The sequence below is a fragment of the Pseudomonas sp. BIOMIG1BAC genome, from assembly GCF_001705995.2.
Lineage (GTDB): Bacteria > Pseudomonadota > Gammaproteobacteria > Pseudomonadales > Pseudomonadaceae > Aquipseudomonas > Aquipseudomonas sessilinigenes.
Map to the genome: position 1 here is coordinate 4581374 of NZ_CP049045.1, position 57671 is coordinate 4639044.

The window sequence follows — 57671 nt, forward strand, 5'->3', positions numbered from 1 at the left end:
CTCTCAAGCCCTACTTCAAAAAATTCAAGGAAGAAGGCGCTATTGCGGTCGACCGTATCGTCATGACCGCGGAAGAGGCCGTCCGATGGTACCGAAGCGCATCGGAAGAACTTCATACACCTAGGCCCCTACATGGTTTCCGGGAGGGCTCCGACGACGTCCCCCTCTCCGCTGGCAGACTAAGCGACTTCCCAAGGTGGCCTGTACTGGGCGTGCCAATGGAAAGTGACGACATCACACTTAAATCTGAACGTTCTTCCATCCCCTTCCGTAACCTCGGCATCATGAGGTACTCACGTCGAATTTCAGACAGCCAAGAATGGCCGAGCTTCCTTGACCAAGAGGGACAAAGCAAACATTGTCAGGAAGCTTTCCAATTCCTAGAGCACCACATGCATGTCGATTTTAGGGAGTACCCTGAATATCTGGGTGGGATAGCACTCGCCGTGCCTGACTGCGATGTCCTTTCAGTCCGACAATTCGTTGATCCTAAAGCGGACAGCTCTGAATCGTTGTACTTCCACTTGAAGCCCCACCCAGGCAGGAAGCTTCAAGGTCTAAGCTTGACCTCGATGGAAGGCCAGGAAGGGGTACTCACCTCCTTTGATACAGTTCCGGTACCGGAGGATGGGTTGGTTGAAATTAAAAGGCCATCCTCTATCCACGTCTCTGGGCTAGTTCTGACACACAAGGAGCGCGGGGTGTTGATGCAAACGCCCATGCGACAGTTCATGCGGCAAATGAACATGACGACAGAGGTGGTCGAGCGACGCGTCAAGGTTCAAGCCCCTGAAACAGATAAAAAGAAGAGCCCAGTCAATGAGTACTTTGCCGAAAAGAAAACGTTGGCATCCTCTCGAACATTTGGTGAGGCACCAAACACAACAGACGCCTTTCAGCGTTTGCTGGACGCAAAAAGCGAACGACTGCTCAATCACAGCGCCCAGCTATATGATCAGACCTGGTTTACGACTGACCAACGCAAAGAAGCACTCGAACACATCAGGGAAAAGCTTAAACACGCTCGCTCCACTATTTTCATCGCAGATCCCTACTTCAGCGCAAATCAAATCCCCCAATACCTGTTTGCCATTGAGCGAGATGAGATCAAGATACAAATCCTGACCTCAAATAGCGCCTTCAAGAAGATCAAGGAAGCAGAAGCTGGCACTGAGGCCGAGACTAGTGAGGGCTCCCTGGACACTCACCAGACATTGCTCCAAAACCTGAATATATTCCATGCCAGTCACAAAAACAGCATTGAAGTGAAAGTAGCGAATACAGAAAGCAGTCTGTTCCATGATCGATTCCTCGCCGTCGATGGTCGTGTGTGGATGCTCGGCAGCTCGCTGAACTCTATCGGCATACGGCCAACGCTTATAATGCGCATACCGCATGGTGAAAAAATCCTCACCCATCTTATGGGCCTCTACAACAACGCCGTTCCTCTGGAGGATTTCAAAGTTCCGCGAGAAGCACCCAAAAAGCCATGTGTGCATTGCGGGCGTGACATGGTAGACACGAAAGAAGCGCAGTTACCAAAAGCGGAGGGTGGGGTTCAGGAGCAGGGTGTGCCGAACGGACAAGGGACGCATGACGTGGAGATGCAGGACGCACCGGACGATACTAATGGCTAAGTTTTCGTCCCAGATTAGTGTCAGTACGACCGCGACGGCGGTAGAGATAAATTTTACTCCGCAGCTACTCATACCTTGCGAGGCGCCCTACCGGGACGAATCACGCCATCATTTTCCATGTATTCATGCCATAAAGGCTCGTCGTGCAGCTCCGGATGTACGGTTAGTCGAAGAATTTGAAAAGGCGATTAGTACTGCACAACAGGTCTGGATAATTGACAAGCATTTATTTTCTGCGGATGGCCCAAAACCCGACCATAGCCGAAGAATTAAAAAAGTCGTGGACTGGTTTTACACAGAAAATATTCAAACGGTAAAAATATTAACTGGTCATCATGATTCACAGAAAGAAATAGAGAAAGATTTTGAGGACTTAAAGCAGCTCGTAACAGAAGACCGAGCCAAACTCGCCCCACCCATCACAATAGCGCTCTCATTTGCCCTCAGAGACGCCGATTGCATTCACGATCGCTTTGCTATCATCGATAACGAATTATGGCATTTTGGCGCAACTGTAGGCGGTTTTCACAGGGACGTAAATGCTGTGAGTAGAGGCTGGAATGCTCAGACTCATGATGCAGTGCAGTTTTTTGATACAGCTTGGAAGATGGCCAACGACAACGGGAGAAAATAGTCATGAACAAAGAATGGCAATTACCGCCCGCTTATGAATCGGACATGCACAAATCATCCACAATCGTCGAGTCGGTGATTGGAGACTTTGCAGAAGGTCGCTTCGCACCTGCCGAGGCATTGGTCACATCAGTGACAGAGTACTTCTGCATCCAAGAAGATGCCAAGAATGCTCTTAGGAGGTTCACCACCCAACTAGGCGGTTCGAACGAGGACTTCGATGCGTCAGACGATCCGAGAATTCAGGCAGCCTTGACGATCGGAATTGTGGCGGCCTGGGCCTCTTCTGAAACCGAAAACCGATATACAGCCTTCAGGGCTCTCGTCCGAAACTCATGGTGGGTTGAGAATTTTTGGACGAAAGCAGCACTGGTTGTAGTTCAGAAAAATGATAGCTTCAAAGAAGCACTCTTAAATTTAGCCGAACAACATTTCGTCGACGCTGAAAAAAAGCTGCTTGAGGAACATGGAGTTGATCCATCCCATCCAACCACCCTCGATGAAATTTGGCACGGACATACTAGGGAAAGTCGGGTTGATGAATCCAGTTGGCCGTGGATTGAATTACTAGCAAAGCTTGATCCCGACAAACTGTTCAAATGGATGAGTTCTACACAAAGCTTACACTTGATCAACCGAGTGCTCGGCAGTCCAGAGTTTTACCGTAACTACGATCTGTGGGAGCAGTTCACACTCGCGTCTGCCCCGAGTTTCGAAAGCGATGGCTCATGGAATGGTGCCCTATTGCTTCCCAGCTTGCTCAGGCACGGAAGTGCAAAAATCATTCACATTGCCGATGGCCATGAATATGCTCCCTCTGTGCTAGAGCCGCACGTCAGATCACTGCTCGCCCGTTTCGTAGATACTGTCGCGAAAAGATCCGATTTCGAGGGTCTGTTCAAGCGTTGGGGCACATGGCTTACTCGCCAACACCTTAACTTCCCTGATAACAACTCGGATCGAAAACGACTTCTGAGTAGCCAAGATATTTTATGGGCATTAGCCGATAAAATCCCACTCCCCTGTTCCCCAACCGTTTCTGACCAATTAGATTTTTCTTGGGAGCCATGGGTTTACCAATCCATGCTAGCACTTTTACATTCGAACTACCCTGACAAGTTTCCGACACCTGACGTCAGCGCCTTCATCGAAGAATGGAACTTGACGCCTACCGAGTGGAACTCCTCGAAAGGTAAGTCGCTTCGAAGCCATGTTAGTGAATATCACGCTACTAAGCCCAATAACTATGCTTGCCGGGTACTCGGGTATTCTGTCGCATTGAGCGATGATTTCACCAGTCACTGGCTAAGCATGTGGAAATCTAGGGAAGGTCTGAAGTAAGCAGCCGTTTTTAACGGCCTCGCTGTCTGAGGTTCAAAAAACACCGACTTAATCGAAAATCAGACCTTTCCTCCTGTCAGTTCACTGTTTTTTGCGGAATAGCACCTTTTCAGGGCTCATTGTCCACATCACAGGCGCACCTCGCCTGCATTCAACAGTCGTTTTCGCATCATCCACAGGTTCGATAAGGCAAACAGTGTGGTCTGCTGCGCGGTGTTTTTCACCAAGCCTCGGAAGCGGACTTTCGTATAACCAAACTGGCGCTTGATCACCCTGAATGGATGCTCAACCTTGGCCCGGACTTGAGCTTTCGCGTATTCGATTTTGCGGCGCATGCGACCGATCAGGCTCTTTTTTGCATGCTTCTTATAGCTGCTGGGGCGCGCTGCGATCGACCAGATCATCTGGCGATGTTGATGCTCCGCACGCTTCTCCACGCCGGTGTAACCGGCATCGCCAGAGACGTAAGTTTCCTCGCCATGCAGCAACTGATCGACCTGAGTCACGTCCGCCACATTCGCCGCCGTGCCCACCACGCTATGTACCAGACCGGATTCAACATCGACACCGATGTGCGATTTCATCCCGAAATAGTACTGATTTCCTTTCTTTGTCTGGTGCATTTCGGGGTCGCGTTTACCGTCCTTGTTCTTGGTCGAACTGGGCGCATGAATGATCGTCGCATCGACCACAGTTCCCTGACGCAGCAGCAAACCTCGGTCGCCCAAATAGCCGTTGATGACCTGCAAAATCCCACCGGCCAGCTCATGTTTTTCCAACAGCCGGCGGAAGTTGAGGATCGTGGTTTCATCCGGAATCCGATCCAAATGCAGCCCGGCAAACTGGCGCAGAATCGTGGTTTCGTAGAGGGACTCTTCCATCGCCGGATCGCTGTAGCCGAACCAGTTTTGCATCAGATGAACCCGCAGCATGGCCATCAACGGATACGCCGGACGACCGCCTTCACCCTTCGGATAATGCGGCTCGATCAACGCAATCAGGCCTTTCCAGGGCACGACCTGATCCATCTCAATCAGGAAACGCTCACGGCGGGTCTGCTTACGTTTGCCTGCGTACTCGGCATCAGCGAAAGACATTTGCTTCATCGGGGCTCAACCGTTCAGTTCGTGGGACAGCCGTATCTCACCAGATTTGGAAGTCTTTTTCAGAGTTTCCCTAGCGTTGCTCTTAGAGAAATTCTCGAATTCCGCCCCATTTATAAAATTTCCAAAGAATGGCAACCTTCTGATGCTTCAGGGCTGATGCGCACATTGGTCGACGTAGGCCTGGGGATTCTGGACTGTACTGTGAACGCCGAGGAAACGCTAAATCCAGAACTACTCAAGCAATCCGCCGCGCTCTATCAAGCACTGTGGGAGGCTACCAATGAGATGTTGAGCATTGACTTCTACGGTGACGACTTCTGGCCGATCATGCAGCAACACCTAGTCATTCGCCGGCTACGGTGGACAGCCGAAGCAAGGAACGCGAATGACGACCATTACAGCACCAGGCTGGATCAGGCCGCCTACCCAACGTCACGGGAAGCATTGGCCTTGGTCTCCAGCAACCCGTGTTCATTCATAACCCTGCTGCCTCTGCTTGTGCAAAATCAAATTCCCAAGCAAGCCTTGAAGGAATTGATCAACCAGGCCGAGATTGACTTGACCTCTCTCGCTTCGAGCGCAGCCAGATTTCAGAGCGGGCCTGAGAGGAAATTCAAGATCCACCCCCATCACGTCAGCTTGATTGAAGAACTGGCTTAGATCAGGGATCGATGTCGAGGTTAGGGCCCGTTTAGGACTTTGCGGGCCTATGCCCCTAACAGGCAGTAGCGAATTTTCTTGTCACATAACGGCCTTGCGACACCATCAACACCTTCTACTTCCCTCGGTTCCCTATCAACTGGAGCATGGCAAATGTCTCTTAGAGCGAGCGGAGGCAATCCGCATTTCCTCTATCATGCAACCCGTCAGAAATGAGAGTGCATACAATCCACTTTTCTGCGCTGCCTCCAGCTTATACATGAATTCAAGGTATCACCGACGACATGGTGGCCATCGCACGTGGCCGAGCAATACGCAGCTTTCGTCGCGGGGCGAACTGTCGTTGCTTATAGCGCCTCCTTTGATCGGCGCCTGCCCACCATCGCCACGGACTAACCGCTCCGGAGCTGACCACCGCCTGCGCAATGCTGCTGTATATGGATTGGTGAATGGTTAAAAGGGCTGGCAATGGCGCTGGATCAAGCTTATCGAGGCCGCTATCTAATGCGGGGGGCTGGAGGTCGGCTCCCACTGCGCCCTGAGCAATGCTCGAATGACCCTGGACGTGCTGTGCTACCTGCAACGTCGCACAAATGGATGTAAATCAACAACCTGGCCTGCCGGTAGATCATCAGTAGATACTGCCAAAGCTAATTCAATTTTTCACATAGCTAAAATCAAGCATCTCATGTCTATTGAAAGTATCAGCCAGTACCAATAAGATGATTCTGCAACAACCAAATCAATACTAACATCAAGGAGAGATCTTATGGCACTTAAACCAGGCCCAAAGCCAATTGCTAAATCAACCGGCGAAGTTGATAAGCGTCGTCGTGACAATAAAGACACGCAGGGAAACAATCCCGACTTGAAACCTAGCAAGTCCTCAAAGAAATAGGTTGTCACTGGCAGAAGCTACTTTAATGGTAGCTTTTGTCATTGAGGCTTGTAGGGAATGAAGGCATAGTCGGTAATTTCGATTTATCTGACGATCATTATCCGCTCTACGAGCACTATAACAACATATCGGACACCATCATTGCGGCATAGCTTGAGAGTTTAATTCTCTTGGTTTTTCTAGATATCCTCCAAGCTTGCCGTGTACAGTTTTTTTAATTCTACCGATGACTGAACTTCCCTTGTTTCGCGAAAAAACTGAGTGACCGCTTTTGGCTGATAGCTGCCCACAATTAATCGCAGCTATCAGCAATGGAGGGGGATGATCTGCGCGCGTCATGCTGAAAAGCTACTTCTGATGATTGTAGCTATTCGTGCGCGAGCAAAATTTTCCGATCAATAGCGTTCCTCAGCCCATGGTTCTCGTAGGGCAATTATCGGATACTGCCATTGCGCCAGCACCCATATTTCAAGGTTGAAACGACTCATGGCAAGGAAGAAGGCAAAAAATTCTACAAGTAACGGCATCCTGATCATTTTCGCTCTGGCCTTCGGCGCAGTCGCATCGATCCCGAAAAATGCTTGGATCGCCATTGGTGTTATTGCTTGCATTGCCGCGGTTTTTTGGCTGCTGGTTCGTCGCTCAAGGCGACAGGCCGAGCAATTGTCAGTAGCCGTTTCGGAGACGGAACATCTGCGAGAGCATCAACGGTCAGGCATCACTTTCTCTATCCGTGAGGTTTCAGGGAGCAATATGGGCACAGAGGAAACCTCTGATTTTTACACTGTCCAACTCGGCTCAGCATCTTCAAAGTCCTTCAAAATTCCAAATGCGAGCACGCAAAAACCTGATGTTCGCTGGGTGCCAGCAGGTGAATCTGTCACCGTTTCCGGTTTTTCAATTCCCGGTGGCATGTTCTATATGGGCAGCGTGCTAGGTGGCCGGCACGATGCCGAAGAACCCTCACTGATAAACCCCAAGCTCCGTATCGCAAAGACACACGTCGATCTAGAAGAACGGCTGATGTCCTATTGGCCCAGTTTTCACTCCATCACGTCAGAGGCTCGCCGTGGATACCTTCAATGGCTGGAGGGCGGTCGTCGTTACCCACTGGCAGACACCGGCTACGTCTTTTTGTATTTCTATGGTCTAGAGCGTCGAGCACTCGTTGACGCAGTGAGTGACCCGGGCGTCAAGGCTGAGCTTCCTTTGATCGTAGAAGAAGTCCAGCGCCTATTGAGTATCTACGGGGAAAATAGGTCGTTCAGGGGATATGCGGAAGGTTTTCTGGATTACCTGAGCAACACCAAGATCGATCCAGACCTTTACCTTGGCTCACCTCCCAACGTTGTCGCGTATAGCTACGAGATGCCACTGCCACTGCGCGTAGGTCTGGGGCAATTCGCTTCCAACAAGCGCCCCCTTGATGCCGATTGGGCATTAGCCTGGGCGCTAGCTGACCCCAACATCAGCAAACGCACGCCCGTGACTCGCTGCAAGGATGTCTTTTCGAGACTGTTCAAGCTTAAGTACACAAGCGCCCATCCTAAGGGTCTTGTCCTGGCGCAGAACAAGACCAAACTTAAAACCAGCTATCGGCCGGCCTCCGCGGTCTTAATGGCCCCCACGCTTAGCTTGGGTGACCTTCCTGATGTCCTGGCCACGTCAGGTACACGAAAAAGCCTGCAGTTGCTGGTTGAGCTATGCACTACCGAGCTTGAACCCTACAGCCGATATTTGGGCCGCAACCCTGATAGCGCAGAAGCTCTCGAAGGTCTTTTGCAACTTCCCGTCGCTCTCTGGCCGACGGCAGCCCGTACAGAATTGGACGAGCTTCAATTCAGAATTGGCGACGACCTGATTGTCATGAGCTTTGGCGAACTCGCAGGCCGGTTCAAGAGCGCCGGCGCCCTGTCCCGCGACAAAGTACTTGCACTTGCCCGCGCGCTGGAATCGCTTCACATCGGTATTGAACCCGACGTACTGGCTGGCAGTAAGACACCGAAAGCAGAAGATCAAATCGCGCTGTTCGTGACTCAACCAGAAGACGGGTCACTGCGAGCTTCTGCAGCCTACAATGCTGCTTCGGTGACGCTCGACCTTGCTAGTGCTGTGGCTTCTGCCGATGGTGATACCTCCACTGAGGAAGTTACGCTTCTTGCTCAACACATCGACTCCTGGAATCACCTGAGTGTGGCCCATCGCAAACGCCTTAAAGCACACCTGCGAATCCAGATCCAGCAACCACCAACGCTGGCCAGCCTAAAGAAAAAACTCGACCCACTAACGGTCGAAGCCAAACGCACGATTGCCAGCTTCCTGGCCCATCTGGCGCAAGCAGATGGCATCGTCAGCCCATTGGAAGTCAAACTTCTTGAGCGCGTTTACAAGGCCCTGCAGCTGGACAGTCAGTTGCTGTACAGCGATCTCCACGGTGCTGCATCTGGAGCAAGTATTGCCTTCGTAAAACCAAAAGCCGGCATTCCTCGTTCCGAGCCTGGTACCCCGATCAACTCCACTGCAAATCAAGGGTTCGTGCTTGATCACGAGCGCATTGCAGAACTGCAACGAGAAACCGCAGAGGTCTCCGCCCTCCTTGCCAAAGTCTTCACTGATGACCAGGTTGACGAACCGGAACAGTTGATCGATGTGGCAGAATCAGTACAAGAATCGAGTGCAGACATTGATGGTCTCGATTTGGAACACTCTGCATTCCTTCGGTTGCTGATCTCACGCCCTGAGTGGAGCCGCTCCGAACTTGAAGCTGCCGCCAGCGACATGGAGCTGATGCTCGATGGTGCCCTGGAACAAATTAACGACATGGCTTTTGAACGTTTCGACATGCCCGTCACTGAGGGTGATGACCCTGTCGAGATCAATACAGACATTCTGGAAGAGTTAGCCCTATGAGCACTATCAGAGCCAAGGATCGCGATGCGGTCATCCAGTCGCTACGCGCAGGCGTCGTTCCTCGCGTGGGCCAACACCTGATTCAGGTTGGCCGGGTAGGCGAACTAGATGCACTGATTAAGGACGTCAATCGCCTGGTTGAAAGTGGATCGGCATTTCGAGTCGTCATTGGCGAGTACGGTGCGGGCAAGACGTTCTTTCTGAACCTGGTACGAGCCATTGCCATGGAGCGCAAGCTTGTCACCATGCATGCCGACTTGAACCCAGATCGCAGATTACATGCCACGGGTGGACAAGCACGTTCGCTTTACTCCGAGTTGGCTAAAAACATGTCGACTCGTACGAAGCCCGACGGAGGGGCTATGCAAGGCATTGTTGAGAAGTTCATCTCTCAGGCCAAAACCGAAGCCAAGGCGGCGGGTACGGACAGCGAGACTGTTATTCGTGCTCACTTGGCCGAGCTGACCGAGATGGTCAACGGGTATGATTTTGCGGAGGTGATTGCCGCCTATTGCCGAGGTTTCGAAGAAGGCAACGAGCAGCTCAAGGCCGACGCCATCCGTTGGTTGCGTGGAGAGTTCACCACTAAGACTGATGCCCGAGCAGCCTTGGGTGTACGAACCATCATTGATGATGCCTCCGTCTACGATCAGCTCAAGCTCCTGTCGAGATTCGTCAGACTTGCAGGTTTTGGCGGTCTGATGATCTGCCTCGACGAACTGGTCAACCTCTACAAACTGGCCAATACCCAAGCTCGTAATGCCAATTACGAACAGATCCTCCGTATTCTCAACGACTCTCTGCAGGGATCGTCCGAAGGGCTTGGTTTCGTTTTAGGTGGCACTCCTGAGTTTTTGATGGACACTCGTCGGGGGCTATTCAGCTACCCTGCCCTGCAATCTCGATTGGCCGAGAACTCGTTTGCAAAATCAGGATTGGTGGATCTGTCGGGGCCGGTCATTCGCCTGACCAGCCTGACCCCGGAAGACTTCTACGTGCTGCTTCAGAAACTTCGTCACGTATACGCTGGCGGGGATATCGAAAAATACTTACTACCTGACGAAGCGCTCCCCTTGTTCATGGCGCATTGTAATCAGCGCCTGGGAGAAGCTTACTTCCGCACGCCACGTACCACGATCACAGCGTTCATCAACCTGCTCGCCATCTTGGAGCAAAACCCGGGCGCCGATTGGCGAATGCTGCTTGGAGCCGTCGAGGTCGCCAGGGACTCAGGCGGCGAAGACGATACCAAAGTCGATGCGGACGATGAACTTGCCACCTTCACACTCTGAGTCATCGAGTTTCGATCAACTTGAGTCCCGAATCCAGAGATGGGTTTGGGCGGAAGGCTGGACTTCCTTGCGCGACGCCCAGGAATGGGCGGTACCTGTTCTGGTGGATGCCGATCAGGATGTCATCATCGCCGCAGCAACAGCGGCAGGCAAAACCGAGGCTGCTTTTCTTCCCATACTCACCAATTTGCTGAATCGTGATGATCCACCCGGTTCGGTGCTGTATATCAGCCCGCTCAAGGCCCTGATCAACGACCAGTGGGACAGGTTAAGCCGTCTTTGTGAGCAGCTTGAGATTCCCGTAGTGGCTTGGCACGGGGACATCTCCTCAAGCAAAAAACATCGCTTTTTGAAGTCCCCTGAGGGGGTGCTTCTGATCACTCCTGAATCCCTTGAAGCCCTGTTCGTCAACCGCGGTTCAAGTCTTGGCGGGGTGTTCCAGCACCTGCGTTATATCGTCGTGGATGAGCTGCATGCGTTCATCGGTAGCGAACGAGGCAAGCAACTTCAGTCGCTAATGCATCGGGTAGAACTTGTTGCCGGCCACCGTCTCCCTAGAGTCGGGCTCTCAGCCACCCTCGGCGATATGAAGATGGCGTCGGAGTTTTTGCGCCCGGGAAATGCCGATGGCGTTACCGTCATTGAATCAAAAAGCTCCAACCAGACTCTCCAGGTGCAAGTTCGTGGTTACATTCAGCCACCCATGAGCGAGCTCAAGAAGAAGCCCGTAAAGCTCTCTGACCAGGCGGAAAATGAAGACGAGACAGAGAACGAGGCAAGCCCAGACTTCGCGATCGCTGATCATCTTTACAAGGTGTTACGCGGCAGTAACAACCTGATTTTCCCAAACAGCCGGTCTCAGGTTGAATGGTACGCAGATCAACTGCGACGGCGCTGCGAGAAAGACGGCGTGCCTAACGAATTCTGGCCTCATCACGGTAGCCTTTCGAAGGACTTACGTGAGCAAGCAGAACATGCTCTCAAGGCAGGGACTCATGCAGCATCCGCGATTTGCACCACGACGCTTGAGCTCGGCATAGACATCGGCAGCATCAAAACAGTCGTGCAGATTGGTGCCCCACCATCGGTGGCGAGTCTGCGACAACGTCTAGGGCGATCGGGAAGGCGCCCAGGAGAAAAAGCAACGCTGCGCGTTTACTGCAAGGAATCGCCACTCAAAGATGGATCGAGCCTCTCGGATCAACTGCGCCAAGGCTTGGTTCAAACCATTGCCATGGTTCGACTGCTGGCCAAGGGGTGGTTTGAACCTCCCAGGGCTCAAGGCATTCACGCGTCCACCCTCGTTCAACAATGTCTTTCAGTGATTGCCCAGTGCGGCGGTGCATCTGCTGCAGATCTCTGGAAAAGTTTGATTGCTGAGGGAGCATTTCCAAAAGTTGAGAAACCAGACTTTGTGAAGTTGCTCAAGGCGCTCGGCGAGCACGAGCTCATTGTTCAGGACAGCTCAGGGTTGCTTCTTCCTGGGACGGTTGGAGAGCGATTGATCAACCACTATGAGTTCTACAGCGCATTCACCAGCGACGAAGAATTTCGCCTTGTATGCGATGGTAGGGCACTGGGATCTGTGCCGGTAAGCCGTCCACTGACCAAGGATCAGCGCATTATTTTCGGAGGCCGGAGGTGGCAGGTTCGTGATGTTGATCTCCAGGCCAAAGTCATCATCGTTTCAGCAGCACGCGGTGGCGCTCCTCCTCAGTTCGATGGTCTGGGGGCGATGGTGCATGACAACGTACGCCAAGAAATGCGAGCCGTCTTGGCAGACACAATCCCCTGCCCCTTTATTGATCAAGGGGCTCAAGAGTGTTGCCGCTGACCGAAAACTGACCCAGTAAAGGCTGTTCTGCCGACTGAAAACTGACCCAGGTGTTCAACTGCTTCTGCTCACTTTTCGAGCAGGAGAACACAGGGTGATCAGCATGGAAATGTTGGGAAAAATCCGGCGGATGTACTTCCGCGACAAGCTCTCGCTGCATCAGATAGCCAAGCGTACCGGACTGTCGAGAAACACCATTCGAAAATGGGTCAGAGCACCCGAAGCCACCCAGCCGGCGTACCAACGGTGCGCAACCTTCAACAAACTCAGTCCATTTCACGAGACGCTGGAGCAGGCGCTCAAGGCCGATTCGTTTCGGGCAAAGCACAACCGCAGGAGTGCCAAAGCACTCTTCGAACAGATCAAGGCCGAGGGGTACGACGGCGGCTACAGCCAACTCACCGCCTTTATACGCTCGTGGCGCGGCGAGCAAGGCAAGTCTTTACGAGCCTTTGTGCCGCTGACCTTTGCACTCGGGGAGGCCTTTCAATTCGACTGGAGCGAAGAAGGTCTGCTGATCGGCGGCCTGTTCCGACGCATCCAGGTCTCCCATATGAAGCTGTGCGCCAGTCGCGCATTTTGGTTGGTTGCGTATCCCAGCCAAGGCCACGAGATGTTGTTCGATGCCCATACCCGCTCGTTTGGCGCGTTAGGTGGGGTGCCGCGTCGCGGCATCTACGACAACATGAAGACCGCTGTCGACAAGGTCAACAAGGGTAAGGGCCGCACGGTCAATGCTCGGTTTGCCGTGATGTGTGCGCACTACCTGTTCGACCCGGACTTCTGCAACGTCGCTTCCGGCTGGGAAAAAGGCATCGTTGAAAAGAACGTCCAAGACAGCCGACGGCGCATCTGGCTCGATGCTCAAAACTGCATGTTCCACACCTTCGAGGAATTGAATGCCTGGCTCGGCCAACGCTGCCGTGCGCTCTGGGGCGAACTGCTGCACCCGCAGTACAACGGGCTGACCGTGGCGGACGTCCTGGAGCTGGAACGCGCTGAATTGATGCCGATGCCGACTGCCTTTGATGGCTACGTCGAGCGCACCGTACGGGTCTCCAGCACCTGCCTGATCAGCGTGGCGCGAAATCGCTATTCGGTGCCGTGTGAGCGGGTCGGCCAGTGGGTCAGCAGCCGTTTGTATCCTTCCCGGGTGGTGGTCATCGCCGATGAAACGACGATTGCCAGCCACGAGCGTCTGTTTGATCGAGATCAGGTCAGTTTTGACTGGCAGCATTACATCCCGCTTATCGAGCGCAAGCCTGGAGCGCTGCGCAATGGCGCTCCGTTTGCTGATCTGCCGAAGCCGTTGCAGCTGCTAAAACGCGGTCTGAGGCGTCACGCCAATGGTGATCGAGTCATGACGCAGGTACTGGCGGCTGTTCCCATCGCCGGGCTCGACGCCATATTGGTGGCTGTGGAGTTGGTACTTGAATCAGGCAGCTTGAGTGCTGAGCACATCCTGAATGTCCTGGCTCGACTGACATCGACAGCAGCCCCTCCGTCCGCCGAAACCAGCCTTCAACTCAAGATAGCGCCTGTCGCCAATACGGCACGCTACGACCGGCTCCGTACCACCGATGAGGAGACTCGCAATGCGTGATCTTATGGCGGAACTCAAAGAACTGCGTCTGCATGGCATGGCCAGCGCCTGGGAAGAACTAGCCTCGCAAGGAGAAGCTTCGACGGCATCCTCGAAATGGCTACTTGAGCATCTTCTCCAACAAGAACATGCGGATCGAGCGGTGCGCTCAGTGAACCACCAGATGAACATGGCCAAACTCCCCATGCATCGTGATTTGGCCGGCTTCGACTTCAGCGCTTCCAGCGCAGATGCCCGCCTGATCAGGGATCTGTCCAACCTGGAGTTCACCGATACCGCGCAGAATGTCGTGTTCATCGGCGGGCCTGGAACAGGCAAAACACACCTCGCCACCGCCTTGGCTGTGTCCGGGATCACGACGCATCACAAACGCGTGCGCTTCTACTCCACGGTGGATCTGGTCAATCTGCTGGAACGCGAAAAGTACGACGGCAAGACGGGCCGCATCGCTCAAGGGCTGCTACGAACAGACCTGGTGATACTCGATGAACTGGGGTATTTGCCCTTCAGCCAGAGCGGTGGTGCCCTGTTATTTCACCTGCTGTCCAAGCTGTACGAGCACACCAGCGTGGTGATCACCACCAACCTCAGCTTCTCGGAATGGTCGAGCGTGTTTGGTGACGCCAAGATGACAACGGCGTTGCTGGATCGGCTGACACACCACTGCCACATCGTCGAAACGGGCAACGAGTCCTACCGCCTGCAACACAGCAGCTTGGTCGCCCAGACGAAGATCATGTCACGTGAACGAAAGCGCAAAGACAATGATGGTGCCGAGGACGATGAGCTGTTTTGATCCGCACCAAAAATACCCTGCCGCATGCCCACATGCGGTGGGGGCTTAATGCCTCTTCCACCGGGACACGACTGCTAAGCTTATCCACAATTGCTGATGCCAAAATCAGCAATCCGCCCTGGGTCAATTTTCAATCGGCAGGGTGGGTCAGTTTTCAATCAGCGCCGACACTCAAGAGCTTCTCGACGAGGCTCGAAAGACATTTGTTTCGCTGGGACTTGGTAAGCGCTACATAGTTGAGTCGGGCGGTAAGTGTTATCTGATGAGCTGGCTAGGTGATCATGCCAACGATGCACTGCGCTTGTTACTCAATCATGTCGGCCTTTCTTGTGATAACGCAGGCCTTACCATTGAGGTTGACGCCGACATCGGTCGAACCCAAATGGCACTGAAGGAAGTCGGAAGCCTGGATGCTGCTGATCTAGATTCGATACTTTCGGAGGTGGAAAACATGCTGCGCGAAAAGTGGGATTGGGCACTGCCGCAATCCTTGCTGATGAAGTCGTTTGCTTCCATATCGCTCGATATCTCGACCGCAATTCTTTTTGCACAGAGTCATTCTCTGGAAAAATAAGTGGAAGAAACCGCACTGCATTGCGCCGACGCGACTACGCGCGAACACGCTGACGTCCCGCCACTGGGCTGGTGATGAGTGATCATTACCAGCCTAGCCTTGCGTAATTCTGAGCCTGTTAACACGGCTCAGAAACCGCATGTCGACGACAAGACCTAACGTCGAACTTCAACCTTGTAGAACAAATTTTCTATCATCAGGCGGCGCCGATCGGACATCACTGCCCCTTGAATTTGACTCGCCAGTCGCACATAGAATTTACACTCTCGTTGATTGGCTAAATCAGAGATGGAGCGTGCCGCCTGAAGAAAGTCCTCATACGTGCGAGTGGTGTTTGCCATCAGAGCGGAGAAATTCGGGAGCGCTTCAGCATCTGCCTGTCGTGTTGGCGGCCAGGCCGGTTCAAAGCTCAGTGAGTCCTCCTTCAAGTACACCGTGAGGAACATTTCTGCTTTGCCGGCTTCGTTCGCCCAGCAAGGCGGCAGATCGCCTCCCTTGCCCTTGTTCAGCTTGTTTTGTAGAAACTGAACCTGCCCTTTCAGGTCACTGTTGGTTTTCTGCAACGTCGTCGGATTTGCACCTTGTTTCTCGGCTTGGGCATAAGCTTCAGCGTTCTTCACAATGTCTGAAATCTGCTCCAAAGTCGGAACGCCTTCTTGCCCTAACGCGGTCTTCAACAATTGCTCAGTTGCCTTGAGAGCACCTATGCGTTTGATGACGTCCGTGGGTTGTGCGTCCTTTTCCTGGTCAGGATCGACCACGAGTTTTTTGAGCTGGTCATAGGACATCATTGTTTCAAGGATAAGGCGCTTGGCATCTTCACCCTTGTTTTTGCTACCAGCCTCCTGCAAAGCCTTATCGATAGAGGCTAGCGCAGTAAGCTGTTCATCTTTCTGAGTGAGTAGCACCTTGAGGCGGCCGGCCTCTTCTTTTGCCTTGGAGGCATCGATGAGCTTCGAAATGATCTCGTCTGGATTTTTCACCTTAAGAGAAACCATTCGCGCCTTGAGCTCATCACTCGCAAGCTTGATAGCTTGTTCACGCTCATCGATATTTTGATAGGCGGAAATTTTGTTCGCCATCTCCGTATTCTTATGCGTGAGCTGCCAAACTTTGTACCCCATCAGCAAAAGAAGAATGAAACACAAAATGATCCAGATTTCGGTAAGTGACAGCTGAAACACCTGATCATTTTTAGAACTCATCAGGCAGTTCTCACATCCGACGCAGGCACATGGTCGAGGGCCTGCGTCGCGTTGGCAATTGACTCGAGTGATGGTCCGAAAGCTTCTTCGCTGGCCGCTAACAAACGTGTTTCAGGATTGCTGATGAGATCAATCTTGCCCATCAGCTCATCCAGCAATCTGGCATTCGCCGCCTCGATGCCGCGGTTGCTCGATTCAACGCTGGCAGCCAGCGCCTTATGCACATCACTGCTGGCCACGACCGCCTCCACCAACGGCATCAACGTCAAGCGTAAATTGTCCGCGAAGACCTCGTTACTCTTAACACCGGAATCGCTGACGGCATTTAGTGCGCCCGTTACTTCCTGAGTTAAACGCTCCACTGTGGTTTCGTCACTCACAACAGTGCGTAATTCTTCAAGCTTTTCGACAATTTTCGCGAATACCTGCTGGTTAGCTTTCATGTCCTCCATGAAATCCTCTCGTTGATCTTCCAACGCATCCAGATAGCTTTTTTGAATTTGTTCCACTCGACCCATGACGTCACTGCCCTGTGACTTCATCGATTGCGCCAAGCGTTCTTGGCTTTCCACGATAGAACTAACCGCGGCGACTGCCTGCCCGATCGTTTCAGTTTTGGTGTTCAAACTACGGATCGCAGTGCCCACCATCCGAGCGGCAGCCTTGACGTCCAATGCCAATGTAGAGACCCCTTCGTTCAGGGTGTCGGTGGTTCCGGATAGCGTATCAATAGCGGGGTTAAGTTTTTGAGCGAACAGGTTATCCGGGAACAGAGTCTGATCGAGCCGCTCCTGTGCTTTTTTACCGAAGTCGAGTGCATGCGATTCCATGCGATCGAGTGTCTGAGAGCTTTTCTCAGAAAGCCCGTTGATGGTGGTCAGTAAATCCGTACTGGCGTCATTGGCTTGTTTAAGGATGCGTTCGAAAGCTTCATTGCTTTGACGGGTAGCGCTGGCGAAAAACGCATCCATAGCATTGGTGCTGTGCTGAGAGATCGTGGTGATTTGCTCATGGACGCTCTGCACTGCTTCCTTGGAAGCAGCCATAACTTGATCCCTGAACACCTCCAGCTGCTGGCTGGCAGCGTCAAAAGCCATGGTCAGGTTTTCAGCCGACTGAACAGCACGCTCCTCAACGCTCCTGACCGCGTCGTTTGTATCAACTTTGAAGCCTGTATGTAGCACCCTGGCTAGCATGCCTATGGCTGTGCTCACCATCGCGGCGCCAAACCGAACGGCCATTCCATTGAGATTCTCACCAATGGAGTTAATGTCGAGCAGACAGATGATGATGCTGCCGACAGTGAATAAGAACCCGAGGTAGTACACCGAGTCCGCAAATTTCGCGAGGGTGAGCTGGACGTTCCACTTCTCCCGTACGCGGTAACCTACAAACCAATAACAACACATCACGAGCAATGGAAGCACAAAGCCGAGCCAGAAAGGCTCGTTGAGTAGGAGGCTGGTTACGGCCAAAGTAGCCTTGAGTATTACCGCCGCAATGAAGTAGGTTTGCACCCGGCGCACGTGCTTGTTGAAGTCCAATTACAGCCCCTCCATTGCAGTAATTCCCTCAACCGAAGCCCCGTTGGCCTCGAAATATTGAGCCCAGAAATTGCCAAGCTCGTTGGTTTGTGGCGTTTTCTGCTCGTTTGCCAGCAAATTGATGGTCACGGTGGCTCCGTTTAAGCCTGGCGCTTGGGCGTTGCGACCATAAGGAGACTTGGCAAACTCTGCATAATTGTGTCGTTTATTTTTGTACATTGAGAAATCAGGCATGTTGGCCAACATGTCCGAGTAGATGACAAGCTTGCGGTCACCTTTTACGTTGGCATGATCGAACCCGTTGATGCCTACCAGTTGAAGCATCTGAAAAATGGGTGACAGCTTGCTGTGTTCGTCGAGTGGGATATGGCGCACAACGGCATCGAGCGGCTTGGCGAACTTTTCATTGAAATCCCTATCAACAAACTTCTTGGTCGCCGTGAGTTGACTGCGATCGCCCCACTGACCAGGGTTGCAGCGTTCGAAGATAGGCTTTTCGTTTTGCTCAAATTTTTCCCCGAGCAAAAACACAGAAAGCAGGTGCCCTTCAGGCACCTCGTTCACCACCATCGTCTTGAGCCGCTGGGACAAAGCAGCCTTCTGGGTGAAAGGGAACGGCGAGGTGTTATCAATTAACACGACATATTGGCCTTTAGGGCCGTTACTGGGGCAAAGGGTCTCCTTGTCCAGGGTTTCGTGGTTCATTTTGTAATAGCCAATCCCGCCGAGCACCAAGGCGACTGCAACGCCAATCACGCCGCCCCAAACCCATTTCCCGGTGTTACTTTCACGCTTGGCATAAACCGACATCAAAAATCCCCTTATACCAAATCCTGGAGCGGCTGAAGCTGGTTGTATTGCTGATTGAACGAGGATTGGACTCTTGCCCGGATCGGCTCAACTTCAGCGACCAATTCACGCAGAAGCTGCTCCTGTGCATCCAGTCGCAACTCATCCTTTTGAACACTGAAATCCGGCATGTCCAGGGGGCCAAATGTCACTGGATGGTCGAAATAATCAGGTGGTTGAACATCCGTAGGGCGCGCCATCATATTTTCGTTCTGGTAGTAGCGGGTTAGGCTCTGCAGCGTTTCATCGGCCATGACCAGCGTTTCGGATACCTGTTTTTTCACTATCGACTTCTGGTTCATATTGAACTTGAAAGCTTTGATCGCCTTTTCAGCTGCCTGCACGCCGCTATCGATTTTCAACAGCACTTCGGCCTTCTCGACTTCCAGCCTATCTCGCAAGCCTTCGATCAATTCGATATAGCGGCGGTGAGCCTCAGCATATTGACTCCATACCCCCGCATACCCCGGATAGCGATCCGTGAAGTTGTAGCCCTCCCAAACGCCGACACAGCCAAACACAATCGTCCCGAAGAACAGAATCAATGACTCGAAATCCTGAATGGGAAATATGCCTGTGCGAAGGCTTTGCCAGACCAGAGGGAAGGCGTTTTGACTTCCGCCTTCATCCACGGTCAGCACATAACGGAAATAGGAGATCAACACCCCCAATCCAATCATGACGGCTACTGCCAAAGCGAAAGAGACCCAGCCCCAAAACTGGCGTGTTCCCCTGACGTGGTTCTTGTTTCTGAAACCAAGCCCCGCGAGAAAACACGCAAGTACGTTGAAAAACGACAACATGAAGGCCATCGTAAAACCGCTGAGCAAACCACCCTCCAGTCCTGAGCCGAAGAACGTGGCATTTAGCGCGCCTTCTAGGACGCAACAGCCAAGCACGACCATCAGCTTGAAAAATTGGCTACCACCAGTGGGGCATTTTGCAGGGACGCTGGGCAGGCGGTTTTCGCTACGAAAATCGCTGAGGATCTGAAATTTTGTTTTTGTGTCAGCTGCGAAATCCTTCATACGCCCGTCTTCACGAGTAAGGTGATGATCGGACGTACGAACAAACTCGTTCCCTAACTCGATGGCGCGGTTCATATCCAGCGTAATGTCGATCGAGTCCAGGCGATTCTGAATTTGCTTAACACGCTGCTCGCCATACTTCACCGTTTGCTCTCGCATCCGGCCAAGCTCCGCACGGACGGCGTGCTCGGCAGCGGTTAATTGCGTATCGCCGCTCCTCGGGATGCCTTTCGCGCCGTGTTCTCTAGCGATTTTTTGAAGATCCAGCTTTTTCTTGAGCTTCTCAGGGTCAATCTTCGGGATGAGCGGTTCGCTATGCTCTGTTTCCTGGCTCGAAAAAAGGGAAGCAATAAAAGCAAAGAATCTTTTGAAAAAATGCATTGAAGACATCCATGCGCTTTGTTAATCAACGACTTATGACATTCATATGCGCAAGCGTGCTACGCAGCATGAATTGCCGTTTTTATCGTTCTGGAGGGTGAGTTCAGGAGGAATCGTCGTCCGTAACGTGCAGCCGTATCAAATAGCCATCAGGGCGGCGAAATGATGACTGCACCACTGCTCCATAGCAAGCAGGAACGAGTAGTTTGCGGACTAACGGCCGGGCTAATAGGCGGCTGCTAGTCAAAGCAAGAATTTTTACTCGGCTGGAGGCCCAACCAGGTTGGATCATCCGCGCAGTACTAGAAGGGTCCGAACTATTCGCCAAGCAGCCTCAACTTGTAGGCCGCTGCCACGCCTTTGAAGCTAGATTGTTCATGATGGACTATGACCTACGCAGTCTAGTCCCCCGACGGCTATACGATCCCAGAGCCGCCCAAGCCTAACTACCGGGTATGCAGGATGACCCGAGCGACCTGAGATAAACAAGCTGATGGTTGACCTGTATGTAGTTCTCAATCAGCAAAAAAAAATAACCTTAAACACTCAAAAACGTTAGGACCTGAAGAGAAAGACCAAACAGCATTGGTAAAGAGACCACGCGTGAGCGCCAAAGCCTGCGCCCGCCCACGCGGAAGCCGTGAGGATTCCACCCAGAGCCGGTGGTTTTGTGGGGGTAAAAATGGCAAAAAATAAAAAAGGGTCGCGAGATAAAATCTCGCAACCCCTTGAATTATATGGTCGGGACGGAGTGATTCGAACACTCGACCCCTAGCACCCCATCTCCTTTCTCATACTTTTTGAAAGCTTCCAAAATTTTACTCTGGATTTTTCTAAGCTAGTATTTACTTGAGCTCCAGCGGTGTTCTGCTCTACGAGAGTCCAGTAACGTCCACCAAGAGCCGACGTTTTTGTGGGGGTAAAAGTAGGGGGAACCCATTTTATGGCCAAAATCACCATCAAAGAACTCGAGTCGCTGACCGCCAATGATGCCGGCCGAATCCTCAGGGAGGACGGCAATCTGGCCGGTCGAATTTCCCTGCGTAAAGACGGCGTGTCGGTCAGTTTTTTCTATCGCTATCGGTGGGGCGACCAGAACAAAGAGTACGCCTGCGGGTCCTGGCCGCGCAAATCCCTGACGGACATCCGTAAAGCACGTAACCAGGCCCGTGCGCTCATCGATGAGCAGATCAATCCCAACGAACACAAGAAAACCGCTAAGGCACAGGCGCACGCCGTGGCTAACGTAGAGGCCGAACAGGAAAAGACGCGCAAGGTGCAAACACTGACCGTCCAGGATCTGGCCAAGGCGTGGCTGTTGGATGGTGTTGCACGCAAAGACGGTAACGCCGAGTTGCAACGACGCTTTAACAAGGACCTATACCCGGCACTCGGCAAGACAGCGGTGAACAATGTTTCCGAACACGATGTTCGAGCGCTGATCCGCACCGTGCTCAACCGCGGCGCTTACCGGCAAGCGATCAGCTTCTTCGCCGACCTTACCCAGATGTTTAGCTGGGCCAGAAAGCGCCAACCTTGGCGGACCTTATTGATCGAGGGTGATCCAACTGAGCTGGTCGACATCTCCCCCTTGATCCCTGCCGACTACGAACCGGAAAGAAGCCGCATCCTTTCGCCGGCTGAGCTGTTGGAACTGCACAACCGCTTCCAGCAAATGACCGCCGATTACAACGCTCTCCCCGCAGGCCAAAAATACGACGGCATTCGACCACTGAAGAAGGAAACCCAACTCGCGCTTTGGATCAGCCTGGGCACCCTGTGCCGGATTGGCGAGTTGCTCCAGGCCGAATGGAAAAATGTCGATCTGGACCAGCAGACGTGGTTCCTCCCCAGTGAAAACGTCAAAGGCACTCGCGGCAAGAAACAGGACCACCATGTATTCCTCTCCCCCTTCGCCCTGCATTTCTTTCAGGAACTGAAGACCCTAACGGGACATTCCCAATGGTGCTTCCCGAACAAGCTGGATGATGGGCATGTGGACGTAAAAGTGGTGAGTAAACAGGTCGGCGATCGCCAGGCGCGGTTCAAAAACCGCAAGGCCCTCTCCAGGCGGCGTCATGACGATACGCTGGTCCTTGCCAACGGCCAGAACGGTGACTGGACACCGCATGACCTGCGCCGAACGGGAGCGACCATGATGCAGGCCTTGAGTGTCAGCCTGGACGTCATCGATCGCTGTCAAAACCATGTGCTGGCCGGCTCTCGGGTGAGACGCCACTACCTGCATCACGACTATGCCGAAGAGAAGAAACGCGCCTGGAATCTGTTGGGCGATCGACTCAGCGCCGTATTGTCCTCAACCTACGAGCACCCAGCGATCGAGTCGATGATGTCCTTTCCAGACTACGCAGCCGCAGAGACTCTGCCGTCCTCATAAGTCGAATTCTTATAACGCTGAACTCCTTGTAGTTATGTATATATCGCTGAGAGCTCGGTTCGGGTCGATTCCGACCCGACATGACACGCAGCAATCGGCCAATAGCGGTATAGCTGGTTCTGTTATTTTCCCGCTGACAGATCGTCGGAGAGCTTACTTGCACGTCAGTTATGTGAAACAGAGGTATGCTATTAAACAACTAACACTAATCGCGTATACGGCCCTTCCGCCATAGGCAGAGCACTACCAGAAACCCGCCCATCGACATCAGTGCTGCACAGAGAAATATCGCAGCAAAACCAAAACCTGACGCAACCAGGCCCATCACCGGACCGGCCATCCCCACTGCAATATCGAAGAATAATGAAAGGGCACTGAGCGCCGAGTTACGGTTCACGGCCGGAGTGCTGGCCAATGTCTCCACCCCAAGCCCCGGGTAGACCCATGACACCCCTATGCCGGTCAGCGCGCCGCCGGCAATTGCCAGCGCAGGCGAAGGCGCGAGCCATATCAGCAGCATGCCCAACGTCTGCACAAGCAGGCAGCCGCCCACCACTTTGTACCCTCTGAATCGCTGCAGTATTCCCGGCGACGACAATCGGGCAACGATGAAGCCTGCGCCGAAACCACTTAAGCAATAAGCGGCGTGGTCCCAGCCGAGACTATCGAAATACAGTGCGACGAAGGCCGTAAGCCCGCCAAATCCTACCGAGCTGCAAACCAGGACCAGGCCGTTGGGCATGACCGCGAACAGGACTCGATAAAAAGCCAGCCGGGCGCCTGCAACCAATGGCGCTGGGCGCTTGCCCAGAGCCAAAAGCAGGAACGCCAAGCCAAGCAACACGGTGCACAGTCCCACACTGGCGATACCCATCGAATTGCGCAGCAGCACACCCAGTGGCGCGCCAACAGCCGTGCCGCCGTAAGCCGCTATTCCGTTCCACGACATGACCTGTGCCGCCCGAGGGGCACCACATAACCCGATGGCCCAGGTGCAGCAGGGCGTGGAGATCATGGCCGTGGACGCCCCCAACACCAGCCTCCCCAGCAGTAATAGCGTCAGGGTCAACCAGGGTTGGGTGGGCAGGATAATGGCGAGCGCCGTCAGGGCGCCGCTCAACATCAAGCCACTGAACCCGCACACAACCGCGTATTTGGCACCCAGGCGATCAGCCACGCCACCGGCCAAGGGGCGGGCCAGGAGCGTCGCCAGGTACTGCGAGCTGATCACCACACCCGCGAAAACCGAGGTCAGGCCCAGGTCATTGAGGACGTAGCCCGGCAACACCGCGAGCGGCAAGCCACTGCACACGTACGAGACAAAGTTGAATACGATGATGGACAGGATCAACCCGTTGCGTTGATTTGCCGTGCCGTCGCTCCGGCTTAAAACACCGATATTGCCCATCACTCATGCCGCTCTATACCCCGTACGACATCCGCCAGCAGCTGGGGGTGTGATACGAACGGCTCGTGCGCCGTATCGATTTCGATCACCACGCCAGCACCGGCACGTTGCGCAAAACGGCGCTGCCAGTCGATGGGCAAAATGTTGTCGCGCAGGGTGATGATGTAAGTCGCCGGGATCGATCCTTGATACCCCTCACGACTGATGGAGTCTGTCGCCACACAGAGTGGCGTCGTGTCCTGACTCACTTCGCTTAACAACCAACTCAGGGTTTGCTCACTCAAGTCCTGACCGAACATGGCCACGGCCAGCGCTTGAGGAGTTGTTTGCACTGGGTCCAGCGGCCAACCGACATGTTCCGGGCTTTCGCCATGCAGCGTAGTGCCAAGCAACTCCAGAATCGATTGGCCTTCACTGGGCAATGCGCAGGCCAGGTAAACCAGCTGCGAATATAGTTGCGGAGCGGCCACCACCATCATTGGCAGCACGCCCCCCCGCGATGGAATGCCCAAGCAACACGGCCTGGTTCACGCCGAGTGCATGCAGGTCTTCATTAAGTTCGTTGACCACGTCGTCTAGCCGCAGGGACGCAACATCCCGACCGCGCTTCTTGCCGCACCCTGGCATATCCAGAGTGATCACGCGGTCGAAGCATCCGGGTTGCTGGTTTAACGCTTCCACAAAGTGTTCCCAACACCAGGACCCATGGTTTCCGCCATGCAGCAATACCAAATCAGTCATGCGTACGCTCCTGACAGTGGGTTCCTGTTGTTCCTGCCTTGATCATTTGATTGCATAGCAGCCCACGGCCACGACGTATCCATTAACCCGCTGCAGAAAAGTCCTCTTGTATTCGTTCTGCCCGGTCATAGGGTTGCGCCATTGATAGGTGATCTCGCCTGCTTCATGCGCGTTCATCTGCTTGAGTATGTCCTCGCCAATCGGCTTGCCGTCGGTTGAGCGCAATGACTTGAAGTCGGTGCCGATCAGCCGGGGCGAAAAGCCGTGAGCGACGAACCGCTTGGTTTTCAGGTCCACCACAAAGGCGTAAAGATCATCCTGGGTAAGCTGCTTATCGTGCTGATTAATGAGCTCGACGGTGGTTTTCGCGTTGCTGGCAACTTGCTCGGAAATCTGGCGCAGCAGCTGTTGTGCCTGCTCGGGGCTGGACCGTGGCATGTAGTAACCCACGGAGATCACCCGATCTTTCACTCGTTGATAGAACACGCGCTTACGCTCGACCTTGCCGTGTTGCCAGTTCCACCAGCGGTATTCGGCGCTACGCACGATGCCGTCTTCTGGCTGCGAAATGGCTTGTTGTAATGCAGCCTTGAGGTCGTCGTCCAGCACACTGACCACCGGTTTTCCGACCAGTGAAACCGAAGGCCCACCGCTGGCAAGCATCACACCGGAGGTATCGACCACGTAGATGTACAGCTCACCATCGACATAGGCTCCCTGCCGGCTGAACTCGGCCATAGCGGTGTCGCCCTTGGCTTTGTATTCGGCGACAGCTTTTACCAGCAAGGCGTTGGCACGCTGGGTGTCGGCACCATAGGCATCCACTGGCGCTTGTTGAGCCATGCCGACAAGAGAGACAAGGCACAGGCCAAGAACAGTGAACGCTCGATAAAGGCTCATTGGTGTTGTTCCTCTGGTGATCTTTTTGATGTCCGAAATTCCACTGTCAGATTGTCAATGAGCCGCGTTTTGCCGATGCGCGCCGCCACCAGAATCACAAAGTGAGTATCGGTGCTTGTCAGAGGTTTTAAATCCTGGGCATTCCTGACTTCAAAGTATTCCAGCTGAAAACCGGCGTCGCTTATACGTTGATGACATTCAATCAACTGGCGCTCATCCACCCGCCTCTCAATCTGGATACTCGCCGCCATTTGCTTCAAACAAGCGTAAAGGACGGGGGCTACCGAACGCTCATGGTCACTCAGATAGCCGTTGCGCGACGATAATGCCAAGCCGTCCGCGGCCCGGATCGTCGGTGCACCGACAACGTCAGTCACCATATTGAGATCCCTGACCATCGAGCGGATGACTGCCAGCTGCTGATAGTCCTTTTCCCCGAAAACCGCCACGTCTGGCTGAACGATGTTCAGCAACTTGGCAACGACAGTGGCCATCCCGTCAAAGTGACCAGGGCGTGCTGCACCGCAAAGACCATCAGACACGTTCGGCACACTGACGATGGCCTGATTGAGCATTCCATCTGGATAGATCTGTTCGACAGCAGGGGCAAACAGCGCATCACACCCGGCGTTGACCAGTCTTTCGCGATCGGCGTCGGGGGTCCGAGGATAGTTGGCCAGATCCTCATTCGCCCCGAACTGGAGTGGATTGACGAAGATGCTGGCGACCACAAAGTCGGCTCGCTGCTTTGCGCAATGAATCAGGGCGATATGACCGTCATGCAAGTTGCCCATTGTCGGCACCAGCGCGACTTTCTTGTTTTCACCTCGTGCACGCGCCACGAGCGCACGAAGCGCGCTAACCGTATCGACTGTCAGCACCACTTCACGCCTCTTGGACTAATTGAGCTTCGATTGCTTCAAGCAAACGAGGATCATCAGCCGCAATGTCCGGAGCAAAACGAGCAACGACCGTGCCCTGCCGATCAATCAGAAACTTTTCGAAGTTCCAGAGTACGTCCGTTGTGTTGTCTGACTCGATTCCATAACCCTGCAGACGCTCCCGAAAAGGGCCCTCACCCGTCGTTTCGAGTTGTGCGGCAGTCAGCTCGGCGTAGAGAGGATGCTGGTCCGCGCCGACAACCGATATTTTCGAGAACAACGGAAAGTGAATGTCATAGTTCACTGAACAGAACTCAACGATTTCCACATCGCTACCCGGTTCTTGTTCCTTGAAGTTGTTGGCGGGGAAACCCAGTATTTCCAGGCCTTGGGATTTTTTGTCTTGGTACAGTTTTTCCAAACCCTCGTATTGCGGGGTAAGCCCGCATTTTGAAGCGACGTTGACCACCAGCAGAACTTTGCCCCGATAGTCGCCAAGGGTGCGGACGCTTCCATCGATCTGCTTCAGCGAAATGTCGTAAAGGGAGTTACTCATCAGTTTGCCTCATGCAGTTGTGCTTCAAAGAGTACGGCCGATGATTTCTTTCATGATTTCCGAGGTGCCGCCATAGATGCGCGCGACCCGGGCGTCGACCCAGGCGCGGCTGATCTTGTATTCACTCATGAAGCCGTAGCCGCCATGTAATTGCAGGAATTCGTCAAGCAGCTTGCCCTGCATTTCCGATCCCAGCAGTTTGGCCATTGCCGCGATTTCCGGCGTCAGTTCACCGCGCATCACTTTGGCCAGGCAGTCGTCGACGAACACCCGCAACATGGTGGCCTGGGCCTTGGCTTCAGCGAGTTTGAAGCGGGTGTTCTGGAAGTCGAGTACCGGTTTTCCGAAGACCTTGCGCTCCCGGGTGTAGCCGATGGTTTCTTCCAGCAGCGTGTCGATGGATTGCGCGGCACGAATCGCGATGATCAGGCGTTCCCAAGCCAATTGATGAGTCAGGTATTTGAATCCCATGCCCTCCTCACCCAATCGATTGCCGACGGGCACCCGGACTTCATCAAAAAACAATTCGGCGGTGTCTTGCCCTTTCAGGCCAATCTTTTCCAGCAGACGCCCCTTGGCGAAGCCGGCTCGGTCTTCCTCAACGCAGATCAGGGTCAGTTCTTTGGCCGAAGGGTCAATCTTGGTGGCAGTGACCACAAGGCCAGCATTACCGCCGTTAGTGATGAAAGTCTTCTGACCGTTGACGATGTAGTCGTCACCATCACGCCGCGCCGAAGTACGCATGGCTCGCAGGTCGCTACCAATGCCTGGTTCGCTCATGGCAATCACGCCAATCAATTCACCGCTGACCATGCGCGGCAGCCATTGCTGCTTTTGCTCTTCGCTGCCATAGGCAACGATGTAAGGGGTGACGATTTCCGAGTGAGTGGTGAAACCTACGGCGGTGGCGTTGGCTCGCGCCAGCTCTTCGATCATCACCGCCGAGTGACCGAAGTCGCCTCCGGGGCCACCGTATTCTTCGGGCACCGTGGAGCATAACAAGCCGTTCTCACCGGCCTTGAGCCAGACTTCCTTGGGAACGATGCCGTTCTTTTCCCACTCATGCAGGTAGGGCACAATTTCGCGGTCGACGAAACGGCGGGCCTGATCACGGAACATGTTGTGGTCTTCTCGAAATACGCCACGCATTTTGCTTACTCCAGATCGATTCTTGTATTGGGCGATGGGTAATCAGCGGTCCTGGTAATTGGGATCACGCTTGTCGACAAAAGCCGCTACCGCTTCCTGATGGTCTTCGGTGTGATGTGCCAGCGCCTGATACGCCGCCGACAATTCCAGCAGCGAATCGAGGCGCATATGTTGGCCTTCGCGCAGCAGACGCTTGCACAGGCGCAACGCATGACCGGGATTACTGGCGATTCGCCGCGCGAGCGCCTGCGCTTCCGATTGCAGCGTTTCGTGGGTGCAGACTTGCTCGACCAGGCCCCATTCCAGCGCCTTGGCTGCATCGATAGCGTCACCGGTAAACGCCATCAAACTGGCTTTCGGGATACCAATGATGCGCGGCAACAGCCAGGCGCCGCCGTCACCAGGAACAATGCCCAGGCGCACGAAACTCTCGGCGAAGATCGCCTTGGGCGCCGCCAGCCGGATATCGCACATACAGGCAAGATCGAGGCCCGCACCCATTGCCGGGCCGTTAACTGCGGCGATCACTGGGATATCAAGCTCATAAATCGCCAGGGGAATACGCTGAATACCATCACGGTAGGTATTGCGCAGTTCATACGGCGAGCCGGCGAAAATGCCGCCGCGCTCGTGCATGTCCTTGACGTTGCCACCGGCACAAAAAGCGCTGCCATTGCCAGTGAGCACCATGACCCGCACCGACATATCACGGCGCAGCTCGGCGCAGAGATCGACAAACTCCTGAATCTGCTCACGCGTCGTCAGGGCATTGCGGGTATCGGGATGGTTCATGCGCACGGTGACGATGCCGCCCTCACGCTCAATCTGAAGAAACGGGCTCATACCGGATTACTCGCGAGACGGGTTAAGGGTTGTTGGCCATGGCTGGTGAGCAACGGCCAGTATCCATCACTGCCGCCCAGGCATATCTGAGTGCCTAGACGCTGACTCCAAAGGGAGGCCGAGCCGAATTCACTGCGCCACGCCCACAACCGACGGGTGAGCAGATGCAGCGGATATTCCTCGGTAAAGCCAATGGCACCATGCACTGAATGGGCGATGCTGGCGCCGACGCTTGCGGCTTCTGCGGTGCTGATTTTTGCCGCGGCAATGGTCAGCGCGGCGAGCCCCGCACTGGATTCCGTGAAGGCCGCCTCGGCCGCGATGCCGGCGGCGGCAGCCTGCTCAGCGAATACTGCGAGCTGTTGTTGAATGGCTTGAAAAGAACCGATTGCCTTGCCGAACTGCTTGCGTTCACTGGCATAGTTGGCGGTCATGTCCAGTAGCGCGTGCAACGCCCCGGCGGACTGCGCCGCGCGCAGCATCGCGCCGCCCAATTCCAGGACATTGGCGTCGAGCCCGCTGGGCAACGGTGCTTGCGCCAATACCTTGGCACTAGTGAAACCCAAATCATCGCGCGGTTCGCCCGCCACATTCAGACTCAACGTCAGTTCGCTTGCAGCGCTACGCGGCAGCAGCACCACATGCGCAACACCGGCTGGGCTATTAGCGATGGCGACGACCGCTTCAACGTTGCGCCCCCAAGGGACCGAGCAGGCGGTGCCATAAACGCGCTCGCCATCAAGCACCAGATCGGAATTGGCGGCCACGCTGATTGCACCCGCCCTTCCCTCCAGGCCGGCCTTGCTCAGCAGCCAGTTGCCGAGCAAGGCCTCACCCAGTGGCGCGGGCACTGAAAAGCGCCCGGCGGCACGGACCAACACATACATATCGGCCCAACTGGCTTCAGCGCCGCCCAGCGCTTCGGATACACCCGCCAGGGTGAAGCCCGACTCGTCCAGCGCGGCCCACAACTCGGCCGGCCATTCGCCGCCTTCACAGCCCATCACGTAAGCCGGCGTCGCCAGATCGGCAAACAGGCGTTCAATCGTCGCTTCGAATATCTCGCGCATTATCGCAACCCCAGGCCGCGGGCAATGATGCCGCGCAGAATTTCGCGAGTGCCCCCGCGCAATGAGAATGAGGGCGCCATCTGTGTCAGGTAGGCCAGCACGCGTGCATGCTCGCTGCCGCCGTCCTGCCGTGGCTCGGTTTCCAGCAACAGCTGGGCTACCTCGGGGATTTCCTGCTCAAAAGCATTGCCAAGGTCTTTCACACAGGAGGCCGCCCAGGCTGGATGTTCACCCGCCGCCAACTGTGCCGTGACCGACAACGACATATTGCGCAGCGTCAGCAGCTTGGCCGACAGCCGTCCGATCTCCCGCGCTTGTAGTGCGTCAGGGGTCTTGCCCACTGCGTCGATCAGTGTTTTCAACAACGCCATGCAACTGAGGAAACGTTCAGGGCCGCTGCGTTCGAAGGCCAGTTCAGCGGTCACCTGATCCCAACCCTTGCCCTCAGTGCCAATCAAGGCATCGGCGGGCAGCCGCACATTGTCGAAAAACACTTCGTTGAAGTGCTCGCCACCGGCCAGGTCGCGAATCGGGCGGATGGTGATGCCGGGCAGGCTAAGGTCGACGATGAATTGCGACATGCCCTCATGCCGGGCCGCTTGTTTCTCACTGGTACGCACCAGGGCAATCATGTACTGCGAATGGTGCGCGTTGGTGGTCCAGACCTTCTGGCCATTGACTAGCCAGCTATCGCCATCACGCACAGCAGTGCTTTTGATCGAAGCCAGGTCCGAGCCGGAATTGGGCTCGCTCATGCCGATGCAGAAGTAACTTTCACCCCGGCAAATGGCTGGCAGGTAGTGCTGTTTTTGTTGCTCGGTACCGAAGCGATTGATCAGCGGCCCGCTTTGCCGGTCGGCGATCCAGTGGGCCGATACCGGCGCACCGGAGGCCAGCAATTCTTCAATGATCACGTAGCGTGCAAAAGGACCCGCCTCGCCACCGCCGTAGGCTGTGGGCAAGGCCATGCCGACCCAGCCTCGCGCGCCGAGTTTCTTGCTGAATTCCGCGTCGAAGCCCATCCAGGACTGCGCACTCAAGGTAGGTGGGTAATCGGCCAGTGTGTCGAGAATGAACGCCCGCACTTCGGTGCGAAGCGCTTCCGCCTCGGGAGGAATATTGCTGTAGGAAAATTGACTGATGGCCATATGCGCTCTCTAACGCTGAACACAGGCGCAATCGCTTCGAACGAAGCGACCACAGAACGGCAACCGCTCCACAGTCGCCGTTGGCCGGCGACTGTAGGAACAGCGGCAACTTACAACGCGGTTTGCGCGTCAGCCTCGGCGAACATCGCATTGATGTCGCCGGAGGTCACCGGCTTGTTGTCGTGGCGACCGTGATCGGCACCACCCAAGCCCAGGGCTGGCTCGATGCTGACGTGCGTGGCCTGAGCCCGTAGCGCGCCGACCGTGCAGTTTTCCCGACCATGGATGGAGAACGGATCAAAGGAAAACTCACGCATGGCGTTCAGGTGAGTGACCTTGTCGATCATCTCCTTGGGCAGGTGCTGCAACCCTTCCCAAGCGGTCTCCGGCGAGTTCGGCCAGGTGCAGTCGGAGTGCGGGTAATCGCTTTCCCACGTGACCATCTCGGCGTTCAAGTAATCGAGGTTCTTCAGGCCAAAATTATCTTCGATGAAGCAGGTGATGAAGTGCTTGTTGAAGATGTCGCTAGGCATCTTCCCGTCGAAGTTGGAATTGGTCCACGCGTTATGGTGACGGTGGGTGAAGTCAGCACGCTCCAGCAAATAAGGAATCCAGCCGATGCCGCCTTCGGAAAGCGCCATGCGCAGATCCGGGAATTTCTTCCACATCGGCGCCCAGATCCAGTCAGCGGCGGAGTTGGCGATGGAAATCGGCATGGAGGTGATCCAGGCGTCGATAGGCGACAAATCCGAAGCGTGTTGAGCTTTCACGCCGGTACCGATATGACAGCAGATCACCACCTTGTTATCGCTGCAGGCTTTCCACAGCGGGTCCCAGTAATCACTGTGGATCGACGGGTAGCCATGAATGGCCGGGTTGTCCGACAGCGAAAGCGCGTGCACGCCCTGTTTGGCCAGACGCTCGACTTCGGCAGCAGCGGCTTTCATGTCCCACCACGGCACGATCATCAGCGGAATGAAGCGGCCTGGCGCAGCGTTGCACCAGTCGTGCAAATGCCAGTCGTTGTAGGCCTGGATGGCCGCCATCGACACGTCGCGATCAGCGTGTACCTGGAAACGTTGCCCGGCAAAGCCCGGGAAGGTGGGGAAGCACAATGAACCGAGCACGCCGTTGGCGTTCATGTCGTCGACGCGGTCCTTGATGTTCCAGGTGCCACGGCGCATTTGCTCGTAGCCCAGCGGCTCCATGCCGTATTCCTCTTTTGGTCGACCGACCACGGAATTGAGGCCCATGTAGCCAGTGGCCTGTTCCTCGAAGACCCACACATCACGATCACCCTTTTTGACCACATGCGGCTCACGACCCTTGAAGCGGGCAGGCATGTGGCGAGCAAAAGCATTCGGCGGCTCGATCGCGTGGTCATCGACACTGACAAGAATCAGATCTTCAACTTTCATTGTTTTCCCCTTCGCATTCGGGCTTGTTGTTGTGCCTGAATCATAGTGCACATCTCGACTTAATTAAACACATTTTTTGAATGTGTTCATATTAAATCAAATGCATCCCCCCATCACTCCCACAGCACGTGCAGATAGTGCGGACCGCGCAGCTGTGCGCCGACGATCTGCGGCCCGGGTTTGTCAGGGTCGAGACGGATGTTGGGCATCAGATCGAGGATCGCATTCAGTGCGCAGTTGATCTCGGTTTTGGCCACGAATTGACCGATACACATGTGTGGGCCAAAGCCAAAACCAAACGAAGGTTTGGGCTTGCGGTCGATGTCGAATTTATCGGCGTTTTCGAATGCATCTTCGTCGCGATTGGCTGAGGTCACGATGCATTGCACCATTGCCCCTTTGGGGATGGCTACACCGCGAATCTCCAGGTCCTTGGCGGCCTGACGCACCTTGAAAGTGGCCACAGGCTCGAAGCGCACCGCTTCGTCGATGGCCTTGTTTACAAGGCTTCGGTCATTACGCACCCGCTCCAGCACATCCGGATTTTGCAGCAGCAACGACATCAAGGTACCGAAGGTGCGAGTCGTGGTTTCGCTGGCAGCCGGGAGCAGTGAGCGTACAAAAGTGGCGATTTCATGATCGTCCAGCGACCGTCCTTGATACTCCGCGTTGATCAGCCGGCTGATCAGGTCATCGCCCGATGCGCCCTCAGCGCGACGCTCGGACACCACCACTTTCACCACATCGTATAGAGCCTGAGCGGCCTGCATGGCGGCGCCGCGGGCCGCGGCGGCTTTTTCCGGATCGACTTGCGGGCCCGCCAGGATGGCCAGCGCCCAGGCCGCGTACTGCTCGATCTGCTCGGGACGATCCTCGGGAAAGCCGATCAACGAGTAAATCACCCGGATCGGAAAATACAGGGCAAAGTCCATCAGGTCGGCGCCCTTGGCCGGCACCATCGGCTTGAGATACTCCTCGCGAATCACCCGATCGATCTTGGTTTCCTTCCAGCGATTCACCGTCTCGGGCATGAATACCGGTTGCAGCAGGTTACGGATGTTCTTGTGAGCATCCCCGTCCATTGCGGTAAGGATCAAACCATCGAAAAACGCCCCCAGCCCCTCGGCGATAAAACCGCTGGTAAAGGTGCCGGCGTCACGCATGACCGCCATGACATCGTCGTATTTGAACAGTGTGAAGGTCGGCCGGCTGGCATCCAGGCCGGCAATCGACGGCACGCCCAGACTCGCCATGAAGTTGCCTTGCAGCACAGGCGAATTGGCGCGCATATCGCGGTAGGTCGCGTGCAGGTCGATATCGCTGGTACCGCGATAATTACTGGCTACATCGGTGAAAGCCTTCGTCAGGTCGTTCTGTGCCGGTGTGGACATGATCGTCTCCGCTATTTTTGTCATTATTTTTTGTCAGGCAGCTGCTGAAGGCCATACCTTCCGACTGATAATAGGCCTGACTAGATATGTATTGGACACTTATTAATATTTCGATCAACTATTTGTGCTGCGAGACGTGTCAGTAGGCCTGCTGCACCAGTGTCATGCGGCCACCCGCCAACATCAGGGCGCAGTACAGCCCCAGCTCTGCCACCTGGGCGTCAGAGAAAAACTCCCCGAGTCGCAAGAAATGCGTGTCGTCGATCTCCAGGTAATCGCTGGCAAACAATTCGGCATAACGCAACGCGGCACGTTCGACTGGCGTGAAGGACTCACTGTCTGTGGCCATGCACGCAATATCCTCTTCCGTCACTGCGTCGGACTTGCGCGCCAGTTGGCAGGCCTGGCAAGTGGTGATGCTGGCGATTTTCAGCCGCACCAACTCGCGCAAACGCTCATCAAGCAGGCTGTCGCTGTGCAGGCTCTCCATCAAACCCAGCCAGGCCAGGGCTACCTTGGGTCGGTGAGCCCAGACCTGCACCGGCGTCGTTGAACTGAGCATGCGACTGCGCTGGCCCCGCTCTACCGCGTCTTGCAACGCAGACGGCATGGCATCCAGCGGGATCAGCGGTAGGCGTGCCATCTCAATCGAGCCGTTCGATGATGGTCGCCGTGCCCATACCGCCGGCGCAGCAAATGGCTTGCAAGCCAAAACGCCCGCCTCGGCGTTCAAGCTCGTTCAACAACGTGGTCATCAATCGTGCACCACTGGCGCCCAATGGATGACCGAGGGCAATGGCGCCACCATTGACGTTCAACTTGTCGTGCGGCACACCTGTCTCCTGCATCCAGGCTAGCGGCACCGAGGCAAACGCTTCATTGACCTCGAACAAGTCGATGTCGTTGATGTTCAGCCCAGCCTGGCTCAACACCTTTTGAGTGGCAGCAATCGGGCCGGTGAGCATTAATGTCGGATCGGAACCGACGGTTGTGAACGCCACAATCCGCGCTCGAGCCCTGAGCCCGAGTTTTTTCGCGGTTTCGGCACTCATCAACAGCAATGCCGCTGCTCCGTCGGAGATCTGTGACGAGTTACCAGCAGTGATGCGGCCGGTATCCGGACGAAAACTGGTTTTAAGCGTCGACAGCTTTTCCCGCGAAGTATCACGACGAATGGTTTCATCGTGGCGCAACACAACAGCTGGCTCCGTCAGCACCTGCTCACGTAGCTCCTCGACCGCAACCGGCACTATTTCATTATCGAAATAACCGGCATCGGACGCCGCGGCAGCGCGCTGATGGCTGGCAAAAGCGAAATCATCTAGCGCATCGCGACTGAGCGCCCACTTGTCGGCGATACGCTCAGCAGCCTCGCCCTGACTGGTCAGTTCATAGCGTTGCGCTGCCATCCAGCCAAACGCCTCGCCGTGGATTTCACGGTTACTGCCCATGGGCACGCGGCTCATGTTTTCCGCGCCACCCGCCACCACGATATCAGCGGAACCCGCCGCGATAGCACCAACGGCCAAATGCACGGCCACTTCGCCCGAACCACATTTACGGTCGATGGTCAGCCCCGGCACGCTGACCGGCCAACCGGCGCCGAGCAAGGCCGTGCGGGCAATGTTGGCGGACTGTTCGCCAATTTGCGTGACATTGCCAAATATCACATCGTCGACCAACGTCGGCGACACATCGACCCGTTCCAGCAAGTGACTGAGCACCAGCGACCCGAGGTGATCGGCGCGCACGCCGGCCAGGCTGCCACGGAACTTGCCGATTGGCGTGCGTACCGCATCAACTATGACGATGTCTTTCATAACGCACTCGCCTTGAGCCCTGAACCCGGTACTTGTTTACCGTCTTCGTAGCGGTAAACCCCCTGCCCCGACTTGCGCCCAAATCGTCCGGCAGCGACCATTTTGATGATCAGTGGGCAGGGCCGAAATTTTTCGCCCAAGGTCTGGTGCAGATAACGCAGAACAGACAGCCGCGTATCCCAACCGGTCAGGTCACCCAGTTCCAACGGGCCCATCGGATGGTTGAAACCCAGACGTAGTGCCGTGTCGATGTCTTCGGCGGTCGCGGTGCCTTCCTGCAGCATCCACATCGCCTCGTTGCCCAATAGTGCGGACATGCGGCTGGTGGTCAGTCCGGGCGATTCATTGACGATGATGGAGGTTTTGCCGATCTGATCGCACAGGTTGCGAGTGCGATTCACCACTTCATCACTGGTAGCCAACCCCCGCACGAGCTCCACCAGTTTCATTTTGTGCACAGGGTTGAAGAAGTGCATGCCGATCACGCGATCTGCACACTCCACTGACGCCGCAATTTCGGTCACGCTGAGGGCCGACGTATTGGTCGCGATAATCGCGTCCGGTGCCAGCAGTGGCGCCGCTTGCGTGAGCACCGCTTTCTTCACTGCCAACTGCTCGGAGACCGTCTCAACCAGCCAATTGGCGCCACTCGCTGCTTCAGTCAAGTCGCTGCAGGTCAGTAGATTGGCCAACGATTGCTGGGCTTTTTCTTCGCTGACTTTGCCCAGGCGCACGCCATCGGCAAGGATTTTTTCGATGCTCGTCCTGGCGTTTGTCAGGGAGGTGGCATTGGTATCGACCAACAGCGTACTGAAACCAGAGCTGGCGAACGCATGCGCAATACCGGTGCCCATCAGACCCGCACCGACGACGACTACTTTTTCTTTATTGGCGTTCATGTTTGGCTCTCGATTAGGCGCGGTTCTTTTTACTGACCACATTGCGCAACGTGCCAATGCCTTCGACGCTGGCTTCGACCACATCGCCTTCCTTGAGGAACAGACCGGTGCCCATCCCCACTCCCGCCGGCGAACCCGTGAACAACACATCGCCACAGGCAAAACTCGAGCGCTGCTGGACAAAGCGGATCAGATGATCAACACCCCAGGTCATTTCGCCGGTGGAGCCGTCCTGGCGCGTTTCACCATTTACTTTCAAGGTCAGGCGCAGCGTTGGTGACCCTTGCGGAAATTCATCCTTCGTGACGATCCAGGGACCCAGCCCGGTGGTCTGATCCTGGCTTTTGGCCGCGAACAGATCCATGCCAATACCCGCCGGCCCGCTACGCTGCAGGTCTCGCGCGCTGACGTCATTGCCAACGGTGTAACCGAGCACGCAAGCGAGCGGGTTTTCCAGGTCAATCTCGTCAGTACCGATGACCGCCACCAATTCAACTTCGTGATCGAGCTCCTCAGTCAACGGTGGAAAGCGGATCGGGTCATTGGCGCCAATCAGCGCGCCATAAGCCTTGAGAAAGGCGACTGGCTGGGACGGCGCACTCAATCCAAACTCCACCAAATGCTTGGCGTAATTGGCGCCTGCCACGACCACCCGGTTGACGGGTTCTATCGGTGGCAGCAGGCGCACTTTGGAGAGTGGCAGCGCAGGCCCGGCGAAACGCAACGAACTGATGCCGCGTCCGGCAGCCACGCCGGGCGCCCAATCCTTGAAATTGCCGGAAATCGGTGTCACCTGATCTTGGGCGACATCGACCACCGCCCAAAAAACGCCCGTTTCAAAATACTCACATCGCGCCAGTTTCATCAGGCACCTACCTTGCCCAACTTGGCAGGATCGATGTGCAGCAAGCGGCATGCGTTTTCATAGCGAATCTTGCGCAAGTCGGCGTCGGACAACTTCAGGCCATGGGTCAGGTCGTGACGCACGGCATCGCTACCGCCGAAGTTGCTGCCGTACAGCACATGGTCTGCACCGATGATATCGACCAAGGCTTGGCGCATCGGTACTTCATGCAGCTCAACGTCGAAGTAGAAGTTTTTCATGTACTCGAGCAGCGGCTTTTTGTTGTATTTGACGTCGAGGTTCTCGTTGGTCTTGGCCAGACGACCGAGTTGGTACGGGACATAGCCGCCGCCATGGGTGATGTACACCTTAAGGTCGGGGAAGCGATCCAGCACGCCGCCGCAAATCAGGTTCCAGAAACAACGGCTTTCGTCGTACTGCATACCCACGATCGCGGTAGTTTCGTAGCGGTCGTCGTTGGCGTTCTTGCCCCAGGTGACCGACTGGTTGTAGCCGTGAATAAACATCGGCAGATCCAGGTCACAGAGGGTTTTCCACACCACGTCGAGTTCCGGCGAATCGAACTCCAGGCCGCCGAAGTTGGCGCCGCCAGCAACCAGACCTTTAGCGCCCAGTACGGTGCAGGCGTAACGCAATTCAGCCGCCGCCGCTTCTGGCGCATTCAAAGGCACGTGAGCCCAGAACATCAAGCGATCAGGGGCCGCGGAGCAGTATTCCGCGAGTGTCTCGTTGACGGTGCGGGCGAAAGGTACGGCGAATTCGGCTTCGGTCCAGTACATGTAGCAGTGGGATGGGACGGAAACGACCTGCAAATTCTGTCCCGCTGCGTCCATGCCAGCCAAGCGTACTTTCGGATCAGCCCAGCGCGCAAAATACTCTTCAAGCTTGGGACCCTTGCCGGAGCGCACGGCAGCCTTACGCTCTGGCGACCCAAGACCGAGAATCCAGTCACCTACACGCAGCTTGATATCGCCATCGGCGTGCTGCTCGAAGAACGGCCCCCAGTGAGGGTGCTGGTTGTAATAGCCAGGGTGCGGTGCGTGGGCGTGAAGATCGATAAGCATGTTTAGGTACCTCGAAGTTGGCACTTTTTGTTGGTTATTTGCGCGGTGCCTTCACGCGGCCTGGATCAAATTGCCGCGAAAAGGGGAAGCCGACGGCTCACTGCTAAGACCAGAGCTTAAGATTAAATTGATCATAAATCAAAATACTGTTCAATTTATTTTATTGGCGCGCGGAGAGGCCTGACCCAGAGCCCTCGACCCGAGTCGAAAAATGCTTTGCGAGGTTAAAAACTACGAGTCAGCCTTGAAAAAGAATGGAATGCAGGTGGCAGAAAATTCGCGTACGAAAACGCAAAGCCCCCGATAAACGGGGGCTTTGGTTAGCGCGATGGGTAGTTCTTTAAGGTCAGCGGCGGGTGCGCGAGGTAGAACCCATGATCAGCGCGCCCAGGAGTTTTTTCACCCGGACCGGGAACAATCGACGCCCTGCGGCTTCTGGCACGAGGATTTCGCTCAACACGTAACGAATGATCATTTCGCAGATCAGCTCACGGTCAAGACGCACCCCGAGGCGTTCGTCCCAGTCGTCGAAAACGATGCCCAGGCCATCCTGAAAGCGCACGATCGAATCGTGGAAAATCCGTCGGAAGAAGCCCAGCGCGTAGTCGGGCGCAACCACAAGAAGACGACGAGCCCGACTTTGCTCTAGATAGTTATCAAGATAGGCAAATAGCGCATTCAAGCGCGCTTCCGGATCACTGATGTGACCGAGTTCCTGGGACAGCGAGCTGTGAAAGCTTTCGCGCTTGTGGCGCGAAAAGGTGTCCAACAAGTCCTCCTGCGAGGCGAAATAGCGATAAAAGGTGCCACGGGAAACGCCCGCTACCTGGCACACATCCAGAATCGAAATACGATCCGCGCCAGACATCAGCACGACTTCTTCAGTGGCTTTAAGGATGTTGGCAATGGTTTCTTCCGAACGGCGATTCGGCTTGACCTTGGTGCCTGCCACTGAGTTGGCAGCAGCACGTCGCTCTACGGGTTTAGCCGGGCTCGCCCCTGCTTCAGATGGCGCATTTTTTTTGGATTTGGGAGCCGGCGCAGGCGCCTCTGCTTTCTTGGATGCGACTTTTGGCATGGCGTGACGGGCTCATGAAGAGTAAAGATTGTGCAACGTTACCACAGGATCTGTGCATAAATAACACTATATGTTCAACTTATTGCTAAAGACATTTGATGAGTTTGTATTTAGAATTGGATTCTCTCTTCAAAATAAAATCAGGCAGCCCGACCGGTTATGGGTGCCTAAAAGGAGAAAACTGATGGGTAGCAGTGGAAATCCAGACACCTGGACAGTGGGAGAACGAGACACTGTCATTGATGCGTTAGATCGTGCGGTAGCAAGGCATCCAGACAAAATATTGCTGGATTTCAGCGGTGAGTTATACACATATGCTCAGGTTGACTCACTTTCCACCAAGATGGCCAACGCACTTGCCACCCTGGGCGTCAAGGCCGGTGAAACCGTGCTGACGATGCTGGATAACAACATCGATGCCGTCACCACCTGGCTGGCCATCAACAAGCTCTGCGCCGTGAGTGTGCCGATCAACACCGCGCTCAAGGGCGAGTTCCTCCGCCATCAGATCGCCGATACCGGCACCTCGGTGGTGATCTGCGAAGCGGCCTACCTGTTGCGCATCACACCACTCGCCGAACAACTGCAGGACGTACACCACATTCTTCACCGTGGCACCCTCGAGGCAGTTCCTGATTGCCCGATTCGTATTGCGCCACTGGATGAATGGCGTGGCCATGACGCCACCCCACTCGCCAATAAACCGCGACCTTCAGACCTTGCCTGCCTGATTTACACCTCGGGCACCACGGGCCCTTCCAAGGGCTGCATGATCAGCTACAACTTCATGTGCAATCTGGCGCGCCTGCAACTACGTGCCGGTCCGGCCAGTGCCGACGACGTCACCATCACGCCGCTGCCGCTGTTTCACATGAATGCGCTGTGTGTATCGATCATTGCCAGCATTCTGGTGGGCGCGCGCGCCGCCATTCTTGCGCGATTCTCGGTCTCGAATTTCTGGCCGGAAGTGGAGCGCTCGGGCGCGACCATTGCCTCGATCCTGGGTGGCATGGGCGGCCTCCTCGCCCAGGCGCCAGACAACGAAGCGATGCTGCGCTGCGTCGGGCAGATCCATACCGCCCGTGGCAACCCTTATACCGAAGAAACCAAAAAGATCTGGCGCGAGCGCTTCGGCACCAAGCTGGTAGGCGGCAACGGCTATGGCCTGACCGAAGCCTGCGTTATCACTTCGCTGGCTGCCGGGGAATACGCCGCGCCCGGCTCGTCGGGTAAACGTATTGCAGATTTTGACGTAAGGATCGTCGACGACCTCGATCAGGAAGTGCCGCCCAACTCCCCTGGCGAAATCGTGGTGCGCCCGCTCCGTCCCGACATCATGTTCCAGGGCTACTGGCGTCGTCCGGAGGATACCCAGAAGCTGATGCGCAATATGTGGTTCCACACCGGCGACGTTGGCAAATTCGATGATGTTGGCTTCTTCTACTTTGTCGACCGCAAGAAGGACTACATGCGTCGCAGGGGGGAGAACATTTCCAGCTTTGAAATGGAAGCAGCCTTTGCTTCTCACCCGGCACTGGCCGAAGTGGCGGTGCATGCCGTGCCTTCAGATAAAGGCGAGGATGATGTGAAGGTGACTGCCGTGCTGCATGAAGGCGTGACGCTTGAGCCGGAGCAACTGTTCCATTGGGCCACCGACTCGGTGCCCTACTATGCCTTGCCGCGCTACATCGAGTTTCGCAGCAGCTTGCCGAAAAATCCGCAGGGCCGGGTGTTGAAGTATCTGCTGCGCGATGAAGGTAAAACCGACGCCACCTGGGATCTGGAAACCACATCGATCGTGGTGTCCAAAAAGTAACAGTACTACCTGGCATGTGTCGGCCATCCAACGCCGAAAGCCCGCTTTGAAGCGAGCTTTCGCTTCTCTTGGGCCTGGTGTCGCCTTTGTATGAGTGAGCTTGCTTGCGATGAACTCAAGGACAACGCGTTTTACAAGAACGTGCGCGTTATCGTTAACGTCCATCGCGAGCAAGCTCGCTCCTGCATTAATCGTGTGAAATCAATACTCGCGCACGGGAATGCCTTTGGGGCGGGAGTTGTAACCGGGTAGGTGCAGGCCACCGTCGACGTGAATGGTCTCGCCGGTGATAAAGCGCGACATCTCCGACGCGAGGAATACCACCACCGGGCCAATGTCGGCTTCAGGCTCGCCACAGCGGCCCAGCGGACGCATTGAAGCGGACATTTCGGCAAAGCCCGGGTTTTCTGCGGCAAGTTTGTGGAAGGTGGCGCCCATCGCGGTAGGTGCGATGGCATTGGTTCGAATGTTGAACCGCCCCCATTCAGAGGCGGCGCTGCGAGTCAGCCCGACGATCGCTGCCTTGGCCGTGTTGTAATCGCCGTGCAGCCAGGCGCCGATCTCGATATCGATTGAATAGAAGTTGATGATCTTGCCACCGCCCCGCGCTTTCATATGCGGCAGTGCGGCTTTCATCGCCCACCAGGCCGCCCACACTGTAGAGCCGAGGGTTTGCTCCAGCATCGCGTCGGTTTTTTCTTCCAGAAGGACATTAGGGGTGGGTGCAAAGGCATTGTTAACCAGGATGTCCAGGCCACCAAATTGATCAACGGCTAATTGCACGGCGGCTTCGATATCGGCCTTGCTGCACACGTCAGTCTTGATGAACACCGCTTGGGCACCCAGCGCTTTGAGTTCGGCGACTACGGCCTCGCCACTGGTGACATCCAGCTCGGCGACCACCACGGCAGCGCCCTCTTTGGCAAAGTTCAGCGCAATGCCGCGGCCGATTCCGCCACCTGCGCCAGTAATCAGCGCAACCTGTTCATTTAGCAGTGCCATAGTCACTCCACTTCTTGTTTTTTAGTGAACATTTTTGGTTATAGTGTTCAAATATAGCTTATTTCGTCAGCCTGAACAGCATTGAAACAAGGATATTGAGGATGACTGCATTTCGTCGCCGCGTAGACATCATTGCTCAGCATGCCAATGGCACGGGCGAAGTTCGCGCCGCTCTGGAAGACGACTTCCACCACTTCCGGGTGTGGGTCAGCTACCGCGCAGGTGAAGTCATCGCCATTGGCGGTGAAGCGCTGCGCTATCCCTATTCCCTGTGCCCGCAGGCTTGCAATCAATTACAGCAATTGCGGGGGATGAAGCTGGACCGGATAGCCCATTCAGTCACCCGGCAGACCGACGCCAGTCATCAATGCACCCACTTGCTCGATCTCGCGGGGCTCGCCATTGCTGCTGCCGCACGTGGCTCCCGCCAGCGCCGCTATGACATTAGCGTGGGCCAGCGCATCGACAACCGCACCCGCTCTACGTTGGTACGCGATGGCAATGAAGACCTGACCTGGGAAGTAGACGGCACCATGATCGAAGGACCCTCACCCTATTGCGGCATCAATCTTCGCGAAGGCATGGCACGCTGGGCACTGAATGCCCTCAATGAAGAAGCCGCCGAAGCGGCTCTTTTACTTCGCCGCTGCACCCTGATTTCGATGGGGCGCGCGTACAACCTCGACGAGCAGATTCATGCCCTGAACACCGGCCGCTGCTACAGCCAACAACCCGAACGCGCGGAACAGGCACTGCGCATGAAGGGTTCGACGCTGGACTTCAGCAATGAACAGTTCAAATTGTGCGCCCAGGACCAGGAGTGGCTTAGGCAGCACCAATAGTCACACGGCTCCCATATCAAAAGCCGCGCGACCATCATCCGCAAGGCCCGGCGATCCGGATTCGAACCAGACCGCCGATAATGCCTAGAGGAAGACGGCCAGATTTGGCGTTCCAAGCACCGCTTGGTCGATGATGACTTCGCGCCGCGCCAGCTTGAATCCCGCCTCACTCAGACGCAGCACATCACGCCGTTCGCCACTGATAATGTCGACATGGTGATCTTTGAAACGGCTACGGGTCAGCAGCAGGTAACTGGTCACCACAAACTCATCGCTCTTGTCGGTTTCTTCGACAAACACGTTAGTCACCAGACGTCGGGTACGCGAAGGAGGATCTTCCGCCCAGGCACTTTTGCCGGACAGGCGCAGGATTCGGCCCATGATCGAGCGGTAGTCATCGTGGTAATGCTGAACGCTGCGCACGATGGTGGTTTTCAACTCGGCGGCCAAGCGCGTCTGGCGCAGCGGCACGGTGTACACCAGGTCGGTGTCCAGGCGTTCGGCCCACTCCTGCAGGCGAATCTGGTCGAGCAGCGTGGCTTCCTCGTAGAGAAAGGTCACCACATCGTTGTAAATCGGCGAACCCACCGGTACTCGCTTGGTACCGACTGGGGAACCCGGCTGGATATCCTCCACACCGCGTTGTTGAACCTGAGCCATGAGTAACTCCTTAACTTTTATTCTTGTACTCGTGAATGCTGTTACCGGCGACTGCGGCCCGCTAGGACCGCTGTCGAACCAGGACTGGCGAACGCTTATTTCTCGTCCGATGCGGTCATCAGCTCATGCCAGTACAACCACCAGTGCCACTGGGTATCGTCCTTGGTGAAACCTTCGTTGACGATGCCGGGGCCAGGCCACCCTTCCGGTGCTCCGGTTTCAAAGACTGCCTGGTATTTCATCGTGCTCTTGCGGCCCATCGCCCCCTTGGCAGCCAGCGTCATGTGCGGCCAGGTATCGGAGTCATCCTGCTCGACCATGCCGGACGTGCCGAACAGCTGGATGGTTTGCTTGAGCATCTTGTCGCGCAGTTCCGGGGAAGCGTCTTTCTCGGCAAACACCCAGTTGACGAACTCGAGCTTGTCCGGACCTTGCGGCACGTAGGCGTGCAGGGTCATCGAGCCGACGACAGTGCCATCCGGCTGCGGAATGTAGACAAAACCGAAAAGAATATTCGGGAACATCCCACCGACTTGCGGCGGCATGCTGGTGAGCACTTTCAACTGATCTTCGGTCAAGTTGCGTGCCAGCTGTTCGACCATGTCGGCGGTCATGCCGGCAGGCGGCAATGCTTCGAGCTTTTGCTGCACACTCAACTCTGCCGGATCGAGTCCGGTGAGGCGCTTGATCTTGCGCGCCAGGTCGATGCAACGCAGCGCATGGCCGTGCGGCGAGCTGATTTCGACGCCGATCATTTCCGGGCTGAGGTCGGCTGTTTCGCCCTCGCCTTTCTTGGCGTAGTTACCCACTTCGCCTAACCAGCGGTGCAAGGTCAGTGTGTGGAAACCGTCGGCCGCCGATTGCTCGCCAGCCGTCTTCCAGTTGGCGTTAACGATAAAGCGCTGCGGTGGACCGAGTACTTCCATGCCTTTGTCGGAGCGGCAGAAGAGCATGTCGTAATACCACTTGGCATCGCCCAGGAATTCGTCGAACGATGGTCCATCGATATTCCAGGTCGCAAAGACCAGACCGCCATACAGCGTGACCCGAGCCTTTTTCAGGCCCAGTTCTTCTTTGGGCAGCATTTTGCCGTGCATGCATTCACGCTCGACGGGTGAGCCGACAAAGTCGCCATTCGGGCGGAAGGCCCAGCCGTGGTAGATGCATTTATGAATTTGTGTATTGCCGCAATCAGCGGTACTGATGCGCATGCCGCGGTGCGGGCACACATTGAGGTTTACAAACACCTCGCCCTCTTTGCCACGGGCAACAATGACCGAGTCGGAGCCCAGGTCGCGGACCATGAAGTCCCCGGAATTGGGGATCTCCGACTCGTGACCCAGGAGTACCCAGATCTTGCCGAAGATTTTTTCCATCTCCAGCTCGTAGATTTCGCGGTCAGACAACACGCGCATTTGTACTTCACGGCTGGATGGATAGATAAGGTCCGAGACCTTGGTTCCATCAGACAATACGGGGTTTGTTTTTGTTAGCATGATTGCCTCCTGATCAGAGCGTCACGACAGTGGTCGCAACGAAATATAAGACACTTTCTCTATTTATGTACATAGAATTCACTTTCTACTTGTAAGTGAATTCTTCCGTCATTCACGTATGCGTCAATCCTTGTTCGATGCCTTGCCCGCTTGAGTGCGCAGCACACCAATGCCGTCGATCTCCAGTTCAACCACATCGCCAGGCTTCAAATAACGCAATTGCTCCAGGCCGCAGCCGTTGCCGACCGTGCCGGAGCCCAGAAACTCGCCGGGGTACAGGGTTTCCGAGCGGGACACGTGGGCAATCACGTCTTCGAAACTCCAGCGCATATCGCGGGTATTGCCGCGCCCCCACTCCTCGCCATTGACCCGGGCGACCATGTTCAGGTCATAGGGATCACCCAGCTCATCGGCTGTCACCAGACAGGGGCCCATGATATTGGCGGTATCAAAATCCTTGCTCTTGGCCGGGCCGAGCATGCCGGGCATTTCCAGGGCCTGGGCGTCGCGGGCACTCATGTCGTTGAAGATGGTGTAGCCGACGATATGCGCCCGGGCGGCTTCACGGCTGATGTCCTTGCCGCGCTTACCGATGTAGCAACCGAACTCCAGTTCGAAATCCATCGCCCGGCTGTAGCTCGGCCATTGAAATTCATCGTCGATGCCAATCACCGCGAAACGGTTGCCCTTGTAGTAAATAGGCTGCTTGTTGAAAGTCTCGATGACCCGATCGTCAGCGCGGGTGTTCATCGCTTTCAGCGTGGCTTCCGGGTCTTCGGTACGCAGCGCACGGGCACGACGGGCCGCCGCGAAGCTCTGGCGCAGATGCAATTCGAAGCAGGAACAGTCGCGCATTTGTGGAGGCGGCTGGATCGGTGCACGCAGCTTCACGCTGGCACGCTCCAGCACCGCCGCCGAGGGTGCCTTAGCGACCAGTGAGCGGGCCAATTCCAGCGCCGGTTCGCCGGCCTCTACCAAAGCCAGAATGCTGCTCAACGCCACACTGTCACGACCTTCCAGCAAGCGGTAAGCGTGTTGCAGGTCGAGTACCTGCTGATCCCGATTGAGCAATGCACCCGCGCGCTCAAACCCTTCGGCGTCGGTATACGTCACCAGTCTCATACGCGACCACTCACGGGGAGCAGCGCACCGGTTACTGCTGCGGCTTCGTCGGATAAAAGAAACGCCACTACCGCCGCCAACGCCTGCGGAGTGACCCAGCGGCTGCTGTCAGCATCAGGCATGTCGGCGCGGTTGGCGGGGGTGTCAATGATGCTCGGCAGCACAGCGTTGACCGTTACACCACGATCCTTCAGTTCCTCGGCCAACGCCTCGGTCAACCGGGCCACACCGGCCTTGGAGGCGGCATAAGCCCCCATACCTGTTGCGGCTTTGACAGAGGCCAGCGCGCCAATGTTGACGATGCGCCCGGCCTTGGAATCCAGCAGGTGTGTCAACGCGGATTGAGAACTGACCACTGCGGTACGTACGTTCATCTGATAGAGGCGATCCCAGGTCAGCAGGCTGCCACCTTCGACGGTCTCCCAGGCAAACCCGCCCGCGACATTGACCAAACCGTCGATGCCACCCAAATGCCCCGCGACCTGCTCGAACGCAGCGCTGGCCGACTCGCTCGAAGTCAGGTCGACACCACCCAGGCACAGCAGGTTTTCCGTATCCAGCAAGGCAGCTGGGGCCTCGCTACGATCCAGCAACGCCACCCGGGCGCCTCGCGCCAGCAGAAATTTGCCAAGTGCGCTGCCGAGGGCACCAAACCCGCCGGTGACGACTACCCTCTTGTCTAATAGTGATTGGGACATCGCGAAATCCTCTTGTTGTTGTTTTACGGCGCGAACGGTCGATTCGCGCCTTTGTCCGGATGAATATATGACACTTTTAGAAAATATGTACAAATGATACCGTATGACTTCAAGTCAAACACTCACCTGCGGACCGCTGATGCCTAGAAAACTGCCTGCACTCAACGCCGACAACCGCGCCTTCTGGCAAGGCGGTCAACAGGGCGAACTGCTCGTTCATCGCTGCGCAGCCTGTAGCCGGTATTTCCACCCGCCCGCCCCGCTCTGCCCGCATTGCGCAAGCTTCGACGTGGCGCCGCAAGCGGTGTCCGGCAAGGGCACCGTACTTAGCTTCACCATCAACTATCAACCCTGGACCCCCGACCTGGAGGTGCCCTATGTGGTGGCGATCATCGAGCTCGTTGAGCAACCCGGCTTGCAGTTCGTGAGCAACGTGGTGGGCATGCCGGTCACGGATGTACATATCGACATGCCGGTACGGGTCAGCTTCCTCAATGTCGAGGATGTGTGGTTGCCTCTGTTCGAGAAGGATCAGTGATGTTCGATCATCGTTATGAAAAAGACGTAGCCATTACCGGTATCGGGCAATCAGAGATCGGCCGACCGTCTACCAAGTCAGCGATGCGCCTGACCCTGGACGCCTGCCTGGAAGCCATTGCGGACGCCGGCCTGCAACGTAGCGACATCGACGGCGTGGCCTGCTGGCCGGGTGATAACAACAATGGCGACCCGTTCTCACCGGTCGGTCCCAGTGCGCTGAAGAGCGCCCTTGGGCTCAACGTCAACTGGTTCGGTGGCGGTTATGAAGGGCCCGGCCCGCTTACCGGGGTCATTAACGGGGCCATGGCGATTGCGGCGGGCCTGTGCAAGCACGTACTGGTGTTTCGCACCATCACCGAAGCGTCAGCCCGTATGCTCAACAAACAGGCCGGCGCACTGACCAACAAAACCCAGGGTCGCGACAGCAGCTACGCCTGGCAGTGGTTTACCCCGTTCAATGTGCAATCGGGCATCAATCTGATGGCGTTGTATGCCCAGCGTCACTTCCATGAATACGGCACCCGACCGGAGCAGCTGGCGCAGATAGCCCTGACGTGTCGCCAGAACGCCATGCGCAACCCCAAGGCGCTGTACCGCACGCCGATGAGCATGGACGACTACATGGCATCGCGAATGATTTCAACGCCTCTGCGCATGTTCGACTGCGACGTGCATTGTGATGCGTCCACCGCCATCATCCTGTCCCGTCGTGATATCGCCCAGGACCAGCCAAATAAACCAATTCGCATCGAGGCCATGGGCGCAGCGTTGAACCAGCCCTGGTCGTGGGATCAGATCTCCCTGACCAAAATGGCCGCCTTCGATGTTGGCGAGATGATGTGGGCACGCACCGACTACACCCCGCAGGATGTTGAATCTGCGCAGTTGTATGACGGATTTTCGATCTTGACCCTGATCTGGCTTGAAGCCCTGGGCCTGTGCCCCATTGGGGAAAGTGGCGCGTTCGTCGAGGGTGGCACGCGCATCGCACTGGAGGGCAGCTTGCCCATCAATACCAATGGCGGGCAGCTGTCTGGCGGACGCACCCACGGCCTGGGTTACGTGCATGAAGCCTGCCTGCAACTGTGGGGTCGTGCCGAAGGCCGGCAAACCCGCGAACACCGCGTCAGTACGGTGGCAGCCGGAGGCGGCCCGCTGGGGGGTAGCCTGCTACTGGTTCGCGAGTAACGGCGCGCCTCAGTAGAGTACGCCGGCCACTTCGCTGCAGAACTCGATCAGCGCCTTGCCCAGTTCGGCAAGGCCCTCTTCATCCCGTTGGCCACGGAACATCACCGCTGACACGGTGAAATCGATGCTGTTGGTTGGTGAGAAGACCGGCGCCGCAATGGCAAGAATCCCCCCCGAAAAATGCCCATCGTCCATTGCCCAACCGCGCTCGGCGGCCTCTCTCACTTCTTCGCGATAGACCTCGAGCGACAGCGGCTGGGCCCAGCGAATCGTCTCGAAACTGCTCTGTACTTCCGGATCGTCGAGGTCGATCTGCGTAGCGAACAACCGGCCGCTGGCGCCCATCAGAATTGGCAGACGCTGACCTTCAGCCATGTCGATACGCACATCGGTCGGGCTCGCGGCGGAACTGACAATGACGATGCGGTCAGGGCTCATTTTGCGCCACAGGGTGATGGTCACCCGCTGGCGTGCAGCCAGGTTCTGCAACAGGGGTTTGGCCATTTGCACGCGGTGACCCTGAGTCACCAATTGTTCAACCAGGCGCGCCAGGCCCAGGCCCACGGTGTAACGCTTGGAAAGGGCACTGAAATCGACCACCTCCTCTTGCACCAGGGTGCGCAGGATGTTGAAGCAGGTACTTGGATTGATTTTCAGTTGCCGGGCGATGTCCACTGAACGTTCCGGCGTGCCCACCTGACTGAGATAGCGCAAGATGCGTATGGCGTTGGATACAGGCTTGACGAGGGTTGCGCCGGCCGATTTGCTGCTGTCGTTGACGTCAGTGAGTTCCATGCCCAATCCAGTAACTTTAGAGTGGCGCCATTCTAACCTGAGAATGATTGGCGCCGTAAAAGTTTTATCTGGGAATTACTCGAACACTTCAATCGGTTAATTTCACTGGCGGCTGATAGATCAAACGACGGGTTTGCAGATCTTCGCGACGAAAACGCTCGATGAGACGCTCTTGGGCCTGGTCGGCCTGGGTCACCCGAACCTGTTGGCGCAAGTATTCCAGCCATGACTCGACAATAAAGCGCTCGCTGTAGAGTTGCGGGTCCGCCATGTCGCGGTACAAACGCCAGTTTTGCGCACCGTTGCGCCGTCGCGCCTTGCCTACCGCGTATACGGCAGCCAGAAATTCATCGCGGTCCGGCGCCGCCACCTGGTACACAATCTCCACCGATACCGGTCCTTCGGAATGGGACACCGGACTGGCCAGCTGGAGTGTGTCGGTCAACTGCACCTCGGCAAAGTCTGCTTCCTGGCCCAGTTCCACATGGCCATTTCGGGTCAGCGCGATGCCGACCAGCAACAACAGTGTCGAGAGCAGCAAGCTCTGGCTCAATCCCAGATACTCGGCCAATGCCCCCCATATCGCACCGCCGGCCGCCATCGCGCCCATCAGGATCAACACATAGACCGATGCGACCCGTGCGCGCACCCAATTGGCGGCATAGGTTTGCACCACCGTTGAAATGGTCGCGTTGACCGCCATCCAGCCGAACCCTGCCAGCAGCAGCATTGCGCAGACCGCGTAGCGGTTGTTGGATAGCGCGGCAGTGAGGGTGGCGAGGGCAAAGGAAATGGCGCCGCAAACCAGCAGATGACGCATGCCCAATACGCGATACAACCGCGGCAAGCTCAGCGCAGCCAATACTGCACCGGCACCAAGAAACGCCATGAGCAAGCCATAACCACCAGCGTCCATACCCAATTCCTGCTTGGCCACCAGTGGCAGCAAGGCCCATAAAGCACTGGCACTCATGGTGAACACAAGAACCTGCTTCATGGCGCTGAACAGGACCGCTGAATGCCGGATATAGCGCAGGCCACTGCGCATGCCACCGGTCAGGGTTTCCGGTGGCAAGCCCACGGCAGGCGGGTTGGGCGCGATACGAAAGAGGAAGAGGAGCACCGCGAACATACACAGCGCGATCACCAGAAATACCGAGGTCGTGTTCCAGTATGCAATCAGTGCACCCGCCAACGCGGGGCCCAAAGCCCGGGTGGCATTGATGGAAATTCCGTTCAAGGACACTGCAGCCGGCACCTGGTCGCGAGGCAGTACGCCGACCATGGTCACCATCCACGCCGACATGCCCAGCGCACTGCCAGTACCGAGCACAAAGGTAAACGCCAACAAGCCCCAGGTTTCCATGTGCGCGCTGTACGCCAGCACACACAACACCAGTGCGGCGAACAGCATCATGCACTGGGTAATGATCAGCCAACTGCGACGGTCTACCCGATCGGCAATCACCCCACCGGGAAAGGCAAACAGAAATACCGGTAGGGTCACGGCGGTTTGCACCAGAGAGACCATGGCTGCCGACGTCGTCAATGTGGTCATGATCCACGCCGCGGCGACCGTCTGCATCCAGATAGCCATGTTGACCACTGCGGCTGCCAGCCATAAACCGCGGAACGCTTTGTTGCGAAACGGCGCCCACGCCGAACCCTCGCTCATCATCACTCCTCAGCGGCTACGCCAGTCAGTTTCAGGGATTACTTGTCCAGCGGCTGACCCAGTCGCCCCGCCGCACGGGCGGGGATGAGTTGGCGTGGCGCAGCGATGGTATTGCTCTGTCGACCGATACCTGCAATCTCAGCCTCGACCCGATCACCCGGCCGTAAAAAACGCCCGCTTTCCAGTCCTACGCCGTGGGTGGATCCGGTAAACACCAGGTCGCCAGGACGCAGACTGATGCGTGCATCCAGATAATTGAGCAACTCATCCAGGGGAAAAATCATCTGCCGGGTATTGTCCTGCTGGCGCAGTTCATAGTTAACGCTCAGGCGCATATCTAAAGCCGGTTGCCCCGTTACACCCAGTTCGTCCGCGGTCACGATCCATGGACCTACCGGTGTGGTGCGGTCCATGGCTTTCTGGGTCAACAGGTCCAGACGACCAATCTGCTTGCCGGCATCGCGCGCACTTATGTCATTGCCCACCGTATACCCCAGCAGGCAGTCGCTGGCATGCGGTTCATCCAGCAACGGGCGGCCCACTACGGCGACCAGTTCCACCTCGTAATCAAGCTGGGTGGTCAGCGGCGAATAATCGATCTCGTCATAGGCACCAACCAGCGCTGACTCCGGTTTCATGTACGCCAACGGGTGCGCCGGAGAATCACTGCCAAGGCGCTTGAGGTGGCTGAGGTAATTGAGGCCCACACCAAAAACCCGGCTACCGGGTTCCAATGGCGCAAGCAGGCGCGCAGCCGACAACGGCAACCATTCGCCACTCGGGTCGAGGGCGTCTGGCGCAAGATCCGCCCCTAGCCCGGCCCAGTGGGCGAAAGGAGCATTAATTCGCCGAAAGCAATCAGCTTGCGCATTCAGCAACGCCCAGAACGCTTGCCCGGCAACTTCGACCCGCGCCAGACGCATGTCAGCGCTTGGCCAAGTAGGTCGGCAGGTACTCGGCGTCGAGCACTTCTTCCGGCGTCTTGACGCTGGCGCCGAGAATTGGCCCGACCATTTCGTGGCCCCACAGGCTGAGTTTTTCTGGATTCAGCTCATAGGGATCGCCTTGCCATGGCTCGATTTCAGCAATGGTCTCGAAGGCGAACCCGGACGGATTGAAATGGTAGAACGACAGATGGGGGTCCTGGGCATGTTGGCCGAGGGTCATCATCATCGGCAGTTCACGCTGACGCACGATGTCGTAGGTCTCACCGACATCACGCACGTTGCGTACAAACAGCCCGACATGCTGCACGCCCATGCGACCCGGTCCGTGACCATAAGCGATGTCATGGCTGGTGTGATGGTTGAGTTTGGAGCGGAAGAAACCGGTTCGTCCCTTGCCCGCACCAGCGCCATACCAGCTGAAACCCATGACATTAAGCAGGAAGTCTTCCAGTTCCGGAGTGTAGTCCGGGGTGATCAGCACCACATGACCCGCACCCCGTTCGTCGGCAAGGAAACCACTGTGCGGGCGGCCCGGCTGGAACGAGCGCGGCAGCCATTTTTGCCCGTAAAACAATTCGTGCTGATACCCCACCGGGTCACGAAAACGCACTAATTCACGCACGCCACGCTTTTCGCACAGCTCAGCATCACCGCGAGTGAAGTCGACATTGGCGGCTGCCAGCTTCTTGATGCCGTCCTCGAACGCCATGCGCCCCACCGCTTCCCAACCGATGTAGACAATGCGGTCTACCTTGCCAGGATGAAAAGCGAAGCGATGCCGACGATCATCGATCTTGAAGTACAGCGAATCGGGATCACTCTCGGGGTTCTTGCCTATGCCAAAACCCATCACCTGAGGGCCGTACTCACGCCACGCTTGGAGATTGGGGGTCTCAAAGCCCATGTAACCGATACCGATGATGTCCACGTTATTCACCTTGTTATTGTTCGAGATGAAAGGGTGCCGGTAGCCCATGCCAGGGCGCCGCGCGTGCTAGATCGCGAGTAACCCGCCATCGATGACGAAGTCCGAACCGGTAATGAATGAAGCCTCATCCGAGGCGACAAAGACCGCCATTGCCACCACTTCCTCGGGTTCGCCGGGGCGATCCATCAATACGCCATCCAGCAGCATGGCGCGCATTTTGGGGTCTTCCAGAAAAGGCCGGGTGCCAGGCGTCGCGACAAATCCCGGGCTCAAACTGACCGCACGTATACCGAACGGCGCCCCTTCTACCGCCAACTGGCGAGTGAAGGACACCACAGCGCCCTTTGCAGCCGAATGCGCGGAAATGCCGGCCACTTTCGAGCCACCCCATGCAGCGGTGGACGATACATTGATGATCACTCCGCGCTGTTCGGCCAAGTGGTGCCATGCATATTTGGTGGTATAGAACAGCAGGTCGATTTCGTTGCGCATGGTGTACTGCCAATCTTCGATCGACAGCTCGCTGACCAGCCCGAAGCGTGCGGCGGAAGCGTTGTTGTACAGGATGTCGATGCGCCCGTGTTCAGCCACGGCGGCATCGATCCAGGCCTTGGCCTGTTCATGATCACCCAGGTCCACGGGTGCCGAGCCGTACAGGGTAAAACCCTCGGCCTGCATCAACGCTGCAGTCTCCTCGTGACCTTCGGCATTGAAATCGCAACCGACCACAATCGCCCCTTCACGGGCAAAACGTAGCGCCGCAGCCCTGCCCTGGCCGCCGCCTGTACCGGTTATCAGCGCGACCTTGTTTGGTAATCGACCCATTAGCACATCCTCACCTCAGTGGTTATCACGTTTGCGGCAGGCGCTCACGCCATCAAACGGCTTCGTCATCCGGGGTGATGGGCTCAAGCCAGATGGCCTCCGCGGGGCAAGCGGCTGCACCCTCACGAGCCTCCTCCTCCAACTCCGGCGGCACGCGGGCATCGTCGAGGTACACCATGCCATCGGCATCAAGCTTGTACAGGCTGGGGCAAATCGCAGCACACAAACCATAACCACAGCAGCGGCTTCGGTCGGCCACCGCTTTGAACTGCGCTTTTTCTGAACTCATTTTTTTCTCCTTTATCAGGTTCAGCTTTTGCAAATTATGAACACTTATTTATTTTATGTGCAATTAATTTTTAACGCGGATATGCTGAGGCTCATCCGCTGTCCCTGATCATTGCCTTGGCTTAAAAAAAGGGAATCGCAGCAGGATGTTGAACACGGCTGGCTTCAGAGTGATTCAACCGTGGGTGCAACGCATGAAATTCGTTTGTCCGTTAGTCAGATAGCTGCGCTGGACAAAGCCGAATTTCTGATTTTATTCTGATTAAAAAACCAGATTCTGTTCAAAGAATCTGCTGGCGGTGATTCACATCACCACTTGTAGCAGTGCTTGGCTCAACAAAACCTATAAGGAAGCCAACTCCATGCACCCGTCTAGAAACGAAGCGGCAATCGATCTGCGCGAATTCCGCCAAAGCTGGAAAATCCTGATTTTGTCGGTCGCCGGAGTGGCCATCAGCATCAACGCCGCCCTGCTCTATGGTTTCGGCACACTGGTCGTGCCGCTCGGCGATGCCTTTGGCTGGAGCAAAAGTGAGCTGCAAGCCTGCATCACCTTTCTGTTTGGCGGCGCGGTGGTGTCATTGCAGTTGGTGGGTTGGTTCAACCTGCGCTACGGCATGAAGCGCGTTACCGTTATTTCCCTGCTGTTGTTGTCACTCGGTTACCTGGCAACCACGCAGCTGACCCAATCGATCTGGTCGATGTACATCGCCTTTGCACTGCTGCCCATCGTCGGCATGGGCGCGCTGGCCGTAACCTGGACCCAGCTGATCAGTCTTTGGTTCGACAGCAATCGCGGCCTGGCGCTCGCCATTGGTCTGTCCGGGACTGGTGTCACTGCCGCCATCATTCCCCGGCTGATGGCCTGGGGCATCGAGCAATGGGACTGGCGCGCGGCCTTCGTGATTCTCGCGCTGCTCAATCTGTTGGTGCTGCTGCCGCTGATTCTGCTGTGGTTCAAACTACCCTCTGTTGCCGGTCACCGTGACGGCGGGCGTGCGCTGGAGCAATTGCCCGGCATGTCTTTTCGTGAAGGCATGGGCTCGCTGAAATTCTGGACCTGTAACCTGGCGCTCAGCCTGGTGATTTCTTCGATTGTCGGCATGGTCACCAGCACCGTGCCCATGCTGCAAGCCCGAGGCCTATCCGCGGGGGACGCGGCCACCATTTTCAGCTGCTTTGGTATTTCGCTGATCTTCGGCCGCATGCTTATCGGCTATCTGCTCGATCGTCTGTGGCCGCCGATTGTGTCTGCGATCAGCCTGGTGCTGCCCGCTATCGGTTGTTTCATCTACCTGAGCCCGACCACCGAATTTGCCCCGCTCATGCTGGCGGCGGTGCTGGTTGGTTTTGGCGCCGGGGCGGAGTTCGATATTGCCGCGTTCCTGATTGCCCGCTACTTCGGCTTGCGCGAATACGGCCGCCTGTTCGGCGTGCATCAGGGCCTCAATACCGTGGCTTCGGCGCTGGCGCCGTTGCTCTTTGCGTACATGCTGGCGCGCACCGGATCGTATAACGCCATGCTGGTTTATAGCGCCGCCTGCTGCCTGATCGGTCCGCTGTTGCTACTGACCCTTGGGCGAGTGCCGCACTTCAACGTGCAAACCATTCCCAGCCAATCCTGAGCCCCCTAACAAGAATCGGAGCAGAACATGCCCACATTGACATTTATTGAACACAACGGCACCGCCCATCAAGTCAAAGGCGACATCGGCCAGTCGGTGATGCAAGCCGCGACCTTCGCCTCGGTGCCGGGTATTTCTGCCGACTGCGGTGGTGCCTGCAGTTGCGCCACCTGTCACACCTATGTCGACGAGGCCTGGCTGGGCAAGGTGCAAGCGGCGGAAGGCATGGAGAACGACATGCTCGAGTACGCTTTCGAACGTCGCGACAGCAGCCGCTTGAGCTGTCAAATGATCATCAGCGAAGACATGGACGGCATGGTTTTGCACCTGCCGTCGTCGCAATTCTGAATGCGCGTGAAGGAGTTCCCATGACCCTCGCCTCAGTCGTTATCGTCGGTGCTGGCCAGGCCGGATTTCAGGTCGCTGCCTCCCTGCGCCAGGAAGGCTTTGACGGGCGCATCACCCTGATCGGCGATGAGCCAGGCCTGCCCTACCAGCGCCCGCCATTGTCCAAAGCCTATCTGCTCGGCAAGATCCAGGCGACCAATCTGCTGTTTCGTCCTGCTGATTTCTACACCACCCAGCGCATTGAACTGCTGCATGACCAGGCGACCGCGATCGACCGCCTGAACCGACGCGTGGTGTTAGCCTCGGGTGCTGCTGTCAGTTACGACCATCTGGTACTGGCGACCGGAGCCCACAACCGCCCCCTGCCGGTTCCCGGCGCAGAGTTGCCGCAAGTGTTCGGTATCAAAACCAAAGCCGATGCCGACGCCCTGGCGCCGCTGGCGAAAGAAGCGCGCAACGTGGTGGTGATTGGAGCCGGGTTTATCGGCCTCGAGTTTGCGGCGGTGGCCGCTGCCCTAGGGGCTAATGTGCACGTACTGGAGCTGGGCGAGCGTCCCATGGCTCGTGCCGTGTCGCGGGAAATGTCGGAATTGTTTCGCCAGGCCCATGAAGCGTGGGGCGTCCATTTTGACTTCCGCCAGGGTTTAAGCCGCATCGACGGCGATAACGGCAAGGTGTGCGCGGTACAAACCGGTGACGGACGTGCACTCCCTGCTGACCTGGTGGTGTTTGGTATCGGTGTGATTCCCAATGCGCAGCTGGCGACTGAAGCCGGTCTGGACATCGAGAACGGCATCAAGGTGGACGCCAGCCTGCTGACCTCTGACCCGCAAATTTCCGCGGTAGGCGATGTCGCCAGCTTCCCGTGCCTGCAAAACAATGAGTTACACACCCGCCTCGAGTCGGTGCAGAACGCCATCGACCAGGCCCGCACAGTGGCTGCACGCTTGATGGGT

General features: G+C 56.1%; 52 protein-coding genes (2 of these 52 running past the window's edge). 18 read left to right on the forward strand and 34 right to left on the reverse strand.

Annotated elements, in window-relative coordinates:
* The 3 genes in view from ATY02_RS21300 to ATY02_RS21310 are tightly spaced (at most 2 nt apart) and all read left to right on the forward strand, a layout consistent with a single transcriptional unit that may run on beyond the window.
* Nucleotides 1–1637 carry the 3' portion of a VPA1262 family N-terminal domain-containing protein gene (locus tag ATY02_RS21300; RefSeq protein WP_068580346.1) on the forward strand. The gene continues 199 nt to the left of window position 1, outside the view, so the window shows 1637 of its 1836 coding nt (coding positions 200–1836); its start codon lies beyond the left edge, outside the window; the stop codon is at nt 1635–1637.
* The gene (locus ATY02_RS21305) at nt 1630–2271 is read left to right on the forward strand and encodes a hypothetical protein (RefSeq protein WP_083235690.1); all 642 of its coding nucleotides are present in this window, start codon (nt 1630–1632) and stop codon (nt 2269–2271) included. The genes ATY02_RS21300 and ATY02_RS21305 overlap by 8 nt, the downstream gene beginning before the upstream one ends.
* A 2-nt stretch (nt 2272–2273) precedes the next feature.
* Entirely contained in the window at nt 2274–3611 is a 1338-nt protein-coding gene (locus ATY02_RS21310; protein ID WP_206600613.1) for a hypothetical protein, read from the forward strand.
* A gap of 128 nt (nt 3612–3739) precedes the next feature.
* Here the strand turns inward: ATY02_RS21310 and ATY02_RS21315 are convergent, their stop codons facing one another.
* Complete coding sequence (locus ATY02_RS21315; protein ID WP_033902000.1) at nt 3740–4717, reverse strand: IS5 family transposase; 978 nt, start codon at nt 4715–4717, stop codon at nt 3740–3742.
* A 201-nt stretch (nt 4718–4918) separates the two neighbouring features.
* On the opposite strand from ATY02_RS21315, the gene ATY02_RS21320 reads away from it, so the two are divergent.
* The 7 genes from ATY02_RS21320 to ATY02_RS21350 all read left to right on the forward strand — a co-directional run bounded on the left by ATY02_RS21320 (nt 4919) and on the right by ATY02_RS21350 (nt 15284).
* A complete protein-coding gene (locus ATY02_RS21320) occupies nt 4919–5377 on the forward strand; it encodes a hypothetical protein (RefSeq protein ID WP_206600612.1) in 459 nt (152 codons plus the stop codon).
* A 1384-nt stretch (nt 5378–6761) separates the two neighbouring features.
* Nucleotides 6762–9185, forward strand: a complete 2424-nt coding sequence (locus ATY02_RS21325) for a TerB N-terminal domain-containing protein (RefSeq protein WP_068580342.1) — start codon at nt 6762–6764, stop codon at nt 9183–9185.
* A complete protein-coding gene (locus tag ATY02_RS21330; protein ID WP_068580340.1) occupies nt 9182–10477 on the forward strand; it encodes an ATP-binding protein in 1296 nt (431 codons plus the stop codon). Before ATY02_RS21325 ends, ATY02_RS21330 begins: the two co-directional genes overlap by 4 nt.
* Nucleotides 10452–12311, forward strand: coding sequence for a DEAD/DEAH box helicase (locus ATY02_RS21335; RefSeq protein WP_228022211.1), 1860 nt, complete (start codon nt 10452–10454; stop codon nt 12309–12311). Before ATY02_RS21330 ends, ATY02_RS21335 begins: the two co-directional genes overlap by 26 nt.
* Nucleotides 12312–12414: 103 nt before the next feature.
* Nucleotides 12415–13914: an IS21-like element ISPpu27 family transposase gene (istA, locus tag ATY02_RS21340; protein WP_115284415.1), complete on the forward strand. Its 1500-nt coding sequence runs from the start codon at nt 12415–12417 to the stop codon at nt 13912–13914.
* On the forward strand, nt 13907–14710 hold the full coding sequence (istB, locus tag ATY02_RS21345) for an IS21-like element helper ATPase IstB (protein ID WP_020300922.1): 804 nt from the start codon (nt 13907–13909) through the stop codon (nt 14708–14710). The genes istA and istB overlap by 8 nt, the downstream gene beginning before the upstream one ends.
* 262 nt (nt 14711–14972) lie before the next feature.
* Nucleotides 14973–15284, forward strand: a complete 312-nt coding sequence (locus ATY02_RS21350; RefSeq protein ID WP_228022212.1) for a hypothetical protein — start codon at nt 14973–14975, stop codon at nt 15282–15284.
* Between the two features lie 155 nt (nt 15285–15439).
* Here ATY02_RS21350 and ATY02_RS21355 read toward each other — a convergent pair whose 3' ends face one another.
* The 4 genes from ATY02_RS21355 to ATY02_RS21370 are packed head-to-tail and all read right to left on the reverse strand — an operon-like array spanning nt 15440 to nt 20291.
* Complete coding sequence (locus ATY02_RS21355; RefSeq protein WP_068580287.1) at nt 15440–16489, reverse strand: hypothetical protein; 1050 nt, start codon at nt 16487–16489, stop codon at nt 15440–15442.
* Nucleotides 16489–18033: a hypothetical protein gene (locus tag ATY02_RS21360; RefSeq protein WP_068580289.1), complete on the reverse strand. Its 1545-nt coding sequence runs from the start codon at nt 18031–18033 to the stop codon at nt 16489–16491. Before ATY02_RS21360 ends, ATY02_RS21355 begins: the two co-directional genes overlap by 1 nt.
* Nucleotides 18034–18843 carry a hypothetical protein gene (locus ATY02_RS21365; protein WP_043049579.1) on the reverse strand — a complete coding sequence of 270 codons (810 nt, stop codon included), beginning with the start codon at nt 18841–18843 and terminating at the stop codon, nt 18034–18036.
* Nucleotides 18844–18854: 11 nt separating this feature from the next.
* Complete coding sequence (locus ATY02_RS21370; RefSeq protein ID WP_068580291.1) at nt 18855–20291, reverse strand: hypothetical protein; 1437 nt, start codon at nt 20289–20291, stop codon at nt 18855–18857.
* 943 nt (nt 20292–21234) lie between these two features.
* Between ATY02_RS21370 and ATY02_RS21375 the strand changes: the two genes are divergently transcribed.
* Complete coding sequence (locus tag ATY02_RS21375) at nt 21235–22689, forward strand: tyrosine-type recombinase/integrase (RefSeq protein WP_020300765.1); 1455 nt, start codon at nt 21235–21237, stop codon at nt 22687–22689.
* A 205-nt stretch (nt 22690–22894) separates the two neighbouring features.
* Here the strand turns inward: ATY02_RS21375 and ATY02_RS21380 are convergent, their stop codons facing one another.
* The 18 genes from ATY02_RS21380 to ATY02_RS21460 all read right to left on the reverse strand — a co-directional run bounded on the left by ATY02_RS21380 (nt 22895) and on the right by ATY02_RS21460 (nt 39920).
* Complete coding sequence (locus ATY02_RS21380; RefSeq protein WP_020300766.1) at nt 22895–24097, reverse strand: MFS transporter; 1203 nt, start codon at nt 24095–24097, stop codon at nt 22895–22897.
* Nucleotides 24097–24576: an alpha/beta hydrolase gene (locus ATY02_RS36175; protein ID WP_020300767.1), complete on the reverse strand. Its 480-nt coding sequence runs from the start codon at nt 24574–24576 to the stop codon at nt 24097–24099. Before ATY02_RS36175 ends, ATY02_RS21380 begins: the two co-directional genes overlap by 1 nt.
* A complete protein-coding gene (locus tag ATY02_RS36180) occupies nt 24509–24838 on the reverse strand; it encodes an alpha/beta fold hydrolase (RefSeq protein WP_228022213.1) in 330 nt (109 codons plus the stop codon). The genes ATY02_RS36175 and ATY02_RS36180 overlap by 68 nt, the downstream gene beginning before the upstream one ends.
* Nucleotides 24839–24880: 42 nt before the next feature.
* Complete coding sequence (locus ATY02_RS21390) at nt 24881–25738, reverse strand: cache domain-containing protein (protein WP_020300768.1); 858 nt, start codon at nt 25736–25738, stop codon at nt 24881–24883.
* Nucleotides 25735–26619, reverse strand: coding sequence for a pantoate--beta-alanine ligase (gene panC / locus ATY02_RS21395; protein WP_032904506.1), 885 nt, complete (start codon nt 26617–26619; stop codon nt 25735–25737). The genes ATY02_RS21390 and panC overlap by 4 nt, the downstream gene beginning before the upstream one ends.
* A 4-nt stretch (nt 26620–26623) precedes the next feature.
* Nucleotides 26624–27175 carry a glutathione peroxidase gene (locus ATY02_RS21400; protein WP_020300770.1) on the reverse strand — a complete coding sequence of 184 codons (552 nt, stop codon included), beginning with the start codon at nt 27173–27175 and terminating at the stop codon, nt 26624–26626.
* Between the two features lie 24 nt (nt 27176–27199).
* On the reverse strand, nt 27200–28324 hold the full coding sequence (locus tag ATY02_RS21405) for an acyl-CoA dehydrogenase family protein (RefSeq protein WP_020300771.1): 1125 nt from the start codon (nt 28322–28324) through the stop codon (nt 27200–27202).
* A 42-nt stretch (nt 28325–28366) separates the two neighbouring features.
* Nucleotides 28367–29167, reverse strand: coding sequence for a crotonase/enoyl-CoA hydratase family protein (locus ATY02_RS21410; protein WP_020300772.1), 801 nt, complete (start codon nt 29165–29167; stop codon nt 28367–28369).
* Nucleotides 29164–30237 (reverse strand): acyl-CoA dehydrogenase family protein, encoded by a 1074-nt coding sequence (locus ATY02_RS21415; protein ID WP_020300773.1) that lies wholly within the window; start codon nt 30235–30237, stop codon nt 29164–29166. Before ATY02_RS21415 ends, ATY02_RS21410 begins: the two co-directional genes overlap by 4 nt.
* Nucleotides 30237–31385 (reverse strand): acyl-CoA dehydrogenase family protein, encoded by a 1149-nt coding sequence (locus tag ATY02_RS21420; RefSeq protein WP_020300774.1) that lies wholly within the window; start codon nt 31383–31385, stop codon nt 30237–30239. The genes ATY02_RS21415 and ATY02_RS21420 overlap by 1 nt, the downstream gene beginning before the upstream one ends.
* A 110-nt stretch (nt 31386–31495) precedes the next feature.
* On the reverse strand, nt 31496–32803 hold the full coding sequence (locus ATY02_RS21425) for an amidohydrolase family protein (protein WP_020300775.1): 1308 nt from the start codon (nt 32801–32803) through the stop codon (nt 31496–31498).
* A gap of 113 nt (nt 32804–32916) precedes the next feature.
* On the reverse strand, nt 32917–34194 hold the full coding sequence (locus ATY02_RS21430; protein WP_020300776.1) for a cytochrome P450: 1278 nt from the start codon (nt 34192–34194) through the stop codon (nt 32917–32919).
* A gap of 139 nt (nt 34195–34333) precedes the next feature.
* Entirely contained in the window at nt 34334–34837 is a 504-nt protein-coding gene (locus ATY02_RS21435; protein WP_020300777.1) for a carboxymuconolactone decarboxylase family protein, read from the reverse strand.
* Between the two features lies 1 nt (nt 34838).
* Nucleotides 34839–36014, reverse strand: coding sequence for a thiolase family protein (locus ATY02_RS21440; RefSeq protein WP_020300778.1), 1176 nt, complete (start codon nt 36012–36014; stop codon nt 34839–34841).
* Nucleotides 36011–36913, reverse strand: a complete 903-nt coding sequence (locus ATY02_RS21445) for a 3-hydroxyacyl-CoA dehydrogenase (RefSeq protein WP_020300779.1) — start codon at nt 36911–36913, stop codon at nt 36011–36013. Before ATY02_RS21445 ends, ATY02_RS21440 begins: the two co-directional genes overlap by 4 nt.
* A gap of 13 nt (nt 36914–36926) precedes the next feature.
* Nucleotides 36927–37778 (reverse strand): fumarylacetoacetate hydrolase family protein, encoded by an 852-nt coding sequence (locus tag ATY02_RS21450; protein ID WP_020300780.1) that lies wholly within the window; start codon nt 37776–37778, stop codon nt 36927–36929.
* Nucleotides 37778–38842: an amidohydrolase family protein gene (locus ATY02_RS21455; protein ID WP_020300781.1), complete on the reverse strand. Its 1065-nt coding sequence runs from the start codon at nt 38840–38842 to the stop codon at nt 37778–37780. The genes ATY02_RS21450 and ATY02_RS21455 overlap by 1 nt, the downstream gene beginning before the upstream one ends.
* 346 nt (nt 38843–39188) lie before the next feature.
* Nucleotides 39189–39920: a TetR/AcrR family transcriptional regulator gene (locus ATY02_RS21460; protein WP_032904476.1), complete on the reverse strand. Its 732-nt coding sequence runs from the start codon at nt 39918–39920 to the stop codon at nt 39189–39191.
* A gap of 184 nt (nt 39921–40104) precedes the next feature.
* Between ATY02_RS21460 and ATY02_RS21465 the strand changes: the two genes are divergently transcribed.
* Entirely contained in the window at nt 40105–41736 is a 1632-nt protein-coding gene (locus tag ATY02_RS21465) for an ATP-dependent acyl-CoA ligase (RefSeq protein ID WP_032904478.1), read from the forward strand.
* Between the two features lie 201 nt (nt 41737–41937).
* On the opposite strand, the gene ATY02_RS21470 is transcribed toward ATY02_RS21465, so the two are convergent.
* Nucleotides 41938–42738 (reverse strand): SDR family NAD(P)-dependent oxidoreductase, encoded by an 801-nt coding sequence (locus ATY02_RS21470; RefSeq protein WP_020300784.1) that lies wholly within the window; start codon nt 42736–42738, stop codon nt 41938–41940.
* A gap of 101 nt (nt 42739–42839) precedes the next feature.
* Between ATY02_RS21470 and ATY02_RS21475 the strand changes: the two genes are divergently transcribed.
* Entirely contained in the window at nt 42840–43580 is a 741-nt protein-coding gene (locus tag ATY02_RS21475; protein WP_047530986.1) for a DUF2889 domain-containing protein, read from the forward strand.
* Between the two features lie 84 nt (nt 43581–43664).
* Here the strand turns inward: ATY02_RS21475 and ATY02_RS21480 are convergent, their stop codons facing one another.
* The 4 genes from ATY02_RS21480 to ATY02_RS21495 all read right to left on the reverse strand — a co-directional run bounded on the left by ATY02_RS21480 (nt 43665) and on the right by ATY02_RS21495 (nt 47556).
* The gene (locus tag ATY02_RS21480) at nt 43665–44240 is read right to left on the reverse strand and encodes an aromatic-ring-hydroxylating dioxygenase subunit beta (protein WP_020300786.1); all 576 of its coding nucleotides are present in this window, start codon (nt 44238–44240) and stop codon (nt 43665–43667) included.
* Nucleotides 44241–44335: 95 nt separating this feature from the next.
* On the reverse strand, nt 44336–45736 hold the full coding sequence (locus ATY02_RS21485; protein WP_032904480.1) for an aromatic ring-hydroxylating dioxygenase subunit alpha: 1401 nt from the start codon (nt 45734–45736) through the stop codon (nt 44336–44338).
* Between the two features lie 123 nt (nt 45737–45859).
* On the reverse strand, nt 45860–46858 hold the full coding sequence (locus ATY02_RS21490) for a fumarylacetoacetate hydrolase family protein (RefSeq protein ID WP_020300788.1): 999 nt from the start codon (nt 46856–46858) through the stop codon (nt 45860–45862).
* Complete coding sequence (locus ATY02_RS21495; RefSeq protein WP_020300789.1) at nt 46855–47556, reverse strand: SDR family NAD(P)-dependent oxidoreductase; 702 nt, start codon at nt 47554–47556, stop codon at nt 46855–46857. The genes ATY02_RS21490 and ATY02_RS21495 overlap by 4 nt, the downstream gene beginning before the upstream one ends.
* A 139-nt stretch (nt 47557–47695) precedes the next feature.
* Here ATY02_RS21495 and ATY02_RS21500 point away from each other — a divergent pair, with 139 nt between their 5' ends.
* Entirely contained in the window at nt 47696–48094 is a 399-nt protein-coding gene (locus tag ATY02_RS21500; protein WP_020300790.1) for a Zn-ribbon domain-containing OB-fold protein, read from the forward strand.
* Complete coding sequence (locus tag ATY02_RS21505; protein ID WP_020300791.1) at nt 48094–49284, forward strand: thiolase family protein; 1191 nt, start codon at nt 48094–48096, stop codon at nt 49282–49284. The genes ATY02_RS21500 and ATY02_RS21505 overlap by 1 nt, the downstream gene beginning before the upstream one ends.
* 9 nt (nt 49285–49293) lie before the next feature.
* On the opposite strand, the gene ATY02_RS21510 is transcribed toward ATY02_RS21505, so the two are convergent.
* The 6 genes from ATY02_RS21510 to ATY02_RS21535 all read right to left on the reverse strand — a co-directional run bounded on the left by ATY02_RS21510 (nt 49294) and on the right by ATY02_RS21535 (nt 54743).
* Entirely contained in the window at nt 49294–50079 is a 786-nt protein-coding gene (locus ATY02_RS21510) for an IclR family transcriptional regulator (RefSeq protein ID WP_020300792.1), read from the reverse strand.
* Nucleotides 50080–50167: 88 nt separating this feature from the next.
* On the reverse strand, nt 50168–51754 hold the full coding sequence (locus tag ATY02_RS21515; protein ID WP_020300793.1) for an MFS transporter: 1587 nt from the start codon (nt 51752–51754) through the stop codon (nt 50168–50170).
* 38 nt (nt 51755–51792) lie between these two features.
* Nucleotides 51793–52677: a fumarylacetoacetate hydrolase family protein gene (locus ATY02_RS21520; protein WP_020300794.1), complete on the reverse strand. Its 885-nt coding sequence runs from the start codon at nt 52675–52677 to the stop codon at nt 51793–51795.
* 1 nt (nt 52678) lies between these two features.
* Nucleotides 52679–53629: a VOC family protein gene (locus ATY02_RS21525; protein ID WP_032904513.1), complete on the reverse strand. Its 951-nt coding sequence runs from the start codon at nt 53627–53629 to the stop codon at nt 52679–52681.
* 66 nt (nt 53630–53695) lie between these two features.
* Nucleotides 53696–54454, reverse strand: a complete 759-nt coding sequence (locus ATY02_RS21530; protein WP_020300796.1) for an SDR family NAD(P)-dependent oxidoreductase — start codon at nt 54452–54454, stop codon at nt 53696–53698.
* 52 nt (nt 54455–54506) lie between these two features.
* Entirely contained in the window at nt 54507–54743 is a 237-nt protein-coding gene (locus ATY02_RS21535; RefSeq protein ID WP_020300797.1) for a ferredoxin, read from the reverse strand.
* 361 nt (nt 54744–55104) lie between these two features.
* Here ATY02_RS21535 and ATY02_RS21540 point away from each other — a divergent pair, with 361 nt between their 5' ends.
* The 3 genes in view from ATY02_RS21540 to ATY02_RS21550 are tightly spaced (at most 27 nt apart) and all read left to right on the forward strand, a layout consistent with a single transcriptional unit that may run on beyond the window.
* Nucleotides 55105–56367 (forward strand): MFS transporter, encoded by a 1263-nt coding sequence (locus tag ATY02_RS21540; RefSeq protein WP_020300798.1) that lies wholly within the window; start codon nt 55105–55107, stop codon nt 56365–56367.
* A 27-nt stretch (nt 56368–56394) separates the two neighbouring features.
* The gene (locus ATY02_RS21545) at nt 56395–56715 is read left to right on the forward strand and encodes a 2Fe-2S iron-sulfur cluster-binding protein (protein WP_020300799.1); all 321 of its coding nucleotides are present in this window, start codon (nt 56395–56397) and stop codon (nt 56713–56715) included.
* Nucleotides 56716–56735: 20 nt separating this feature from the next.
* A protein-coding gene (locus ATY02_RS21550) for an NAD(P)/FAD-dependent oxidoreductase (protein WP_020300800.1) crosses the window boundary here: on the forward strand, nt 56736–57671 show its 5' portion. Its footprint extends 300 nt past the window's final position; the window shows 936 of its 1236 coding nt (coding positions 1–936); the start codon lies at nt 56736–56738; its stop codon lies off the right edge, out of view.

What these genes read in the sequence shown, in the direction of transcription:
- ATY02_RS21305 (WP_083235690.1), top strand. Translation starts at nt 1,630, where the DNA reads ATGGCTAAGTTTTCGTCCCAGATTAGTGTCAGTACGACCGCGACGGCG.
- ATY02_RS21310 (WP_206600613.1), top strand. Translation starts at nt 2,274, where the DNA reads ATGAACAAAGAATGGCAATTACCGCCCGCTTATGAATCGGACATGCAC.
- ATY02_RS21315 (WP_033902000.1), bottom strand. Translation starts at nt 4,717, where the DNA reads ATGAAGCAAATGTCTTTCGCTGATGCCGAGTACGCAGGCAAACGTAAG.
- ATY02_RS21325 (WP_068580342.1), top strand. Translation starts at nt 6,762, where the DNA reads ATGGCAAGGAAGAAGGCAAAAAATTCTACAAGTAACGGCATCCTGATC.
- ATY02_RS21330 (WP_068580340.1), top strand. Translation starts at nt 9,182, where the DNA reads ATGAGCACTATCAGAGCCAAGGATCGCGATGCGGTCATCCAGTCGCTA.
- ATY02_RS21335 (WP_228022211.1), top strand. Translation starts at nt 10,452, where the DNA reads ATGAACTTGCCACCTTCACACTCTGAGTCATCGAGTTTCGATCAACTT.
- istA (WP_115284415.1), top strand. Translation starts at nt 12,415, where the DNA reads ATGGAAATGTTGGGAAAAATCCGGCGGATGTACTTCCGCGACAAGCTC.
- istB (WP_020300922.1), top strand. Translation starts at nt 13,907, where the DNA reads ATGCGTGATCTTATGGCGGAACTCAAAGAACTGCGTCTGCATGGCATG.
- ATY02_RS21350 (WP_228022212.1), top strand. Translation starts at nt 14,973, where the DNA reads ATGAGCTGGCTAGGTGATCATGCCAACGATGCACTGCGCTTGTTACTC.
- ATY02_RS21355 (WP_068580287.1), bottom strand. Translation starts at nt 16,489, where the DNA reads ATGAGTTCTAAAAATGATCAGGTGTTTCAGCTGTCACTTACCGAAATC.
- ATY02_RS21365 (WP_043049579.1), bottom strand. Translation starts at nt 18,843, where the DNA reads ATGTCGGTTTATGCCAAGCGTGAAAGTAACACCGGGAAATGGGTTTGG.
- ATY02_RS21370 (WP_068580291.1), bottom strand. Translation starts at nt 20,291, where the DNA reads ATGCATTTTTTCAAAAGATTCTTTGCTTTTATTGCTTCCCTTTTTTCG.
- ATY02_RS21375 (WP_020300765.1), top strand. Translation starts at nt 21,235, where the DNA reads ATGGCCAAAATCACCATCAAAGAACTCGAGTCGCTGACCGCCAATGAT.
- ATY02_RS21380 (WP_020300766.1), bottom strand. Translation starts at nt 24,097, where the DNA reads ATGGGCAATATCGGTGTTTTAAGCCGGAGCGACGGCACGGCAAATCAA.
- ATY02_RS36175 (WP_020300767.1), bottom strand. Translation starts at nt 24,576, where the DNA reads ATGATGGTGGTGGCCGCTCCGCAACTATATTCGCAGCTGGTTTACCTG.
- ATY02_RS36180 (WP_228022213.1), bottom strand. Translation starts at nt 24,838, where the DNA reads ATGACTGATTTGGTATTGCTGCATGGCGGAAACCATGGGTCCTGGTGT.
- ATY02_RS21390 (WP_020300768.1), bottom strand. Translation starts at nt 25,738, where the DNA reads ATGAGCCTTTATCGAGCGTTCACTGTTCTTGGCCTGTGCCTTGTCTCT.
- ATY02_RS21400 (WP_020300770.1), bottom strand. Translation starts at nt 27,175, where the DNA reads ATGAGTAACTCCCTTTACGACATTTCGCTGAAGCAGATCGATGGAAGC.
- ATY02_RS21405 (WP_020300771.1), bottom strand. Translation starts at nt 28,324, where the DNA reads ATGCGTGGCGTATTTCGAGAAGACCACAACATGTTCCGTGATCAGGCC.
- ATY02_RS21410 (WP_020300772.1), bottom strand. Translation starts at nt 29,167, where the DNA reads ATGAGCCCGTTTCTTCAGATTGAGCGTGAGGGCGGCATCGTCACCGTG.
- ATY02_RS21415 (WP_020300773.1), bottom strand. Translation starts at nt 30,237, where the DNA reads ATGCGCGAGATATTCGAAGCGACGATTGAACGCCTGTTTGCCGATCTG.
- ATY02_RS21420 (WP_020300774.1), bottom strand. Translation starts at nt 31,385, where the DNA reads ATGGCCATCAGTCAATTTTCCTACAGCAATATTCCTCCCGAGGCGGAA.
- ATY02_RS21425 (WP_020300775.1), bottom strand. Translation starts at nt 32,803, where the DNA reads ATGAAAGTTGAAGATCTGATTCTTGTCAGTGTCGATGACCACGCGATC.
- ATY02_RS21430 (WP_020300776.1), bottom strand. Translation starts at nt 34,194, where the DNA reads ATGTCCACACCGGCACAGAACGACCTGACGAAGGCTTTCACCGATGTA.
- ATY02_RS21435 (WP_020300777.1), bottom strand. Translation starts at nt 34,837, where the DNA reads ATGGCACGCCTACCGCTGATCCCGCTGGATGCCATGCCGTCTGCGTTG.
- ATY02_RS21440 (WP_020300778.1), bottom strand. Translation starts at nt 36,014, where the DNA reads ATGAAAGACATCGTCATAGTTGATGCGGTACGCACGCCAATCGGCAAG.
- ATY02_RS21445 (WP_020300779.1), bottom strand. Translation starts at nt 36,913, where the DNA reads ATGAACGCCAATAAAGAAAAAGTAGTCGTCGTCGGTGCGGGTCTGATG.
- ATY02_RS21450 (WP_020300780.1), bottom strand. Translation starts at nt 37,778, where the DNA reads ATGAAACTGGCGCGATGTGAGTATTTTGAAACGGGCGTTTTTTGGGCG.
- ATY02_RS21455 (WP_020300781.1), bottom strand. Translation starts at nt 38,842, where the DNA reads ATGCTTATCGATCTTCACGCCCACGCACCGCACCCTGGCTATTACAAC.
- ATY02_RS21460 (WP_032904476.1), bottom strand. Translation starts at nt 39,920, where the DNA reads ATGCCAAAAGTCGCATCCAAGAAAGCAGAGGCGCCTGCGCCGGCTCCC.
- ATY02_RS21465 (WP_032904478.1), top strand. Translation starts at nt 40,105, where the DNA reads ATGGGTAGCAGTGGAAATCCAGACACCTGGACAGTGGGAGAACGAGAC.
- ATY02_RS21470 (WP_020300784.1), bottom strand. Translation starts at nt 42,738, where the DNA reads ATGGCACTGCTAAATGAACAGGTTGCGCTGATTACTGGCGCAGGTGGC.
- ATY02_RS21475 (WP_047530986.1), top strand. Translation starts at nt 42,840, where the DNA reads ATGACTGCATTTCGTCGCCGCGTAGACATCATTGCTCAGCATGCCAAT.
- ATY02_RS21480 (WP_020300786.1), bottom strand. Translation starts at nt 44,240, where the DNA reads ATGGCTCAGGTTCAACAACGCGGTGTGGAGGATATCCAGCCGGGTTCC.
- ATY02_RS21485 (WP_032904480.1), bottom strand. Translation starts at nt 45,736, where the DNA reads ATGCTAACAAAAACAAACCCCGTATTGTCTGATGGAACCAAGGTCTCG.
- ATY02_RS21490 (WP_020300788.1), bottom strand. Translation starts at nt 46,858, where the DNA reads ATGAGACTGGTGACGTATACCGACGCCGAAGGGTTTGAGCGCGCGGGT.
- ATY02_RS21495 (WP_020300789.1), bottom strand. Translation starts at nt 47,556, where the DNA reads ATGTCCCAATCACTATTAGACAAGAGGGTAGTCGTCACCGGCGGGTTT.
- ATY02_RS21500 (WP_020300790.1), top strand. Translation starts at nt 47,696, where the DNA reads ATGCCTAGAAAACTGCCTGCACTCAACGCCGACAACCGCGCCTTCTGG.
- ATY02_RS21505 (WP_020300791.1), top strand. Translation starts at nt 48,094, where the DNA reads ATGTTCGATCATCGTTATGAAAAAGACGTAGCCATTACCGGTATCGGG.
- ATY02_RS21510 (WP_020300792.1), bottom strand. Translation starts at nt 50,079, where the DNA reads ATGGAACTCACTGACGTCAACGACAGCAGCAAATCGGCCGGCGCAACC.
- ATY02_RS21515 (WP_020300793.1), bottom strand. Translation starts at nt 51,754, where the DNA reads ATGAGCGAGGGTTCGGCGTGGGCGCCGTTTCGCAACAAAGCGTTCCGC.
- ATY02_RS21520 (WP_020300794.1), bottom strand. Translation starts at nt 52,677, where the DNA reads ATGCGTCTGGCGCGGGTCGAAGTTGCCGGGCAAGCGTTCTGGGCGTTG.
- ATY02_RS21530 (WP_020300796.1), bottom strand. Translation starts at nt 54,454, where the DNA reads ATGGGTCGATTACCAAACAAGGTCGCGCTGATAACCGGTACAGGCGGC.
- ATY02_RS21535 (WP_020300797.1), bottom strand. Translation starts at nt 54,743, where the DNA reads ATGAGTTCAGAAAAAGCGCAGTTCAAAGCGGTGGCCGACCGAAGCCGC.
- ATY02_RS21540 (WP_020300798.1), top strand. Translation starts at nt 55,105, where the DNA reads ATGCACCCGTCTAGAAACGAAGCGGCAATCGATCTGCGCGAATTCCGC.
- ATY02_RS21545 (WP_020300799.1), top strand. Translation starts at nt 56,395, where the DNA reads ATGCCCACATTGACATTTATTGAACACAACGGCACCGCCCATCAAGTC.